This window comes from Alloalcanivorax profundimaris (assembly GCF_015265435.1).
GTDB lineage: Bacteria > Pseudomonadota > Gammaproteobacteria > Pseudomonadales > Alcanivoracaceae > Alloalcanivorax > Alloalcanivorax profundimaris.
The window spans coordinates 57,672-111,442 of sequence record NZ_JABJWH010000016.1; the positions used below are offsets into that span (position 1 = coordinate 57,672).

General features: G+C 66.7%; 51 protein-coding genes, 2 tRNA genes and 1 rRNA gene (1 of these 54 only partly in view). 31 read left to right on the plus strand and 23 right to left on the minus strand.

Annotated features, from left to right (window positions below; all coding sequences use genetic code 11):
• Window positions 1–65 carry the end of a transcription elongation factor GreA gene (gene greA / locus HMJ39_RS09825; protein WP_194297174.1) on the plus strand. It extends 412 nt beyond the left edge of the window, so only the last 65 of its 477 coding nucleotides appear in the window; its start codon lies off the left edge, out of view; the stop codon is at window positions 63–65.
• A gap of 49 nt (window positions 66–114) precedes the next feature.
• Here the strand turns inward: greA and HMJ39_RS09830 are convergent, their stop codons facing one another.
• Window positions 115–429 (minus strand): YhbY family RNA-binding protein, encoded by a 315-nt coding sequence (locus HMJ39_RS09830; RefSeq protein ID WP_194297175.1) that lies wholly within the window; start codon window positions 427–429, stop codon window positions 115–117.
• Between the two features lie 67 nt (window positions 430–496).
• On the opposite strand from HMJ39_RS09830, the gene rlmE reads away from it, so the two are divergent.
• The 18 genes from rlmE to HMJ39_RS09920 all read left to right on the plus strand — a co-directional run bounded on the left by rlmE (window position 497) and on the right by HMJ39_RS09920 (window position 18,946).
• Window positions 497–1,114, plus strand: coding sequence for a 23S rRNA (uridine(2552)-2'-O)-methyltransferase RlmE (rlmE, locus tag HMJ39_RS09835; protein ID WP_194297176.1), 618 nt, complete (start codon window positions 497–499; stop codon window positions 1,112–1,114).
• A gap of 66 nt (window positions 1,115–1,180) precedes the next feature.
• The gene (gene ftsH / locus HMJ39_RS09840; RefSeq protein ID WP_194297177.1) at window positions 1,181–3,106 is read left to right on the plus strand and encodes an ATP-dependent zinc metalloprotease FtsH; all 1,926 of its coding nucleotides are present in this window, start codon (window positions 1,181–1,183) and stop codon (window positions 3,104–3,106) included.
• Window positions 3,107–3,119: 13 nt separating this feature from the next.
• Window positions 3,120–3,965 (plus strand): dihydropteroate synthase, encoded by an 846-nt coding sequence (folP, locus tag HMJ39_RS09845; RefSeq protein WP_194297178.1) that lies wholly within the window; start codon window positions 3,120–3,122, stop codon window positions 3,963–3,965.
• A 59-nt stretch (window positions 3,966–4,024) separates the two neighbouring features.
• A complete protein-coding gene (gene glmM / locus HMJ39_RS09850; RefSeq protein ID WP_194297179.1) occupies window positions 4,025–5,359 on the plus strand; it encodes a phosphoglucosamine mutase in 1,335 nt (444 codons plus the stop codon).
• 24 nt (window positions 5,360–5,383) lie between these two features.
• The gene (tpiA, locus tag HMJ39_RS09855) at window positions 5,384–6,133 is read left to right on the plus strand and encodes a triose-phosphate isomerase (RefSeq protein ID WP_194297180.1); all 750 of its coding nucleotides are present in this window, start codon (window positions 5,384–5,386) and stop codon (window positions 6,131–6,133) included.
• A gap of 3 nt (window positions 6,134–6,136) precedes the next feature.
• Window positions 6,137–6,622: a preprotein translocase subunit SecG gene (secG, locus tag HMJ39_RS09860; protein ID WP_194297181.1), complete on the plus strand. Its 486-nt coding sequence runs from the start codon at window positions 6,137–6,139 to the stop codon at window positions 6,620–6,622.
• Window positions 6,623–6,633: 11 nt separating this feature from the next.
• A tRNA-Leu gene (locus HMJ39_RS09865) sits at window positions 6,634–6,720 on the plus strand.
• Window positions 6,721–6,830: 110 nt separating this feature from the next.
• A tRNA-Met gene (locus HMJ39_RS09870) sits at window positions 6,831–6,907 on the plus strand.
• Between the two features lie 133 nt (window positions 6,908–7,040).
• Window positions 7,041–7,496 carry a ribosome maturation factor RimP gene (rimP, locus tag HMJ39_RS09875; protein WP_161385583.1) on the plus strand — a complete coding sequence of 152 codons (456 nt, stop codon included), beginning with the start codon at window positions 7,041–7,043 and terminating at the stop codon, window positions 7,494–7,496.
• Window positions 7,497–7,529: 33 nt separating this feature from the next.
• On the plus strand, window positions 7,530–9,035 hold the full coding sequence (gene nusA, locus HMJ39_RS09880) for a transcription termination factor NusA (protein ID WP_161385582.1): 1,506 nt from the start codon (window positions 7,530–7,532) through the stop codon (window positions 9,033–9,035).
• A 56-nt stretch (window positions 9,036–9,091) separates the two neighbouring features.
• Window positions 9,092–11,788 (plus strand): translation initiation factor IF-2, encoded by a 2,697-nt coding sequence (gene infB, locus HMJ39_RS09885; protein WP_194297182.1) that lies wholly within the window; start codon window positions 9,092–9,094, stop codon window positions 11,786–11,788.
• 12 nt (window positions 11,789–11,800) lie between these two features.
• Window positions 11,801–12,214: a 30S ribosome-binding factor RbfA gene (gene rbfA, locus HMJ39_RS09890; RefSeq protein WP_161385580.1), complete on the plus strand. Its 414-nt coding sequence runs from the start codon at window positions 11,801–11,803 to the stop codon at window positions 12,212–12,214.
• A gap of 61 nt (window positions 12,215–12,275) precedes the next feature.
• Complete coding sequence (truB, locus tag HMJ39_RS09895) at window positions 12,276–13,148, plus strand: tRNA pseudouridine(55) synthase TruB (protein ID WP_228462269.1); 873 nt, start codon at window positions 12,276–12,278, stop codon at window positions 13,146–13,148.
• A 62-nt stretch (window positions 13,149–13,210) separates the two neighbouring features.
• Entirely contained in the window at window positions 13,211–13,480 is a 270-nt protein-coding gene (gene rpsO, locus HMJ39_RS09900; protein WP_161385578.1) for a 30S ribosomal protein S15, read from the plus strand.
• Window positions 13,481–13,690: 210 nt separating this feature from the next.
• Window positions 13,691–15,784: a polyribonucleotide nucleotidyltransferase gene (pnp, locus tag HMJ39_RS09905; protein ID WP_194297184.1), complete on the plus strand. Its 2,094-nt coding sequence runs from the start codon at window positions 13,691–13,693 to the stop codon at window positions 15,782–15,784.
• 190 nt (window positions 15,785–15,974) lie between these two features.
• On the plus strand, window positions 15,975–16,415 hold the full coding sequence (locus HMJ39_RS09910) for a MarR family winged helix-turn-helix transcriptional regulator (protein WP_161385576.1): 441 nt from the start codon (window positions 15,975–15,977) through the stop codon (window positions 16,413–16,415).
• A gap of 4 nt (window positions 16,416–16,419) precedes the next feature.
• The gene (locus HMJ39_RS09915; protein ID WP_256245728.1) at window positions 16,420–17,475 is read left to right on the plus strand and encodes an HlyD family secretion protein; all 1,056 of its coding nucleotides are present in this window, start codon (window positions 16,420–16,422) and stop codon (window positions 17,473–17,475) included.
• Window positions 17,462–18,946 carry a DHA2 family efflux MFS transporter permease subunit gene (locus HMJ39_RS09920; RefSeq protein WP_194297185.1) on the plus strand — a complete coding sequence of 495 codons (1,485 nt, stop codon included), beginning with the start codon at window positions 17,462–17,464 and terminating at the stop codon, window positions 18,944–18,946. The genes HMJ39_RS09915 and HMJ39_RS09920 overlap by 14 nt, the downstream gene beginning before the upstream one ends.
• A 111-nt stretch (window positions 18,947–19,057) precedes the next feature.
• Here HMJ39_RS09920 and acs read toward each other — a convergent pair whose 3' ends face one another.
• From acs to dksA, 12 genes are all read right to left on the minus strand, one after another.
• Window positions 19,058–21,004 (minus strand): acetate--CoA ligase, encoded by a 1,947-nt coding sequence (gene acs, locus HMJ39_RS09925; protein ID WP_194297186.1) that lies wholly within the window; start codon window positions 21,002–21,004, stop codon window positions 19,058–19,060.
• Window positions 21,005–21,324: 320 nt separating this feature from the next.
• The gene (gene panD / locus HMJ39_RS09930) at window positions 21,325–21,705 is read right to left on the minus strand and encodes an aspartate 1-decarboxylase (protein ID WP_161385573.1); all 381 of its coding nucleotides are present in this window, start codon (window positions 21,703–21,705) and stop codon (window positions 21,325–21,327) included.
• Window positions 21,706–21,836: 131 nt separating this feature from the next.
• A complete protein-coding gene (gene panC / locus HMJ39_RS09935) occupies window positions 21,837–22,691 on the minus strand; it encodes a pantoate--beta-alanine ligase (RefSeq protein ID WP_194297187.1) in 855 nt (284 codons plus the stop codon).
• Window positions 22,692–22,693: 2 nt separating this feature from the next.
• Entirely contained in the window at window positions 22,694–23,482 is a 789-nt protein-coding gene (gene panB / locus HMJ39_RS09940; RefSeq protein ID WP_194297188.1) for a 3-methyl-2-oxobutanoate hydroxymethyltransferase, read from the minus strand.
• Between the two features lie 18 nt (window positions 23,483–23,500).
• Window positions 23,501–24,178: a deoxynucleoside kinase gene (locus tag HMJ39_RS09945; RefSeq protein ID WP_407645809.1), complete on the minus strand. Its 678-nt coding sequence runs from the start codon at window positions 24,176–24,178 to the stop codon at window positions 23,501–23,503.
• Complete coding sequence (gene folK, locus HMJ39_RS09950; protein ID WP_194297189.1) at window positions 24,168–24,668, minus strand: 2-amino-4-hydroxy-6-hydroxymethyldihydropteridine diphosphokinase; 501 nt, start codon at window positions 24,666–24,668, stop codon at window positions 24,168–24,170. The genes HMJ39_RS09945 and folK overlap by 11 nt, the downstream gene beginning before the upstream one ends.
• Before the next feature lie 4 nt (window positions 24,669–24,672).
• The gene (pcnB, locus tag HMJ39_RS09955; RefSeq protein ID WP_194297190.1) at window positions 24,673–26,007 is read right to left on the minus strand and encodes a polynucleotide adenylyltransferase PcnB; all 1,335 of its coding nucleotides are present in this window, start codon (window positions 26,005–26,007) and stop codon (window positions 24,673–24,675) included.
• Window positions 26,008–26,682: 675 nt separating this feature from the next.
• Window positions 26,683–28,011, minus strand: a complete 1,329-nt coding sequence (locus HMJ39_RS09960) for a sigma-54-dependent transcriptional regulator (RefSeq protein WP_194297191.1) — start codon at window positions 28,009–28,011, stop codon at window positions 26,683–26,685.
• Between the two features lie 30 nt (window positions 28,012–28,041).
• A complete protein-coding gene (locus HMJ39_RS09965; RefSeq protein ID WP_194297192.1) occupies window positions 28,042–30,981 on the minus strand; it encodes a sensor histidine kinase in 2,940 nt (979 codons plus the stop codon).
• A complete protein-coding gene (locus HMJ39_RS09970) occupies window positions 30,971–31,147 on the minus strand; it encodes a hypothetical protein (RefSeq protein ID WP_194297193.1) in 177 nt (58 codons plus the stop codon). The genes HMJ39_RS09965 and HMJ39_RS09970 overlap by 11 nt, the downstream gene beginning before the upstream one ends.
• A 24-nt stretch (window positions 31,148–31,171) precedes the next feature.
• Window positions 31,172–32,068, minus strand: coding sequence for a tRNA glutamyl-Q(34) synthetase GluQRS (gene gluQRS, locus HMJ39_RS09975; protein ID WP_194297194.1), 897 nt, complete (start codon window positions 32,066–32,068; stop codon window positions 31,172–31,174).
• Window positions 32,065–32,427, minus strand: coding sequence for an RNA polymerase-binding protein DksA (gene dksA, locus HMJ39_RS09980; protein WP_228462276.1), 363 nt, complete (start codon window positions 32,425–32,427; stop codon window positions 32,065–32,067). The genes gluQRS and dksA overlap by 4 nt, the downstream gene beginning before the upstream one ends.
• Window positions 32,428–33,507: 1,080 nt before the next feature.
• Here dksA and HMJ39_RS09985 point away from each other — a divergent pair.
• Both HMJ39_RS09985 and sfsA read left to right on the plus strand, forming a co-directional pair.
• Window positions 33,508–34,680 carry an aminotransferase class I/II-fold pyridoxal phosphate-dependent enzyme gene (locus HMJ39_RS09985; RefSeq protein ID WP_228462270.1) on the plus strand — a complete coding sequence of 391 codons (1,173 nt, stop codon included), beginning with the start codon at window positions 33,508–33,510 and terminating at the stop codon, window positions 34,678–34,680.
• Window positions 34,677–35,435, plus strand: coding sequence for a DNA/RNA nuclease SfsA (gene sfsA, locus HMJ39_RS09990; RefSeq protein ID WP_194297195.1), 759 nt, complete (start codon window positions 34,677–34,679; stop codon window positions 35,433–35,435). The genes HMJ39_RS09985 and sfsA overlap by 4 nt, the downstream gene beginning before the upstream one ends.
• 64 nt (window positions 35,436–35,499) lie before the next feature.
• Here sfsA and HMJ39_RS09995 read toward each other — a convergent pair whose 3' ends face one another.
• Genes HMJ39_RS09995 through HMJ39_RS10005 form a run of 3 tightly spaced genes read right to left on the minus strand, consistent with a single transcriptional unit; the run spans window position 35,500 to window position 37,831 of the window.
• Window positions 35,500–36,486, minus strand: a complete 987-nt coding sequence (locus tag HMJ39_RS09995) for a serine/threonine protein kinase (protein WP_194297196.1) — start codon at window positions 36,484–36,486, stop codon at window positions 35,500–35,502.
• The gene (locus HMJ39_RS10000) at window positions 36,483–36,830 is read right to left on the minus strand and encodes a Rieske (2Fe-2S) protein (RefSeq protein WP_228462271.1); all 348 of its coding nucleotides are present in this window, start codon (window positions 36,828–36,830) and stop codon (window positions 36,483–36,485) included. The genes HMJ39_RS09995 and HMJ39_RS10000 overlap by 4 nt, the downstream gene beginning before the upstream one ends.
• The gene (locus HMJ39_RS10005; RefSeq protein ID WP_194297197.1) at window positions 36,827–37,831 is read right to left on the minus strand and encodes an adenosine kinase; all 1,005 of its coding nucleotides are present in this window, start codon (window positions 37,829–37,831) and stop codon (window positions 36,827–36,829) included. Before HMJ39_RS10005 ends, HMJ39_RS10000 begins: the two co-directional genes overlap by 4 nt.
• Window positions 37,832–37,943: 112 nt before the next feature.
• Between HMJ39_RS10005 and mrcB the strand changes: the two genes are divergently transcribed.
• Entirely contained in the window at window positions 37,944–40,262 is a 2,319-nt protein-coding gene (gene mrcB / locus HMJ39_RS10010; RefSeq protein ID WP_194297198.1) for a penicillin-binding protein 1B, read from the plus strand.
• A gap of 86 nt (window positions 40,263–40,348) precedes the next feature.
• Here mrcB and HMJ39_RS10015 read toward each other — a convergent pair whose 3' ends face one another.
• Window positions 40,349–41,194, minus strand: coding sequence for an EcsC family protein (locus HMJ39_RS10015; protein WP_194297199.1), 846 nt, complete (start codon window positions 41,192–41,194; stop codon window positions 40,349–40,351).
• A 107-nt stretch (window positions 41,195–41,301) separates the two neighbouring features.
• Here HMJ39_RS10015 and HMJ39_RS10020 point away from each other — a divergent pair, with 107 nt between their 5' ends.
• Both HMJ39_RS10020 and ybaK read left to right on the plus strand, forming a co-directional pair.
• A complete protein-coding gene (locus HMJ39_RS10020) occupies window positions 41,302–41,751 on the plus strand; it encodes a tetratricopeptide repeat protein (protein WP_161385560.1) in 450 nt (149 codons plus the stop codon).
• A complete protein-coding gene (gene ybaK, locus HMJ39_RS10025) occupies window positions 41,748–42,212 on the plus strand; it encodes a Cys-tRNA(Pro) deacylase (protein ID WP_194297200.1) in 465 nt (154 codons plus the stop codon). The genes HMJ39_RS10020 and ybaK overlap by 4 nt, the downstream gene beginning before the upstream one ends.
• A 33-nt stretch (window positions 42,213–42,245) precedes the next feature.
• On the opposite strand, the gene hemL is transcribed toward ybaK, so the two are convergent.
• The 4 genes from hemL to hemJ form a co-directional block, all read right to left on the minus strand.
• Window positions 42,246–43,532 carry a glutamate-1-semialdehyde 2,1-aminomutase gene (gene hemL, locus HMJ39_RS10030; RefSeq protein WP_194297201.1) on the minus strand — a complete coding sequence of 429 codons (1,287 nt, stop codon included), beginning with the start codon at window positions 43,530–43,532 and terminating at the stop codon, window positions 42,246–42,248.
• 116 nt (window positions 43,533–43,648) lie between these two features.
• Window positions 43,649–44,296: a thiamine phosphate synthase gene (thiE, locus tag HMJ39_RS10035; RefSeq protein ID WP_194297202.1), complete on the minus strand. Its 648-nt coding sequence runs from the start codon at window positions 44,294–44,296 to the stop codon at window positions 43,649–43,651.
• The gene (thiD, locus tag HMJ39_RS10040) at window positions 44,293–45,060 is read right to left on the minus strand and encodes a bifunctional hydroxymethylpyrimidine kinase/phosphomethylpyrimidine kinase (protein WP_194297203.1); all 768 of its coding nucleotides are present in this window, start codon (window positions 45,058–45,060) and stop codon (window positions 44,293–44,295) included. Before thiD ends, thiE begins: the two co-directional genes overlap by 4 nt.
• Before the next feature lie 22 nt (window positions 45,061–45,082).
• Window positions 45,083–45,505, minus strand: a complete 423-nt coding sequence (hemJ, locus tag HMJ39_RS10045) for a protoporphyrinogen oxidase HemJ (RefSeq protein WP_194297204.1) — start codon at window positions 45,503–45,505, stop codon at window positions 45,083–45,085.
• Between the two features lie 209 nt (window positions 45,506–45,714).
• On the opposite strand from hemJ, the gene HMJ39_RS10050 reads away from it, so the two are divergent.
• From HMJ39_RS10050 to HMJ39_RS10070, 5 genes are all read left to right on the plus strand, one after another.
• On the plus strand, window positions 45,715–47,100 hold the full coding sequence (locus HMJ39_RS10050; RefSeq protein ID WP_161385554.1) for a chloride channel protein: 1,386 nt from the start codon (window positions 45,715–45,717) through the stop codon (window positions 47,098–47,100).
• Between the two features lie 147 nt (window positions 47,101–47,247).
• On the plus strand, window positions 47,248–47,976 hold the full coding sequence (locus HMJ39_RS10055; RefSeq protein ID WP_161385553.1) for a DUF6776 family protein: 729 nt from the start codon (window positions 47,248–47,250) through the stop codon (window positions 47,974–47,976).
• Window positions 47,977–48,026: 50 nt separating this feature from the next.
• Window positions 48,027–48,470, plus strand: a complete 444-nt coding sequence (locus tag HMJ39_RS10060) for a bactofilin family protein (RefSeq protein WP_256245739.1) — start codon at window positions 48,027–48,029, stop codon at window positions 48,468–48,470.
• 52 nt (window positions 48,471–48,522) lie between these two features.
• On the plus strand, window positions 48,523–48,861 hold the full coding sequence (gene erpA / locus HMJ39_RS10065; RefSeq protein ID WP_161385552.1) for an iron-sulfur cluster insertion protein ErpA: 339 nt from the start codon (window positions 48,523–48,525) through the stop codon (window positions 48,859–48,861).
• A gap of 78 nt (window positions 48,862–48,939) precedes the next feature.
• Window positions 48,940–49,473, plus strand: a complete 534-nt coding sequence (locus tag HMJ39_RS10070; protein ID WP_228462272.1) for a phosphatase PAP2 family protein — start codon at window positions 48,940–48,942, stop codon at window positions 49,471–49,473.
• A 5-nt stretch (window positions 49,474–49,478) separates the two neighbouring features.
• Here the strand turns inward: HMJ39_RS10070 and HMJ39_RS10075 are convergent, their stop codons facing one another.
• Both HMJ39_RS10075 and HMJ39_RS10080 read right to left on the minus strand, forming a co-directional pair.
• On the minus strand, window positions 49,479–50,573 hold the full coding sequence (locus tag HMJ39_RS10075; RefSeq protein ID WP_194297205.1) for an anhydro-N-acetylmuramic acid kinase: 1,095 nt from the start codon (window positions 50,571–50,573) through the stop codon (window positions 49,479–49,481).
• Window positions 50,563–51,939 carry an OapA family protein gene (locus tag HMJ39_RS10080; RefSeq protein WP_194297206.1) on the minus strand — a complete coding sequence of 459 codons (1,377 nt, stop codon included), beginning with the start codon at window positions 51,937–51,939 and terminating at the stop codon, window positions 50,563–50,565. Before HMJ39_RS10080 ends, HMJ39_RS10075 begins: the two co-directional genes overlap by 11 nt.
• 249 nt (window positions 51,940–52,188) lie before the next feature.
• On the opposite strand from HMJ39_RS10080, the gene tyrS reads away from it, so the two are divergent.
• Together tyrS and HMJ39_RS10090 are read left to right on the plus strand one after the other, a co-directional pair.
• Window positions 52,189–53,388, plus strand: coding sequence for a tyrosine--tRNA ligase (tyrS, locus tag HMJ39_RS10085; protein WP_194297207.1), 1,200 nt, complete (start codon window positions 52,189–52,191; stop codon window positions 53,386–53,388).
• A 320-nt stretch (window positions 53,389–53,708) separates the two neighbouring features.
• Window positions 53,709–53,771, plus strand: a 16S ribosomal RNA gene (locus HMJ39_RS10090); the annotation flags it as partial.

The window sequence follows — 53,771 nt, forward strand, 5'->3', positions numbered from 1 at the left end:
TGGTGCAGATCGAGACCCCGGGCGGGGTCAAGGAATACGAAGTGGACAAGGTGGAGCACATCTGAGGCGGATCGCCGCCCGGCCGCGCTGGCGGCTCGGGCGGCGATGCCCGGTTCACTGATCCTGGAAGCGCAGAATGTTGGACAGCTTCGGGTTGGGCTCCGCGGCGGCGCGGTAGAGCAGGGCGATGTTGCCCACGCGCTGCACCTGTTCGGCGCCGCTGTGCTCGCACATCGCCTCGATCATGCGGGCGCGCTCGTCCCGGGTCGGGGCGTTGACCTTCACCTTGATCAGCTCGTGGTCTTCCAGGCGCGCCGCCAGCTCTTCCAGGAAGGCGTCGCTGAGGCCCTTGTCGCCGGACAGCAACACCGGCTTAAGGTGGTGGCCGATACGGCGCAGGCGTTTCTTGTCCAGCGGGCTCAGGGGCATGATCTTCTCCAAAAACGGGGGCGCCATTCTAGACCCCGAAATCCACCGATGCGAGAGGCGTTGAACCATGGCCCGATCAAAAAGCAGCCAGCGCTGGCTCCGGGAGCACTTCGACGACCAGTGGGTGGCGAAGGCCCAGGCCGAGGGCTACCGCTCCCGGGCCAGTTTCAAGCTGCTGGAGATCCACGAGAAGGACAAGCTGTTCCGGCCCGGCATGCGGGTGCTGGACCTGGGCGCCGCGCCGGGCGGCTGGTCCCAGGTGGCGGCCCGGCTGGTGGGTTCACGGGGTACTGTCGTGGCCAGCGATATTCTCGCCATGGACGCCATCCCGGATGTTTCCTTCGTGCAGGGAGACTTTCGGGAGCAGGATGTATACGAGCAAATCATTGCACTTCTTGGGGAGCGGAAAGTCGACCTTGTAATGTCCGACATGGCCCCCAATATGAGTGGGAACAAGGCCGTGGATCTGCCCCGCGCCATGTATCTGGCTGAACTGGCGCTGGATATGGCGGTCAATGTGCTGCAACCGCGCGGGATGTTCCTGGTCAAGGTGTTCCAGGGCGAGGGGTTCGACGAGTACCGCCGTTCCCTGCAAGGCGCCTTCCAAAGGGTGGTCAGCCGCAAACCGGCGGCCAGCCGGCCGCGCTCTACCGAGGTGTACCAATTGGGGTCCAACCTGAAGTAGTGTAGAGTTGAAAGTCTGTCAGTACGCGCTATCGCGCTCAGTAAGTCGAGGTCTCCCTTGAACGACATGACCAAGAATATCGTGCTGTGGCTGGTGATCGCCGGGGTGCTCTACGTTGTCGCCTCCAGCATCAACCCGCAGCCCTCCCAGCAAATGCTGAATTACTCCTCGTTCATTCATAACGTGGAGAGCGGCAATGTGGATCAGGTCACCATCGGCGGTAGCCGTATCTCCGGCGAGATGAAGGACGGTACCCGCTTCGAGACCGTCAAGCCGCAGGCCATGGACACCAATCTGATGCCCACCCTGATCCAGAACGACGTGCAGGTCACCGGCAAGGAACCGGAGCGTCAGGGCTTCCTGACCCAGCTGTTCCTGTCCGTGCTGCCGATTCTGCTGATCCTGGCCATCTTCATCTTCTTCATGCGCCAGATGCAGGGCGGCGGCAAGGGCGGCTCCGGGCCCATGACGTTCGGCAAGTCCAAGGCCCGCCTGATGGGCGAGGACCAGATCAAGACCACCTTCGCCGACGTGGCGGGCGTGGAGGAATCCAAGGAAGAAGTGCAGGAGCTGGTGGAGTTTCTGCGCGATCCGGCCAAATTCCAGCGCCTGGGCGGCAAGATTCCGCGCGGCGTGCTGATGGTGGGCTCCCCGGGCACCGGTAAAACCCTGCTCGCCAAGGCCATCGCCGGCGAGGCCAAGGTGCCGTTCTTCAGCATTTCCGGTTCCGATTTCGTGGAAATGTTCGTGGGCGTGGGCGCGTCCCGGGTCCGCGACATGTTCGATCAGGCCAAAAAGCACGCGCCGTGCATCATCTTCATCGACGAGATCGACGCCGTGGGCCGCTCCCGGGGCGCCGGCGTGGGCGGTGGCCACGATGAGCGCGAGCAGACCCTCAACCAGCTGCTGGTGGAGATGGACGGCTTCGACGCCAACGACGGCATCATCGTGATCGCCGCCACCAACCGGCCGGACGTGCTTGACCCGGCGCTGCTGCGCCCGGGCCGCTTCGACCGCCAGGTGACCGTGCCGCTGCCCGATGTGCGCGGCCGCGAGCACGTGCTCAAGGTGCACATGCGTCCGGTGCCGGTGGGCGAGGACGTGGATCCCAGCGTGATCGCCCGTGGTACCCCGGGCTTCTCCGGCGCCGACCTGGCCAACCTGGTCAACGAGGCCGCCCTGTTCGCCGCCCGCGCCAACAAGCGCGTGGTGGGCATGGAGGAGTTCGAGAAAGCCAAGGACAAGATCCTCATGGGCGCCGAACGCCGCTCCATGGTGATGAGCGAGAAAGAGAAGCTGAACACCGCCTACCACGAATCCGGCCACGCCATCGTCGGCCGGCTGGTGCCGGACCACGACCCGGTCTACAAGGTGAGCATCATTCCCCGTGGCCGGGCCCTGGGCGTGACCATGTACCTCCCCGAGGAGGACAAGTACTCCCAGTCCAAGCGGGCCATCGAATCCTCGATCTGCTCGCTGTACGGCGGCCGCCTGGCCGAGGAGATGACGCTGGGCTTCGACGGGGTCACCACCGGTGCCTCCAACGACATCGAGCGCGCCACCAAGATGGCCCGCGCCATGGTCACCAAGTGGGGCCTGAGCGAGAAGATGGGGCCGCTGGCCTACGAGGAAGACGAAGGCGAAGTGTTCCTCGGCAAGCAGATGTCCCAGCGCAAGCACGTCTCCGAGCAGACCGCCGAGGAGATCGACCGCGAGGTGCGCGCCATCATCGACAGCTGCTACCAGCGGGCCAAGCAGATCCTGGAGGACAACCGGGACAAGCTCGACCTGATGGCCGAGGCGCTGATGCAGTACGAGACCATCGATTCCGATCAGATCGACGACATCATGGCCGGCCACAAGCCGCGCCCGCCCCGTGACTGGCGTGACCAGGGCCCGGGCGGCAGCGGTGCCTCTTCCAAGGGTGACGAAGCCGCCGGCGACGCCAAGCCCGGTGACGACGCCATCGGCGGCCCGGCCAATACGCACTGACGACCCGGCTTCAATGACCACAACCAGCCTGACCTGTGGGGCGCGGACACTGAACCTGTCCGCGCCCCTCGTTATGGGGGTCCTGAACGTGACCCCGGACTCCTTCTCCGACGGCGGCCGCTATACCTCGCGGGACGCCGCCCTGCGCCAGGCGGAACGCCTGCTGGCGGAAGGCGCGGCGATCATCGACGTGGGCGGCGAATCCACCCGCCCGGGCGCCGAACCGGTGCCCGAGCAGGAAGAACTGGATCGCGTGATTCCGGTGGTCGAGGCCCTGACCCGGGAGCTCGACGCCCTGGTGTCGGTGGACACCAGCACCCCGGCGGTGATTCGCGAATCCGCCGCCGCCGGCGCCGGCCTGATCAATGACGTCCGCTCCCTGCGCCGCCCCGGCGCCCTGGAGGCCGCCGCCGCCACCGGCCTGCCGGTGTGCGTGATGCACATGCGGGGCGAGCCGGGCGACATGCAGGACGACCCGCGCTACGACGACGTCACCGCCGAGGTGATCGCCTTCCTGCGCGAGCGGGTGGAGGCCTGCGTGGCCGCCGGCATTCCCCGCCACCAGCTCCTGGTGGACCCGGGCTTTGGCTTCGCCAAGACCCTGGAGCACAATCTGCGTCTGCTGGCGGAGCTGGAGGCGCTGCGCGTCCTGGAGCTGCCCATGCTGGTGGGGCTGTCGCGCAAGGGCATGATCGGCAAGGTGCTGGACCGGCCGGTGGACGAGCGCATGCCCGGCTCGGTGGCGGCGGCGGTGCTGTGCGTGGACCGGGGCGCCAGCATCGTGCGTGCCCATGACGTCAAGGCCACCCTGGACGGCGTGCGTTTCGCCCACGCCGTCAATCACTACAAAAAACGCTGACCGCGCCCCGGACGGCGCGGGCGCCCGGCGTGGAAGACTCCCGGCATAGGAGGCAAGGGATGAGTCGCAAGTATTTTGGTACCGATGGCATTCGCGGCACCGTGGGTGAGCCGCCGATCACGCCGGATTTCGTGCTCAAGCTGGGCTGGGCCGCCGGCCGCGTGCTGGCCGCCCGGGGTAGCAGCAAGATTCTGATCGGCAAGGACACCCGCATTTCCGGCTATATGTTCGAATCCGCCCTGGAAGCGGGCATTTCCGCCGCCGGCGTGGATGTGCGCTTGCTCGGCCCCATGCCGACGCCGGCCATCGCCTATCTCACGCGCACGCTGCACGCCCAGGCGGGTATCGTGATCTCCGCGTCCCACAACGCCTACACCGACAACGGCATCAAGTTCTTCGGTGACAACGGTCGCAAGCTGAATGACCAGATCGAGGCGGAGATCGAGCGCATGCTCGACGAGCCGATCTCGGTGGTGCCCACCGACCAGCTCGGCAAAGTGCGGCGCATCGACGACGCCCGCGGCCGCTACATTGAGTTCTGCAAGAGCACCGCGCCGGGTCTGAATCTGAATGGCATGAAGATCGTGGTGGACACCGCCAACGGCGCGGCCTACCACATCACCCCGGACGTGCTGGAGGAACTGGGCGCCGAGGTGGTACCCATGGCGAACCGGCCGGACGGGTTCAATATCAACCGCGATTGCGGTTCCACCAAACCGGACGCGCTCTGCCGCCAGGTGGTGGCGGAAGGCGCCGACCTGGGCCTGGCCCTGGATGGCGACGCCGACCGGCTGATCATGGTGGACGACCGGGGCCGGGTGGTGGACGGCGATCAGCTGCTGTATATCATTGCCCGGGACCGGCGCCGTCACGACCGCCTGGACGGTGGCGTGGTGGGCACGCTGATGACCAACCTGGGCCTGGAGCTGGCCCTGCAGGCCCTGGACATTCCCTTCGTCCGGGCCAAGGTGGGCGACCGCTATGTCATGGAGCAGTTGGACGCCCGCGGCTGGCTGCTGGGCGGCGAATCCTCCGGGCATCTGGTGTGCCTGGATCGTACCTCCACTGGCGATGGCACGGTGGCGGCCCTGCAGGTCCTCGACGCCCTGCGCCGCGAAGGGCGAAGCCTGCGCGAGGCGGTAGCCGAGGCGCCGCTGTTGCCGCAGACGCTGATCAATGTGCGCGGCGCCAACCGTGACCGCTACCAGGACGATGAGGGCCTGAGTGTGGTTCTGAGCGAGGTGGAGGCGGAGCTGGGCGAGAATGGCCGCGTGCTGCTGCGTCCCTCCGGCACCGAGCCACTGGTGCGGGTGATGGTGGAAGGCAAGGACGCGGACCAGGTGGAGCGGCTGTGCCGGCGCCTGGCGGACGCGGTGGAAACGGCGATCGCCTGAGATCGGTTGAAAGAGGGTAGAGGCATGACAAGAACGCCGCTGGTGGCGGGCAACTGGAAGATGAACGGACGGCTGGCGCTGGTCGACGAACTCGCCGGGGCGCTGCGCGGCGCCATGCCGGAGGGCGTGGAGGCGGCGCTGTGTCCGCCTTATCCCTACCTGCCGGCGCTGGAGAAGGCGCTGGATGGCGCCGGCGTCGTGCTCGGCGCCCAGGATGTGTGCGATCACGAGGACGGCGCTTTCACCGGTGAGGTGTCGGCGGAAATGCTCAAGGAACTGGGCTGCGTCTACGTCATCGTCGGCCACTCCGAACGCCGCGAGCTGTACGGCGAGGACGACGACCGGGTGGCCAGCAAGTTTCTGCGCGCTCAGCAGGCCGGCCTCACGCCGATCCTGTGCGTGGGCGAGACCCTGCGCGAGCGGGAAGCGGAGCAGACCGAGCAGGTGGTGGTGCGGCAACTGATGGCGGTGGTGGAAGCCGCCGGCGTGGAGGCCCTGGCCGGCGCGGTGGTGGCTTATGAGCCGGTCTGGGCGATCGGCACCGGCCTCACCGCCAGCCCGGAACAGGCCCAGGACGTGCACGCCCGGCTGCGCGCCGTGGTGGCCGACCAGGACGCCGGCGTGGCCGCGGGGCTGCGGCTCCTTTACGGCGGCAGTGTAAAGGCGGATAATGCCGCCCCTCTATTCGCCCAGCCGGATATCGACGGTGGTCTGATCGGCGGGGCCTCTTTGAAAGCAGAACAATTTATCGCCATTTGTCGGGCGGCAGGTTGATTTATGGATATTGTGCTTCATGTAGTGCATGTGCTGGCGGCGTTGGGCCTCATCGGCCTGATCCTGATCCAGCACGGCAAGGGCGCCGACGCCGGCGCCTCCTTTGGTGGCGGCGGCTCGCAGACCGTGTTCGGCAGCGCCGGCTCCGCCAACTTCCTGACCCGCTCCACGGCGGTACTGGCGGTGGTGTTCTTCATCACCAGCCTGGGGCTCGCCTGGATGGCGCGCCAGGAAGCCACCGGTGGTGGCAGCATTCTGCCGGCGCTGGAGTCCGTGGACGAGCAGGACGTGCCCGCCGTGGACCAGAGCGGTGGCGAAGTGCCCGCGCCGGAAGCGCCGGCGGCCGGCGACGTGCCCGGTGCCGGTGGCGCCAGCAGCGACGTGCCGGCGATGGATTCCGGCGAATCCGAAAAAGAGTCTTTCGATGTGCCGGCGGCTGAGTTAGAATCCCCGGCCCCGGATGAGACGCCGTCTCAGCCGGAGCAGTAAGCGAGTTCTTTGCCGAAGTGGTGGAATTGGTAGACACGCTATCTTGAGGGGGTAGTGACCTTACGGTCGTGCCGGTTCAAGTCCGGCCTTCGGCACCAAATATGGAATAGCTTTGTCTGCCCTTAAGGTTCGGAAAAATAAATACTTTTTTCTCGAACCGGATTGACAAGGCCCGCGCGAATCCTTAGTATTTGCGCTCGATTTCAAGTGCGGGGTGGAGCAGTCTGGTAGCTCGTCGGGCTCATAACCCGAAGGTCGTAGGTTCAAATCCTGCCCCCGCTACCACTTATCGGAGCCGATCCCGGTTCCGTAGAACAAAAAGCCCCTCTATAGGGGCTTTTTGCTATCCACAACCGGGGTCGCTAGTGGGAATGGGCGTTATGCCCATTTTTTGTTTGTGGCGCCGGAAAAGAGGCAAATGTCAAAACGCACTGAACAACTCAAGGAGCTGCTGACTCCGCTGGTCGAGGACCTGGGTTATACGCTCTGGGGCGTGCAATACCTCCAGGGTCGCGGTGCCGTATTGCGTCTTTTTATCGACCACGAAGAAGGTATCACCGTTGACGATTGCGCGCGGGTGAGCCAAGAGGTCAGCGGCCTGCTGGACGTGGAAGATCCTATTCCCGGTGAATACAACCTGGAAATTTCTTCCCCGGGCCTGGACCGCCCCATCTTTGAACTTTCCCAATTCGACCGTTACCTGGGCGAGGATGTGCAGCTCAAGCTGCTGGCCCCGGTGGCGGGCAAGCGTAAAATGACGGCGACCCTGGTTGCCGTTGATGGCGATACGCTGGTGGTGACGCTTGACGGCGACACCCTGCGTGTTCCCTACAGTCAGGTGGATCGCGCCCGATTGCAGCCCCGCTTCGATTGAGCGCGCCCCGGAGACATAGGTAAAGGCCTGGCCATGAACAAAGAGATCCTGCTGGTAGCGGAAACCGTTTCCAACGAGAAGGGCGTCAGCCGCGATGTGATTTTCGAGGCCATCGAATCGGCCCTGGCGGCGGCGACCAAGAAACGCTTCAAGGAAGAAGACGTGGAAATTCGCGTGCAGATCGACCGCGTCAGCGGCGATTACCGCACCTTCCGCGTCTGGCACGTGGTGCCCGACGAAGATCTGTTCGAATTCGGACGTCAACTGACGCTCGATGAAGCCCACGAGCAGGACGAAAGCCTCCAGATCGGCGACACCTACGAAGAGGAAGTCGAATCCGAGGCGTTCGGCCGGATCGCCGCCCAGACCGCCAAGCAGGTGATCGTGCAGAAAGTGCGCGAAGCCGAGCGGCGGCAGATCATCGAGGAATACCGTGATCGCATCGGCGAGCTGATCAGCGGCGTGGTCAAGAAAGCCAGCCGCGATTCCATCGTGCTGGACCTGGGCGCCAACGCCGAGGCGCTGATCACCCGCGAGCACATGATCACCCGCGAGAGCGTGCGCCAGAACGACCGGCTGCGCGCCTACCTGATGGGCGTCAACGAGGAAAACCGGGGCCCGCAGCTGTTCGCCAGCCGTGCCTGCCCGGAGATGCTCATCGAGCTGTTCAAGATCGAGGTGCCCGAGATCGGCGAGGAACTCATCGAGATCAAGGGCGCCGCCCGGGATCCCGGTTCCCGCGCCAAGATCGCGGTGAAGACCAACGATCAGCGCATCGATCCGGTGGGCGCCTGTGTCGGCATGCGCGGCGCGCGTGTGCAGGCGGTGTCCAATGAACTGGCCGGCGAGCGCATCGACATCGTCCTGTGGGACGACAACCCGGCGCAGCTGGTGATCAACGCCATGCAGCCGGCGGAAGTGGCCTCCATCGTCGTCGACGAGGAAAGCCACACCATGGACATCGCGGTGGAAGACGAATCCGCCCTGGCCCAGGCCATCGGCCGCAGCGGCCAGAACATCCGCCTCGCTTCCGAGCTGACCGGCTGGGAACTGAACGTGATGACCATCGACGAGGCGGAGAACAAGCAGCAGCAGGAAGCCGAACAGGCTCTGGAAACCTTCATGGAATTCCTCGACGTGGACGAGGACGTGGCCGCCGTGCTGGTGGAGGAAGGTTTCTCCACCCTCGAGGAAGTGGCCTACGTGCCCACCGAGGAGATGCTCGCCATCGAGGGGTTCGACGAGGACATCGTCGAAGCGCTGCGCCAGCGCGCCAAGGACGCGCTGTTGACCCGGGCCCTGGTGTCCGAGGAGAAATTCGAACAGGCCGAACCCGCCGACGATCTGCTGAACATGGACGGCATGGACCGGGACCTGGCGGTGGAAATGGCCTCCAAAGGCATCGTCACCATGGAAGACCTTGCCGAACAAGCGGTGGATGACCTGCTCGACATCGAAGGGATGGACGAAGAGCGCGCGGCCCAGTTGATCATGACCGCACGCGCCCCCTGGTTCGAAGGTGAGGAAGCCGGCGAGTAACCTCCGTCGGAGAAAGCAGGGCGCCACCAAGAAGCGGACAGGAGAGTGTTGCTGACATGGCAGAAACGACCGTAAAAAAACTGGCCGACGTGGTTGGCATTCCGGTGGATACGCTGCTCACGCAGATGAAGGAAGCCGGGCTGCCGCACACCGATGCCGGTGAAGAGGTCTCCGATGAACAGAAGCAGCAGCTGCTCGCGCATCTGCGCAAGTCCCATGGTGCCCAGTCGTCGGAGCCCAGCAAGATCACCCTGAAGCGCCGCTCCACGAGCACCATCAAGACCACCGGCGCGGCCGGCAAGGCCAAGACCGTGAACGTGGAAGTGCGCAAGAAACGCACCTACGTGAAGCGCGCGGCGATCGAGGAAGAAGAGCGGCTGGAAGCCGAGCGCAAGGCGGCCGAGGAAGAAGCGGCGCGTCTGGCCGAGGAAGAAGCGAAGCGTAAGGCCGAGGAAGAAGAGGCCAAGCGCAAGGCGGAGGAAGAAGAAGCCCTGCGCCGCGAACAGGAGGCCAAGGCCCGCGCCGAGAAGGAGCGCGCCGCCGAGGAAGAGAAGGCCTCCCAGGAAAAATCCAAGCGCGCCAGCGTGCCGAAGACCGCCAAGAAGGCGCAGAAGGAAGAAACCGAGGAAGAACGCAAGCAGCGCGAGGCCGAGGAGCGCAAGCAGCGCGAGGCGGACGAGACGCGCCGCAAGCAGGAAGCCGAGCAACGCCAGAAGGCCGAGGAAGAGGCCGCCCGGCGCACCGCCGAGGAAGCCAAGCGCATCGCCGAGGAACTGGAGAAGCGCGGCGGCGAGCAGGAACAGGAAAAGAGCGACGAGGAAGAAGAGAAAGGCTCGTCCATTGTTCGCGATGCCGTGGAAGCCGGCTACCGTACCGAGGAGCGGCAATCCCGCCGTCGGCGCCGTAAGCCCCGTGGTGGGGGCGTGGCCCACGGCCAGATGCGCAGCTCCATGAACAAACAGCACGGGTTCAAGAGCCCCACGGAGAAAATGGTATACGACGTCGAGATTCCCGAGACCATCACCGTGGCCGAGCTGGCTCAGCGCATGAACATCAAGGCCAAGGAGCTCATCAAGGCAATGATGAAGATGGGCGAAATGGCCACCGTGAACCAGTACATCGACCAGGAAACGGCGGTGCTGCTCACCGAGGAAATGGGCCACACGCCCAAGCCGGTGAAAGGCGAGGAAGAAGCCCTTGAGGACGATCTGGCCAACCTGGCGGACTACAGCGGCGTGGACGAAGTGCCGCGCGCGCCGGTAGTGACCATCATGGGCCACGTGGACCACGGCAAGACCTCGCTGCTGGACCATATCCGCAAGGCCAAGGTGGCCGCCGGCGAGGCCGGGGGCATCACCCAGCACATCGGTGCCTACCATGTGCAGCTTGACAAGGGCATGATCACCTTCCTGGATACCCCGGGCCACGCCGCCTTCACGGCGATGCGCGCGCGCGGTGCCCAGGCCACCGACATCGCCATCATCGTGGTGGCGGCGGACGACGGCGTGATGCCGCAGACCGAGGAGGCGATCAACCACGCCAAGGCGGCCGGCATTCCGCTGATCATCGCGGTCAACAAGATCGACAAGGAAAACGCCGATCCGGACCGGGTCAAGAACGAGCTGGCCGGCAAGGACGTGATCCCCGAGGAGTGGGGCGGCGAGTACCAGTTCGTCAATGTCTCCGCGCACAGCGGCCAGGGCATCGACGACCTGCTCGAGGCGGTGCTGCTGCAGGCGGAACTGCTGGAGCTCAAGGCGCCGGATTCCGGCCCGGCCAGCGGCGTGGTGATCGAATCCCGCGTCGAGAAGGGCCGCGGTACCGTGGCCTCCGTGCTGATCCAGTCCGGTGAACTGAACGTCGGCGACATGCTGCTGGCCGGGGCCCATTACGGCCGCGTCCGGGCGCTGATCGACGAAAACGGCAAGCAGGTCAAGAAAGCCGGCCCCTCCATTCCCGTGGAAGTGCTGGGCCTGGACGGCGCGCCGGAAGCCGGCGAGCAGATTCAGGTGCTGCCCGACGAGAAGAAGGCCCGCGAAGTGGCCGAGTTCCGTCAGGACCGCGACCGCGACGTCAAGCTCAAGCGTCAGCAGGCCTCCAAGCTGGAGAACCTGTTCGAGAACATGGGCAGCGCCGAGGCCAGCCAGGTCAACATCGTGCTCAAGACCGACGTGCGTGGCTCCCTGGAGGCGCTGATCGGTGCCCTCAACGACCTGTCCACCGACGAGGTCAAGGTGAGCCTGGTGTCCGCCGGCGTGGGCGCCATCAACGAGTCCGACGTCAACCTGGCGATGACCAGCGAGGCGGTGCTGCTGGGCTTTAACGTGCGCGCCGACAGCAAGGCCAAGAAGCTGTGCGAGCAGGAAGGCATCGACCTGCGCTACTACAGCGTGATCTACGAGCTGATCGACGACGTCAAACAGGCCATGAGCGGCCTGCTGGCACCGGAGAAACGCGAGGAGATCCTCGGTGTCGCCGAGGTGCGGGACGTGTTCCGCTCCTCCAAGTTCGGCGCCGTGGCCGGCTGCATGGTGGTGGAGGGGACCCTCTACCGGAACCGGCCGATCCGCGTGCTGCGCGACGACGTGGTGGTCTTCGAGGGCGAGCTGGAATCCCTGCGCCGCTTCAAGGACGATGTCCAGGAAGTACGCAGCGGCATCGAGTGTGGTATCGCCGTGAAGAGCTACAACGACGTCAAGGAAGGCGACAAGATCGAAGTGTTCGAAGTGAAGGAGGTGGCGCGCAGCCTGTAGGCGCGCCCAGCCATGAGCCGTCATCGTCGCCCCAGTGGTTTTCAGCGCACCGACCGTGTCGCCGACCAGATCCAGCGCGAGCTGTCCCGGTTGCTCCAGTTCGAGCTCAAGGACCCGCGCGTGGGGCTGGTGACGGTGCAGGACGTGACCGTGGCCCGGGATCTGGCCTTCGCCGACGTGTATTTCACGCTGCTCGGTGAAGGCGAGGACGCCGGCCTGGAGGCGGAGCGGGTGCTGTCCGGCGCCGCCGGCTTCCTGCGCTCGGCCCTGGCCCAGTCGCTGAACACCCGCACCACGCCGCGTTTGCGGTTTCACTACGACAAGACCCCGGAGCGGGCGTCGGAGCTGTCCAAGCTGATCGACGAAGCCCGCGCCGAGGACCGGGAATTGCGCCCGGACGACGACACCAACACCGATAACGATTGATCACGGAGCAAGAACAGTGGGAAGACGGCGCCGTGGAGGTCGTAATCTCAATGGCATTCTGTTGCTCGATAAGAGCCAGGGCGTAACCAGCAACGGTGCCCTGCAGATGGCCAAGAAAATGTTCGCCGCCGCCAAGGCGGGGCACACCGGGAGCCTGGATCCGCTGGCCACCGGCATGCTGCCGATCTGCTTTGGCGAGGCGACCAAGTTCAGCCAGTTTCTGCTCGACGCGGACAAGCGCTACCGGGTGACCGCCCAACTGGGCGTGAGCACGGAGACCGGCGATGCCGACGGCGAGGTCCGCGAAACCCGGCCGGTGGACGTCACCGAGCCCCGGGTCCTGGAAGCGCTGGACCGTTTCCTTGGCGAGATCGAGCAGGTGCCCAGCATGTACTCGGCGATCAAGCACAACGGCACGCCGCTCTACAAGCTGGCCCGCGAGGGCATCACCGTGGAACGCAAGCCGCGCCGGGTCACCATCCACGAAATCAGCGACGCGCGCCTGGAAGAGGGCGACCGGCTGAGTTTCGACGTGGCCTGCTCCAAGGGCACCTATGTGCGGTCCCTGGTGGAGGATCTGGGCGAGATGCTCGGCTGCGGCGCCCATGTGGCGGCACTGCGCCGGCTGTCCGCCGGGCCCTATCCGGCGGAGCGCATGCTGACCCTGGAGCAACTGGGTGAGATCAAGGCCGCCGGCGGGTTCGAGGCGATCGATGAATTGCTCTTGCCTTTATCCACCAGCGTGGCAGACTGGCCGCGCGTTGCCCTGGGCGAGACCTCGGCGTATTACCTGCGCCAGGGGCAGCCGGTAATGACCAGCGACCGGCCGATGGACGGCTGGGTCAGTATTTATGAAGCTTCCACGGACACCTTCATGGGTGTCGGTGAAGTACTGGAGGACGGGCGGATTGCCCCCCGTCGTCTGGTTTCCTGAGGACGGCGGCTGTAAATATGCACGGCCGGCCGTGACATCAATTGCATATTGGAGCAATGACAATGGCTTTGACCAACGAGCAAAAAGCGCAAATCCTGAAGGACTTCGGCGTTAAGGAAGGCGACACCGGTTCCCCGGAAGTGCAGGTCGCCCTGCTGACCGAGAACATCAACCAGCTGCAAGGTCACTTCAAGGATCACCACAAGGATCACCACAGCCGTCGCGGCCTGATCCGCATGGTCAACCAGCGCCGCAAGCTGCTGGACTACCTGGCCGGCAAGAACCGCGATCGCTACCTGAAGCTGATCGAGCGTCTGGGCCTGCGCCGCTAAGCGAGCCCCGACCCCGGTGACACTGGAAGCTCGGCCCCGTGCCGGGCTTCCTTTGTTTATGGGGGGCGGTTTTCCGCCCGGGAAAAGGCTTCGGTGCCGGCCGGTGCCGGGTTATCATGCCCCGGCATGTAAAGGAAAGCGTAAGCGATAGCGACGAGACGTAACGTCGCGCAGTCGAAGAAAAGAGACGACGAAACGAAGAGAAGCGATATGTTCAATATAGTGCGCAAGGAAATTCAATACGGCGACCACAGCGTGGTGCTGGAAACGGGGCGCATCGCCCGCCAGGCCACCGCCGCCGTGATGGTGACCATTGGTGATACCCAGGTACTGGTCACCGTGGTTGGCAAAAAGGAAGCGGACCCGAACAAGCCGTTCTTCCCCCTGACCGTGAACTACCAGGAAAAAACCTACTCCACCGGCCGTATTCCGGGTGGTTTCCTCAAGCGCGAAGGCCGTCCCAGCGAGAAGGAAACCCTGACCTGCCGCCTGATCGACCGGCCCATCCGGCCGCTGTTTCCCAACGGCTTCATGAACGAAGTCCAGGTGGTGGCCACCGTGATGTCCTCGGACAAGAACCAGGACCCGGACATCGCCGCCATGATCGGCACCTCCGCCGCCCTGGCGATCTCCGGCATTCCGTTCAATGGCCCCATCGGCGCCGCCCGGGTGGGCTTCAAGGACGGCTTCTACCTGCTCAACCCGAGCTACTCCGAGCTGGAGGAATCCAACCTGAACCTGGTGGTGGCCGGCACCGAGGCCGCCGTGCTGATGGTGGAATCCGAAGCCGAGGAACTCAGCGAGGACCAGATGCTGGGCGCCGTACTCTTCGGTCACCAGGAAATGCAGGCGCTGATCCAGGGCATCCAGGCGTTCGCCGCCGAAGTGGGCACCCCCACCTGGGACTGGCAGCCGCCGGCGGAAAACAGCGAACTCAAGAGCGTGATCCAGAGCAAGTACCAGGCGCCGCTGGCCGAGGCCTACACCATCACCGACAAGATGTCCCGCCAGCAGAAAGTGGGCGAGCTGCGTGATGCCTGCGTGGCCGAGTTCGCCACCGAGCAGGAAGGCGCGCCGGAAGCCGGCGAGGTGAAGGATCTGTTCGGCAAGATCGAGAAGAGCGTGGTGCGCGAGGCGGTGGTTTCCGGCAAGCCGCGCATCGACGGCCGTGCCCTCAACGCCGTGCGCCCCATCGACTGCCAGGTGGGCATGCTCAACAAGACCCACGGTTCCGCCCTGTTCACCCGGGGTGAAACCCAGGCCATCGTCACCGCCACCCTGGGCGGCATGCGCGATGCCCAGCTGATCGACGCCCTGGAAGGCGCCCGTCAGGACCACTTCATGCTGCAGTACAACTTCCCCCCGTACTGCGTCGGCGAGACCGGCATGATCGGCTCCCCGAAACGCCGTGAAATCGGCCACGGTCGTCTCGCCCGCCGTGGCGTGGAAGCGGTGGTCCCCAACGAGCAGGACTTCCCCTACACCATTCGCGTGGTGTCCGAGATCACCGAGTCCAACGGCTCCTCCTCCATGGCGTCCGTGTGCGGCACCTCCATGGCGCTGATGGACGCCGGCGTGCCCCTGAGCGCCCCGGTGGCCGGCATCGCCATGGGCCTGGTGAAGGAAGAGGACGGCCGCTACGCGGTACTGTCCGATATCCTCGGCGACGAGGACCACCTCGGCGACATGGACTTCAAGGTGGCCGGCACCGAGCGCGGCGTCACCGCCCTGCAGATGGACATCAAGATCGAGGGCATCACCGAGGAGATCATGGAGAAGGCTCTGGGCCAGGCCCGCGAAGGCCGTCTGCACATTCTCGGCGAGATGGGCAAGGCGATCAGCGAATCGCGCAGCCAGGTGTCCGAGAACGCGCCCACCCTGATCACCCTGAAGATCAACCCGGAGAAGATCCGCGATGTGATCGGCAAGGGCGGCGCCACCATCCGTGCGCTGACCGAGGAAACCAAGTGCACCATCGACATCGAGGACGATGGCAGCGTCAAGATCTACGGTGAAACCCGCGAAGCCGCCGCCGAGGCCCAGCGCCGGGTGGAGGAGATCACCGCCGAGGCCGAGATCGACAAGATCTACGAAGGCAAGGTGATGCGCGTGGTGGACTTCGGCGCCTTCGTGCAGATCATGCCGGGCACCGAGGGCCTGCTGCACATCTCCCAGATCGCCGAGGAGCGCGTGGAGAAGGTCACCGACTACGTCAACGAGGGCGACATCATCAAGGTGAAAGTCCTGGACGTGGACCAGCGTGGCCGCATCAAGCTGTCCATGAAGGAAGCCAAGGAAGCGTAAACGGCGCTTTCCCGGCGTCCGGCTCCTCGCGAGCCGGAATAAAAAGCCCGGCCCACTTCGGTGGCGCCGGGCTTTTTTTGTGGCTCATCGCGGCAGCAGCACCGCGGGGCGAAAACATAAAGCAAGTTGCCTTAATGGGTTCCATATAATAAGCTTGCTTACTATAAGTTGCCTTATGAATGGGTCTCCCATGAACAAAGACACCACCGTGGGCCTTGGCCTGCACGACGTAGCGCGCATGCTGCGCCGGGAATTCGACCGGCGTGCCCGGGCCCAGGGCCTGACTCGCGCGCGATGGCAGGTGCTGTGGACCCTGAACCATCGGGAGGGCATCCACCAGGCCGCCCTGGCGGAAATCATGGATGTGGCGCCGATCTCCCTGACCCGCCAATTGGAGCGTCTGGAAGAGGAGGGGCTGGTGGAGCGCCGGGTGGATCAGACCGACCGCCGCCGCCGGCGTCTGTACCTCACCGCCGAGGCGGCGCCGGCTCTGGAGCGGCTGCGGGAGCTGGCCATGGAGACTCGCCACCAGGCCCTGGCGGGTATCGAGGCCGACGACATCGACACCCTGACGCGCGTGCTGGGCCGCATGCGCGCGAATCTCTGCCAGCGAACCGAAAAAGAGGAATAACGACGTGACCACCACGCAACGCAATCGCCGCCTCGCCATGGGCCTGGGCCTGATCGTCGCCCTGGCCGTGGTGCTCTGGCTGGTGTTTGGCGGCCGCCGCTATGTCGGCACCGAGAACGCCTATGTGAAGATCGATATGGTATCGCTGACCGCCGACGTGAGCGGGCCCCTGGTCAGCGTCAACGTGGATCGCAACCAGGCGGTCACGAAAGGGCAGGTGCTCGCCGAGGTGGATCCGGAACCGTATCGGATCGCCCTGGAGGAAGCCCGCGCCGATCAACAGGCGGTGCGCAATCGGATTCTCTCCGAGCGCGCCGATTACGCCCGCCTGGAAGCCCAGCAAAGCCAGGCGCGCCGTGATCTGGCCTACTACCAGCGCGAGCTGGACCGGTTCCAGGGCCTGGACCGGGTGGCGGTGTCCAAGTCGCAGTTGGACGGCGCCGAGCAGAAACGGGATCAGGCCCGCTCCCAGCGGGACGTGATCGGCCAGGAGCTGGCCAGCCTCAAGGCGCGGCTGGGCGGCGGCCCGGACGTGCCGGTGGAAGAGCACCCGGACTATCAGGCGGCCACCGCCAAGCTGGAGAAGGCCCGCTACGACCTGGCGCACACCCGCATCGTGGCGCCGGCGGATGGCGTCGTCGGCGGCTCCACGCCGATGCAGGGCGAGCGGGTCAACGCCGGCGTGCCGGTATTCACCCTGGCCAAGAACCACTCCGCCTGGGTGGAAGCGAATCTCAAGGAAACCCAGCTCACCAATGTGCGCGAGGGGCAGGAGGTCGAGGTGGAGGTGGACACCTATCCCGGCGTCACCTGGAAGGCCACGGTGCAGAGCCTGAGCCCGGCCACCGGTTCCGAATACGCCCTGATCCCGCCCCAGAACGCCAGCGGCAACTGGGTGAAGGTGGTGCAGCGGGTGCCGGTGAAGCTCCACCTCACCGATGTGGACGGCAAGCCGCCGCTGCGCGCCGGCATGAGCGCCGAGATTTCCATCGATACCGGGGCGTCGCTGTTCGGTGACGGCCAGGAACAACCGGCCAGGACCGCCGATGCCACGCATTAACGACCAGCGCCTGGTCACGGCCAGCATCATGCTGGCCACGATCATGCAGGTGCTGGATACCACCATCGCCAACGTGGCCCTGCCGCACATGCAGGGCAGCCTGTCGGCGAGCACCGATCAGATCACCTGGGTGCTGACCTCCTACATCGTGTCGGCGGCGATCATGACGCCGGCGGTGGGGTTCTTCGCCGGGCGCATGGGCCGGCGCCGTCTGTTCCTGTGGTCGGTGGCCGGGTTCACGGTGGCGTCCGGTCTGTGCGGCCTGTCCGCCAACCTGGACCAGATGGTCATGTTCCGCATCCTGCAGGGTGTTTTCGGCGCCGCTCTGGTGCCGCTGTCCCAATCGGTGCTGTTGGACGCCTACCCGGTGGAAAAGCATGGCCAGGCCATGGCGATCTGGGGCATGGGCGTGATGGTGGGGCCGATTCTGGGGCCCACCCTGGGTGGCTGGCTCACCGAGTGGTACAGCTGGCGCTGGGTGTTCTACATCAATCTGCCGTTCGGGCTGCTGGCGTTCGCGGGCATCTGGCTGAGCGTGGCGGAGACGGAAACCCGCAAAATACGCTTCGACCTGATGGGGTTCGCCTATCTGGGGCTGGCCATCGGCGCCTTCCAGTTGATGCTCGACCGGGGGGAGCAGGAGAAGTGGTTCGAGAGTTTCGAGATCCAGATCGAGGCCCTGCTGGCGGCGCTGGGTTTCTATCTGTTCCTGGTCCACTCGCTGACCAAGAAGGACCCGTTCATCAATCTGAGTCTGTTCAAGGACCGCAACTTCGTCACCGGCGTGGTGTTCATCTTCGTGGTGGGCATCATCCTGCTCGCCACCATGGCCCTGCTGCCGCCTTTCCTGCAGCAATGGAAGGACTACCCGGCGGTAACCACGGGGCTGGTGCTGGCGCCCCGGGGCCTGGGGTCCATGTTCTCGATGATGCTGGTGGGGCGGCTTATGCGAACCCGCCTGGACCCGCGCGTACTGGTGGTCGCCGGCCTGATGCTGATTACCCTGTCGCTGCACGAGATGGCCGGTTTCACCCTGGAGGTGAGCCGCGACACCCTGATCTGGACCGGCGTGCTTCAAGGCCTGGGCCTGGGGCTGGTGTTCGTGCCCGCCAGCGCGCTCACCTACGCCACCCTCAAGCCGGAGCTGCGCACCGAGGGGGCGTCGCTGTTTTCCCTGTCCCGTAACCTGGGCTCCAGCGTGGGCATCTCGATCATGACCGCCATGCTGTCGCGCAATATGTGGATCAATCAGCAGCAGCTGGGTGAGCATGTTCAGCTGGGGGCCTGGATCAGCCAGGGGTTGCCGATGAAGGACATGGTCGGCGGGGTGCCGGCGGCGCTCTATCAGACCCTGATGGGGCAGGCGGCGGAGATCAGTTACATGAACGATTTCCGACTGCTTATGTGGATCAACATGGCGGCGATTCCGCTGGTGTTCCTGCTCAAGCACAGCCGGCCGGCGACTCCGTAGCTTTTTGGGAAGCGGTACGCCGCCCGGTTGCTCCTACGGCAATGCCGCCGATCCGCGAGAACAAAAAAGGGCGCCGTTAAGGCGCCCTTGTTGGTGGTGGCCCGGCCGGCGTTAGTCGCCGTTGCCGTTCTTGCGGGTCTTGATCAGTTCGTCCACCACGCCCGGGTCCGCCAGGGTGGAGGTGTCGCCCAGGGAATCCAGCTCGTCGGCGGCGATCTTGCGCAGGATGCGGCGCATGATCTTGCCGGAGCGGGTCTTGGGCAGGCCCGGCGCGAAATGGATCAGGTCCGGTTTGGCGATCGGACCGATTTCCTGGGTGACCAGCTCGCGCAGCTCCTTGATCAGGTCCTCGCTGCCCTCGGAACCGCTCATCAACGACACATAGGCGTAGATGCCCTGGCCCTTCACGTCGTGCTGGTAGCCCACCACGGCGGCCTCGGAGATGCTCTTGTGCAGCACCAGGGCGGACTCGATCTCGGCGGTGCCCAGGCGGTGGCCGGACACGTTGAGCACGTCGTCCACGCGGCCGGTGATCCAGTAGTAGCCGTCCTCGTCGCGGCGCGCGCCGTCACCGGTGAAGTAATAGCCCGGGTAGGCACTGAAGTAGGTGTCGATCATGCGCTGGTGGTCGCCGTAGACGGTGCGGATCTGGCTGGGCCAGCTGGCCTTGATCACCAGGTTGCCGGCGTTGGCGCCTTCCAGTTCCTTGCCGTCCGGGTCCATCAGGGCCGGCTGCACGCCGAACATGGGCAGGGTGGCGGAGCCCGGCTTCAGGTCCACGGCACCGGGCAGCGGCGCGATCATGATGGCGCCGGTTTCGGTCTGCCACCAGGTATCGACGATCGGGCAGCGGTTTTCACCCACCACCCGGTAGTACCACTCCCAGGCTTCCGGGTTGATCGGCTCGCCCACGGTGCCCAGCAGCTTGAGGCTGGAGCGGTCGGTCTTGTGCACCGGCGCGTCGCCCTGGCCCATCAGGGCACGGATGGCGGTGGGCGCGGTGTAGTAGATGTTGACCTTGTGCTTGTCCACCACCTGCCAGTGGCGGGAAGCGTCCGGGTAGGTGGGCACGCCCTCGAACATCAGGGTGGTGGCGCCGTTGGCCAGCGGCCCGTAGACGATGTAGCTGTGGCCGGTGATCCAGCCCACGTCGGCGGTGCACCAGTAGATGTCGCCGTCGTGGTAGTCGAACACGTATTTGTGGGTGAGCGCCGCCTGCAGCATGTAGCCGGCGGTGCTGTGCAGCACGCCCTTGGGCTTGCCGGTGGAGCCGGAGGTGTAGAGGGTGAACAGCGGGTCCTCGGCTTCCACCCATTCCGGTTCGCACTGGTCGGAGACCTGTTGCACCGCCTCGTGGTACCAGACATCGCGACCGTCGTTCCAGTCCACGTCGTTGCCGGTGCGTTGGACCACCACGCAGGTGTGCACCGGACCGCCGCCGTTCATGGCCTTGTCGGCATTGGCCTTGAGCGGCACGACCTTGCCGCCGCGCACGCCTTCGTCGGCGGTGATCACGGCGCTGGCCTCGGCGTCCTGGATGCGGTCCTTGAGGGCCTCCGGCGAGAAGCCGCCGAACACCACGGAGTGGATGGCGCCGATGCGCGCGCAGGCGAGCATGGCGTAGGCCGCCTCGGGGATCATCGGCATGTAGATCACCACCCGGTCGCCTTTCTTGACGCCACGGTCCTTGAGCACGTTGGCCAGCCGCGAAACGTGCTCCAGCAGTTCCTGGTAGGTGATGTGCTTGTCCTGGTCCGGCTCGTCGCCCTCCCAGATGATCGCGGTCTGATTGGCCCGTTTCGGCAGGTGGCGGTCCACGCAGTTGTAGCAGGCGTTCAGGCTGGCGCCCTGGAACCAGGCCGCGCGCCCTTCCTTGAAGTCCCAGTCACTGACGGTGTCCCAGCGGGTCCGCCAGTCGAGCAACTCGTCGGCGCGCTCCGCCCAGAAGGTGTCCGGGTCGCGCACGGATTGCTCGTACCAGCGATCGTAGGTGGCCCGATCCATCAGGGTCTGGCGCTGGAACGCCTCCGGAACCGGGTGAATCTTCTTCTCTGACATAACTGCCTCCTTCGTACTACCCGCTGGTATTTGTTATTCCCGCGTGACGCGGGAGCCGTATTCGTATGGCGACGCATTATCCCGCCCGACCGGGCCGGACTGAATTCCACCATGGTCTATAAAGATGGCGGCTATACATACTGTAGATCGGATACGAAGGGCCTGCATCCCGGACTACGACTAAAGGGGAATGGCCGGCGCGGGCACGGTGGGTAGGATGGAAGGTTCGCGAGGGGCGCAAAAGAAACGCCGGCGCGAGGGCCGGCGTTCATGAAAAGAGTCAACCGTGAAACGGTCGAGGCGGCGGGCGCCGCGCGGAATCAGGCCACCTGGACCGGAATCGCGTTGCTGGTGCCTTTCACCGCGTTGCCTTCGCCCATGTAAATCAGGCGGGGCTTGTAGTTGATCAGCTCGGAACTGCCGTAGCTGGCGTAGGCGCAGATGATCACCCGGTGACCCGGCTGCGCCTTGTGGGCGGCGGCGCCGTTCACGGAGATGATTTTGGAGCCTTCTTCGCCACGAATGGCGTAGGTTTCGAAGCGCTCGCCGTTATCCAGGTTGTAGATCTGGATCTGCTCGTACTCCAGGATACCGGCCATGTCCATCAACTCGCCGTCGATGGCGCAGGAGCCTTCATACTCGAGTTCCGCGTGGGTCACGCGGGCCTGGTGCAACTTGGCTTTCAGCATGGTGCACTGCATGTCGGGTACCTCTCTGAACAACCCCGGGCGGGCCCGTCGGGCCGGCCTCCGCGAGGGGCCGGCAGTATGCATGAACCCCTGGTCACATACAAGAAAACAGCCTGTTTCCTGACCAGTGGGCGTTGAGTCTATCAGGCCGCCGGCAGCGACAACGTCAGATTGTCGATCAATCTGGGTCGGCCCAGCCGGGCGGCGGCGGCGATCACCAGCTCCCGGTCCTCGGCGGCCGCCGGCGCCAGGGTGGTGGCGTTGGCCACGGTCACGTAATCCACGTCGAAGCCATGTTCCGCCAGGGACACGGCGATGCGTTTCTCCAGGGCCCGGTAGTCCCGCTCGCCCTGTTCCACGGCGCGCCGCGCGTCCTGCAGGTGCTGTTGCAACAGCGGTGCCCGGGCGCGCTCGGTTTCGGTGAGAAAGCCGTTGCGCGAGCTCATCGCCAGGCCATCCGCCTCGCGGGCGGTGGGGGCGCCGATCAGGCGGATCGGAAACAGCAGTTCGGCGGCCATGCGGCGCAGAATCGCCAGCTGCTGGAAGTCCTTCTCGCCGAACACCGCCACGTCCGGCTGCACGATGTTGAACAGCTTGCTGACCACGGTGGCCACGCCGCGGAAATGGCCCGGGCGGTCGGCGCCGCACAGGTAGTCGCCCAGGGCATCCACGTCCACCCAGGTGCGGTTGGCGCCGAGCGGGTACATGGCCTCCACGGTGGGCGCGAACAGCACTTCCACGCCGGCCTCGCGGAGCCGGGCGGCGTCCGCGTCCAGGGTGCGCGGATAGGCGTCGAAGTCCTCGCCGGGGCCGAACTGGGTGGGGTTGACGAAGATCGATACCACCACCCGGTCGCAATGGCGCCGCGCTTCGCGCATCAGACTCAGATGGCCGTCGTGGAGGTTGCCCATGGTGGGCACCAGCCCGATGGTATGACCCGCGTGGCGCCATTGCGCCACGAGCTCGCGTACTTCGGCGACGCCGTGCAGTTGTTCCATGATCAGAAGCAGTGTTCGTCGGCGGGGAAGTGGCCGTCCTGGACGGCCCGGTGGTAGGCGCGGAAGGCGCCGGCCACATCGCCGCCGCCGTCCGGCATGAAATCCTTCACGAAGCGCGCCGGGCGCGGGTTCAGGCCCAGCATGTCGTGCATCACCAGCACCTGGCCGTCGCATTCCGGCGCGGCGCCGATGCCGATCACCGGGGCCGCCACGGCGGCGGTGATCTCCGCGCTCAGGGTGCGCGGCACGCATTCCAGCACGAACAGGGCGGTGCCGGCGCGGTCCAGCTCGCAGGCGGCCTCGAGCAGCTCCCGGGCGCCGTGTTCGTCCTTGCCCTGCACCCGGTAGCCGCCGAAGGCGTTCACCGCCTGCGGCGTCAGGCCCAGGTGGGCGCACACCGGAATACCATTGCGTTTCAATACCTTGACCGCGTCGGCCAGCCAGGCGCCGCCTTCCAGTTTGATCACGTTGGCGCCGGCCTGCATCAGGGCGGTGGCCGCCTCCAGGGTGCGTTCCAGGGTGGCGGCGCCCATGAAGGGCACGTCGGCGATGATCAGGCTGCCCTGGTTGCCGCGGGCCACGCACTCGGTGTGGTAGACCATCTGTTCCAGGGTCACCGGCACGGTGCTGTCGCGGCCCTGGACCACGTTGCCCAGGGAGTCGCCGATCAGCATGGCGTCCACCCCGGCCTCGCTGATCAGGCGCGAGAAGGTGGCGTCATAGGCGGTGAGGACGGAGAATTTCTCGCCGTCCTCCTTGCGTTTCTTGAGGGTGCGGATGGTAACGGGCATGGGAGCTCCCTTGGGACGCTATACCAGCGGGCGGGGGTTAAAATAGTGTCGCCCCGTGCGGATGTCCAGCAACTCGCCCACCAACTGCTCATAGTCCGCCTCGCCATTGACCAGATCGATCTCGGCGGCGTTGACGATCAGCAGCGGCGCGCCGTCATAAAAATGGAAGAAACGGGTGTAGGCGTCGTTGAGGCGCGCCAGGTAGTCCGGGTCGACGCGCTGCTCGAAATCATTGCCCCGTTTCTGTACCCGCTGGCGCAGCACGCCGGTGGGGGCCTGCAGGTAGATCACCAGATCCGGGGCCGGCGCGTCCAGCAGCATGTGCCGGTAGACGTTGTCGTAGAGGGCGAATTCGTCCTCGTCCAGGGTCACCTCGGCGAACAGCCGGTTCTTGTCGATCAGGAAATCCGCCACCTTGGGACCGGTGAACAGGTCCTGCTGGCGCATCTGGCGGAGCTGGTCGGCGCGTTGGAACAGAAAGAACAGCTCGGTTTGCAGGGCGTAGCGGGCCGGATCCTGGTAGAAGCGGGTCAGAAAGGGGTTGTCCTCGGCCTGTTCGAGCAGGGTGTCGAAGCCGAAGGTGTCCGCCAGCCGTCGCGTGAGCGTGGTCTTGCCCACGCCGATGGGCCCCTCCACGGCGATGAAGCGGGGCAGTTCGCCGCTGGCGCGGAGCCGGTTGATGCGTTCAGTCAGCAAACTGGTCCTCCTCCAGGCGATGCAGCCGGTGCAGGGGCTGATCGGCCACCGATGCCCAATGGTCGGCCACCGGGGTGCCGTCCGGCAAGCGGCAATCCGGCAGGCGGTCCAGCAGCGGGCGCAGCACGAAGGCGCGGCGGGTCATTTCCGGGTGCGGTACCACCAGCCGGGGCAGCCGGATACTGGCCTCGCCCCACAGCAGCATGTCCAGGTCCAGGGTGCGTTCGCCCCAGTGGCGGCGGCGCTCGCGGCCGGCGGCCTGCTCCAGACCTTGCAGGGCGTCGAGCAGCGCCAGCGGGTCCAGGGTGGTTTCCAGCAGGGCCACGGCGTTGACATAGTCGGGCTGGTCCTGGGGGCCCACCGGGGCGGTGCTGTACAGGTCGGAGTGGCCGCGCAGGCGGGTGTCGGGCAGGCCGGCGAGGGCCTTCAGGGCCGCCGTGACCTGAGACTCCGGATCGTTCAGGTTGCTGCCCAGGCCGATCACAACCATGGGGTCAATCCTTGTTGCCGCCGGACCGGGGGCGCCGGCGGCGCCGACGGCGGCCGCCGCCACCTCCGCCACCACCGCCTTGATTGGGGCCCAGCGCCTGGACCATGTCGTAGCGCTCCTGCTCGTCGAGCTGTTGGTAACGGGTCCACCAGGCGCCCAGGCCGGGCTTGATCTCGCCGGCGTCCTCGCGCAGCAGCAGGAAGTCATAGGCGGCACGGAAGCGCGGATGCTGAATCAGGGTTTCCGCGCGCTTGCCACCGCGCCGTGGCAGCCGTTGCTGCAGATCCCACATTTCCCGCATCACCGTGGAGAAGCGGCGTGGCACGGCGGTGTGATCCACCTGTTGGGCGAGCGCCCAGCCGGCGGCCTTGTGCAGGGCCGGCGCCGGCGGCATGCCGTCGCCGCGCAGCTTGTCGAAGCGGGCCACCACCACCGGCCACAGCAACACCGCCAGGATAAAGGCCGGGGTCACCGGCTTGTCCTGGGCCAGGCGCCGATCGGTGTTGTCCATGGCGGCCAGGATCAGCCGTTCCCAGAGTTCGCCCTGGTCGCCGGTCAGGCATTCCTCGGTTTCCGGGAACAGGAAGGTGAACAGGCCCAGCTGGCGCAGTTCGGTGTAGGAGGCGCGGGCATGGCCGCTGAGAAACAGCTTGAGCACCTCGTCGAACAGGCGCGCCGGCGGCACCTGCAGCAGCAGTTCCGCGAGGCCGGGAATCGGTCCGGCGGTGCCGGCGTCCAGCTCGAAGCCGAGCTTGGCGGCGAAGCGGGCGGCGCGCAGCATGCGCACCGGGTCTTCCCGGTAGCGCTGTTCCGGGTCGCCGATCAGCCGGATCACGCCCCGCTCGATGTCGCGGCGGCTCTGGACGAAATCGTAGAGCGCGAAATCGGCGATGTTGTAGTAAAGGGCGTTGATGGTGAAATCGCGGCGCAGGGCGTCTTCCTGGATGCTGCCCCAGACATTGTCACGCAGCACCAGGCCGGTTTCCTCATGGGCCAGGTGCTGGTCCTCGTCCAGGTCATCGCGCTGGAAGGCGCGGAAGGTGGACACCTCGATCACCTCGCGGCCAAAACGCACGTGCACGATCTGGAAGCGCCGGCCGATGATGCGGCTGCGCTTGAACAGCCGGTGCACTTCCTCCGGGGTGGCGTCGGTGACCACGTCGAAGTCCTTGGGCTCGCGGCCGCTGAGCAGATCGCGCAGGCAGCCGCCCACCAGGTAGGCCTCGAAGCCGGCCTTATGCAGCCCGTAGAGCACATTGAGGGCGGCTCGGGACACGTCCTTGCGCGAAATCGGATGCTGATCGCGGGGGATGACCCGCGCTTCCGGAAGCCGGGGCATGGCGGGGGAACCTTTGCGCAGGAGACGGGTCCAGAGGAGTACAAGCGGTCGAGAGATGCGAGTCCAAAGGAGCGGGAGAAATGCCGCTGGGCGCTCTGAGAATCTGGATGCCATTGAGCAAAAAACGTCCTGACGAGATGAAAGGCGGCATGGTAGCACTTTTTGGCCGCCACCGGTCACGCGATCTGGAGAAAGGGCCCGGTTTCGGGTTACCATTCCGCCCTGGTCCAGAAAGTAAAAAGGGACCACAACCTTGGTCGTGGTCCCCTATGCGCTGATTCTGTTGTTGTTATTGTTTGTGTTGTTTTCTGCCTTGCGCCGTAACCAATTTTCGCTACGGCATTTGCTTCGGGCTCAACGTTTATTCTTCTTCTTTTCTTGTTCTTATTGTGAGCCTTCACCGCCTTGGTTGTTTTGTTTATCTGGCGTGGGATTCATAGTGCATGGATGGATTTTGCATTGCAACAGGTTGTTAAAGCCTTACAAAACAACCACTTACGGAAATTTTGAAAAATGGGGTGGTGGCGAGGGGCGCGCGGGGTAACGCACCTGTTACCGCGCTGTGTAGTAAGGTAACACTTCTGGGTGGCCCGCCCGTGGCCGGCGCCGTCACCGCCGGAAGCAAGAGCGAAAACCGGGAAATTTTTTTCTTTCCCGACGTGCCGGCCGGTGAAATCAACGTCGACCACTCCGTTTGGGGCGCTGAATGCCCAGGCGCTGGCGCCGCTCCCAAAGGCTCTTGCGGCTGATCCCCAGCTTCTGGGCCAGCTCGGTCTCGGTCATGTTGTCCTGGTTCTCCATCACGAAGCGGGTGAAATAGTCCTCCAGGGACAGGTCCTCGGACGGGTCCAGGCTGGCGCGGCTGAGCCGCTGGGGCGTGCGGTTGGGGTTGAGCCCCAGTTGCGCCGGGCCGATGCCATCTTCCTCGGTGAGAATCACCGCCCGCTCGATCACGTTCTCCAGCTCGCGCACGTTGCCCGGCCAGGCATAACGTTGCATGGCGGAAAGCGCTTCCTCGGTGAAGTACAGCTCGCCGCGGCGCATCTTCTCGCGGCTGCGCTCCAGCAGCGTCTTGGCCAGTTCCTCGATGTCCTCCTCGCGCTCGCGCAGCGGCGGCAGCTCCAGTTCCATGACATTGAGCCGGTAATAGAGGTCGTGGCGGAAGCCGCCGTCGCTGACCCGCGCCGGCAGGTCCACCTGGCTGCTGGCGATCACCCGCACGTCCACCCGTCGCGGTGAAAGGGAATCCTGGCGGTGAATCACGCCCTGCTCGAGCAGGGTCAGCAGGCGGCTCTGCACTTCCGGGTCCAGTTCCCCCACCTCGTCCAGAAACAGGGTGCCGCCGTCGGCTTCCTCGATCCGGCCGGGCTGTTCCTCGCTGCCGAACAGCTCCTCCAACTGCAGGGCTTTGGGCAGGGCGGCGCAATGCACCGTGACCAGAGGTGCCGAGGCCCGGTCGCTGTGGTCGTGCAGGGCGCGGGCGGTGAGTTCCTTGCCGGTGCCCGCCTCGCCGAGGATCAGCACCGGCGTTTCGGTGGGGCCGACCCGGCTGATGCGGTGCTTGAGGTCGCGCATGGGGTCGCATTCGCCGATCATCGAGTGCACCGGGTAGGTCCGCTCCAGATCCCGCCGCAGCACCTGGTTGCCCCGGTTGATGCGGCCTTCCTTGAGCACCCGCTCCACCGCCATGAGCATTTCGTCGTGGTCGAACGGCTTGGGAATATAGTCCACGGCGCCTTCGCGCATGGCGTCCACCGCCGAGCGCAGGCTGGCGTAGCTGGTCATGATTAACACCGGCACCGGCCGCGCCACTTCGATCAGGGCGGTGCCCGGTTCGCCGGGCAGCCGCAGGTCGCTGATGATCAGATCGTACTGGGTCAGGCCCTGGTCGTTGGCCTGTTCCACGGATTCCGCCTCCGCCACGGAATGGTCGTGGCGCTCCAGCAGCTTGCGCAGGGCGCCGCGAATGACGGGTTCGTCCTCGACGATCAGGATATGGCTCATGGTGCCGTTCCTTCTTTTAATCCGTGCTTTTTACTCTCCGGACGGCCGGTGGCCGGCGAAAACGGGCAGCTCGATGACGAAGCGCGTGCCGTGTCCGTCGGCGATCGGGCTTTCCACCCGCACCGTGCCACGATGGTCCTCGATAATACTGTAAACCAGCGCCAGGCCCAGACCGGTGCCCCGGCCCGGCGGCTTGCTGGTGACAAAGGGTTCGAACAGGGCGTCGCGCAGTTCCGCGGGCACCCCGTGGCCCAGGTCCTCGACGCGCACGCGCAGGCGCTCGCCGTCGCGCTCGCAGCTCACCACGATGGGCTGGTCGTCGGCGCAGGCGTCGGCGGCGTTGCCGAGCAGGTTCACGAACACCTGTAAAAGCCGTTGCGGATCGCCTTTCACTTCCTGGCCCCGCGGACACAGATTATCAAATCGCTGGCCACGATGGTCCGGGTCCAGGCGCAGCAGGGCGATGGCTTCCCGCACGGTGTCGGCCAGGTCCACCGGCCCCTGGATGGTATCGCGCACGCCACCGGAGTGGCTGAAGGTCACCAGGGATTCCACGATGCGATTGATGCGGCGGGTCTGCTCCACGATCTGGCCGGCGCTTTGCCGTTGCTCCCTCTGGTCGCAATCGCCGTCCAGATTCTGCGCCAGACAGGCGATGGCGGTGACCGGGTTGCCGATCTCGTGGGCCACGCCGGCGGCCAGCCGGCCGATGGAAGCGAGGCGCTCGTTATGGGCGAGGTGCGATTCCATCTGCCGCAATTCGGTGATGTCCTCGAGCACCAGCACCTGGCCGCCGGCCTGCTCGGTGGGCCCGGGGCTGTGGATCCGCGAGCGGTGCAGGCTCAACCAGCGGGGCAGGCCGTCCACTTCCAGTTGCCGCTGGGGATCGTGTTCCGTCTTGCCGCGGCTGAATTCCGCCAGCAGATCCCCCCAGGGGGCGGGCAGGTGGTCCAGGCGCGAGCCGATGGTGTCCTCGGCGTCGATGCCGGTGAGGGCCTCCACCGCCCGGTTCCAGCCGATGATCTCGCCGTCGGCGCCCAGGGAGATCACGCCCATGGGCAGCTCCAGCAGGGTCTGACGATGGAAGCGGCGCAGGCTGTCCAATTCCGCCGCCAGGCCGGAGAGGTGGTCCCGGTACTGCTCCAGACGCGATTCGATGAACTGGATGTCCTCGGATTCGCCCTCCTGGGGCCGGTAGGGCAGGTTGTCGTCCATCAGTTGATGGGCCACGGAAGGCCCGAGCAACCCGGAAAGGTTGGTTTCCAGCTGGTCGCGCAGGCGGCGCAGCGCGTAGGGGCGCGTTTCGCTTTGCTTGAGGCGCAGGTCGCGCAGTGCCATGTCCACCTCGCGGGCGGCGGTCACCGGCCCCAGCGGGCCGCTCAGGGCCTTGATGAAGTCGTCCACGGTCTGCGCGCCCAGGTCCCAGCGGTAGGGCCGGCGCAGGCTGTCCACGGCGCAGGCCTCGGCGGCGGTGCGTTCCTCCCGGGAGGTGGGCGTGATGATGGAGACGATGGCGTAGATCAGGCCGTTGAGGCTCAGTGAGGCGATCGCCACCTGGTTCCAGTGGGCCATGCCCTGCCGTGGCCGCAGCCCCAGGGATTCGGCCAGGCCCGCCAGTTGCCAGTGCGGAAACACCATGGGGATCAGCAGCGCCAGCACCCACACCAGAAAGCCGGCGCCGATGCCGGCGAACAGACCGTTGCGGTTGCCGGAAGGCCAGAACAGGGTGCCGATCAGCCCGGGCACGAACTGCAGCGCCGCCACGAACGACAGCACGCCCAGCTCCACCGAGGAATGCCCGGGGCCGGCCAGCCGGTAGAAGCCGTAGGCCAGGGCCAGGATGGCGCCGATCAGTACCCGGCGGGTCCACAGCAGGTTGCGGTACAGGTCATGGGCGGAGCTGAGCGGGCTGGCGGGCAGCACCAGGTGGTTGAGGCTCATGCCGGACAGCGCCAGGGTGGCGACGATCAGCATGCCGCTGGCGCCGGCGAGGCCGGCCAGGTAACCGAGCACCGCGCCGCCGCCGTTGGCCAGGCCCACCCCCAGGGCGAAGTAGTCCGGTTTGGTGGGGGCGTTGCTGGCCAGCGCCGCCCACAGAATCAGCGGCACGCACAGCGCCATCACCAGGAACAGCAGCGGCAGGCCCCAGCTCGCCGTTACCAGGGCGCGGGGATTCAGGTTCTCGGTGAACGCCATGTGGAACATATGGGGCATCACCACCGCGGACACGAAGAACGCCATGATCAGGCTGTGCCAGGTGCCGTTCTGCAGCGGGCCGTACAACCGCGACAGCATCTCCGGGTGGGCGTTGAGCCACTGGCCAAGGCCGCCGGGGCCGTCGAACACGCCGAACAGGCCGATCAGGGCCACCGCCACGAACGCCACCACCTTGATCAGGGATTCGGTGGCGATCGCCACCACCAGCCCTTCGTGCCGCTCCCGGGCGGTGGCGTGCCGGGCGCCGAACAGAATCGCGAACAGGGTGATCAGCAGGCAGAACCACAGCGCCACCCAGGCCGGGTCCGGCTCGCCGGTTAGAATCTGGATCGATTCCGCCACCGCTTTGATCTGCATGGACAGCAACGGCAACATGCCGGCCACCATCATCAGGGTGGTCAGGGCGCCGGCCATGCGGCTGCGGTAGCGGAACGCGAACAGGTCCGCCAGGGAGCTAAGCTGATAGGTGGTGGTCAGGCGCAGAATCGGTGCCAGCAGGATCGGCGCCAGCAGGAACACCCCGGAGATGCCCAGGAAGTAGGCCAGGAAGTTGTAGCCGTAGTCGTGGGCGTAGCCCACCGAGCCATAGATGGCCCAGGCGCTGGCGTAGACCCCCAGGGAGAACACGAACACCGCCGGGTGGCGCACCAGGCGGGCGGGAATGCGGCCCTTCTCGGTGACCCAGGCGACCAGGAACAGGAACAGCAGGTAGCCGCCGGCGATCAGGATCAGTTCACTAACGCTATAGGTCATCGACGTCCCGGCTCCTGGCGACCCAATAGCTGAGCGCGATCAGGCCCAGCCAGACCAGATACGGGCGATACCAGGCTCGGCCTCCCTCGCTCCACCAGTCGATCAACGCCGGTGACAGCAGGTAGGTGCCCAGAATGAAAATGATCAGCAGGCGGTCGGTATACATGGCGGCTCCCAGACGGCCAGCATATCAATCCCGCGCCGCGCGTAAAAACGCGGGCGGCGGCTGGCGGCGGCCGGTGGGCAGCAACGCCGGGTGCCAATGGGCGCTCGCCCAGGCCAGTTGTTCGTCCACGCTGGCCCGGGCCAGGGCCGGTTCCGGAGCCAGGCCCACGCAGCCCAGGGCGGCGTGCAGATAGGGCGCCGGATGAGCCTCGTCCAGGGCGGCGGCGCCGGCGGATTTGCTCATCTTGCCGCCGGCCGGATCCATGATCACCGGCAGGTGGGCATAGCGCGGCGCCGGCGCGCCCAGGCATTCGAGCACGCGCAGCTGGCGCAGGGTGGAGGCGAGCAGGTCGCTGCCGCGCACCACGTCGGTGATGTCCTGGTCGGCGTCGTCCAGGGCGCAGGCCAGTTGATAGGCGAACAGGCCGTCGCGGCGGCGGATCACGAAGGGCCCGCCTTCCTGCGTCAGGTCCGCGCAGATCCGCCCCTGCAGGCGGTCCTCGAAGCAGCGTTCGCCGTCGGCCACGGTGAGGCGCACGGCGCGGTCCGGCCCCGGGGGGCGGGCCACCGCCGGCCCGGGGTGCACATTGTCCAGCGCCTTGAGCTGCTTGCGCGACAGGGTGCAATAAAAAGCCTGTTTGCCGGCCAGCAGGCGCTCCACCGCGGCGGCATAGGCGTCGGCGCGCCGGCTTTGATACAGCGGCGCGCCGTCCCAGTGCAGGCCGAAGCGGTCAAGCTGGTGGAGGATGGTGTCCACGGCGCCGGGTTGCTGGCGGGGCGGGTCCAGATCGTCCACCCGCAATAGCCAATGCCCGCCATGGTGGCGGGCATCCAGCCAGCTCGCCAGCGCCGTGACCAGGGACCCGAAGTGCAACGGGCCCGATGGCGTGGGCGCGAACCGCCCGACGTAGGGCCGCTTCACCCCGCCAGTTGTTTTTCCTTGATTTCCGCCAGTTCCTTGCAGTCAATGCAAAGCTCGGCGGTGGGGCGGGCTTCCAGACGGCGAATGCCGATCTCGACCCCGCAGGCCTCGCAGAAGCCGTAGTCGTCCTTGTCGATCTGGTCCAGGGCCTTCTCGATTTTCTTGAGCAGCTTGCGCTCCCGGTCCCGGGTGCGCAGCTCCAGCGCGAATTCCTCTTCCTGGGTGGCCCGGTCCGCCGGGTCCGGCAGGTTGGCCACCTCGTCCTGAAGGTGGTGCATGGTGCGGTCGGCTTCCTCCATCAGTTCCTGGCGCCAGGCCAGAAGAATCTGACGGAAGTGCGCGCGCTGGGCTTCGTTCATGTACTCCTCGCCGTTCTTGGGAACGTACGGCGTAAAACCATGAATGAGCGTATCCGCCTTGGAGGCGGAGGAGGGGGATTTCTTCACCTTGGATGTCACCTGATCAGAAGATGGAGAACGGGACGAAGCCTTTGCCTGGCTTGCGGATGCCGTCCTGGCGGTCCCGGAGGGACGCTGTGCGTTGGGTTTGGCGGCCGCCTTGGCGGCCGGCCGGGCGGCGGGTTTCGCCGCCGGTTGTTTGTTCGCCGCCGTCTTTTTCGGGGCGGCGGCGGTTTTGTTCGGGGTCGAGCGGGCCGGCGTCTTGCTGGCGGCGCTCTTGGCGGCCGGGCGGCTGGCGGCTTTTTTGGCCGCCGGCGTCTTCACGGCGGGCTTCTTCGCCGCGGTTTTACTCGCCGCGGCTTTTTTCACCGCCGGCTTGGTGGCGGCTTTGCGCGCCGGCGCCTTGCGGGCCGTTTTGCCGGCGGTGGCGGCTTTCTTGGCCGCCGCTTTCTTCGGCGCCGTCTTTTTGGCGGCCGCCTTCTTCACCACGGCTTTCTTGGCCGGCTTGGCCGGGGCCTTCTTGGTCGCGGTTTTCTTCGCCACGGCGCTCTTGGTCGCGGCCTTTTTCGTCGCGGCTTTTTTGGTCACGGCTTTCTTCGTTACGGCCTTTTTGGCGACGGCCTTCTTCGCGGCGGCTTTTTTCGCCGTCGCGGTCCTGGCCGCCGTTTTCTTCGCCGGAGTCTTCTTCACCGCCGCTTTGCTGGCGGAGCCTTTCCCTGCGCCGGTCTTACTGGCCGTCTTTTTTTTGCTTTTGCTGCCGGTGGCCATTTTGATCAACTCCCTTAACATAGTCGCGACTCGCTGTCCTGGGCTCCCCCGGAGGTGAAGGCCGGCCCGACGGTATGCCCGGGCGAGTACCGCCCCGGGACGGACGATAGTGTAAGCTTCGACCTTACCGTTTTATTGCGACGCTTGTCACCATTGGCCGGCGCCGTTCAAAGCGGCCTGATTATAGCCAACCCGGGGCGCTTTCCCAGCCCCGAAAGCGGTCGAAGCGACGAAGGTATATCAGAGCTTTCCCTGCGGAAAAAGAGGTTTTTCTTGAGCGGTATCCAACTCTCCCGGCTTGCCGGGCAAACCCCTCCCTTCCACGTCATGGCGTTGCTCGAACGGGCTCAGGCCTTGCAAGCGGCGGGCCGGGATATTCTGCACCTGGAAGTGGGCGAGCCGGATTTCCCCTGTCCGGCGCCGATCATGGCCGCCGCCGGCGCCGCGCTGGAGCGTGGCGATACCCGCTATACGCCGGCGGCGGGGCTGCCCGCGCTACGCGAGGCCATCGCCCGGGACTACCGGGAGCGCCTGGGCGCGCCGGTGAGCGCGGAGCAGGTGGTGGTCACGCCGGGGGCGTCCGGCGCCTTGCAGTTGGTGATGACGGCCCTGCTGAATCCGGGGGACGACGCCTTACTGTGCGACCCCGGTTACCCCTGTAACCGCCAGTTCGTGACCCTGGCCGGTGGGGTGCCCAAGCCATTGCCCCTGGACGTGGCCGACCAGTTCCGGCTCAGCCGGGAGAAACTTGCCCAATACTGGGGCACGGCCACCCGTCTGGCCATGGTGGCCAGCCCGGACAATCCCACCGGCAACCGGGTCGATACCGCCGAGCTCTCGGCCATGGCCGATTGGTGCGCGCAACAGGGCGGCACCCTGGTGGTGGACGAGATCTACCAGGGGTTGTGCTACGGCGCCCCGGCGGACACGGTGCTGCGTCACGGCGACCGGGCCGTGGTGATCAACAGCTTCAGCAAGTATTTCGGCATGACCGGTTGGCGGCTGGGCTGGCTGGTGGCGCCCCGGGAAATGGTGTCGGCGGTGGAGCGCTTGGCGCAGAACTGGTTCCTGGCGCCGGCCACCGTGGCCCAGCACGCGGCCCTGGCGGCCTTCGACGAGGAAACCCTGCTGATCGCCGAGCAGCGCCGGCAGTTGCTGGACCGCCGGCGCACCCTTTTGCTGGAGGCGCTGCCGGCGCTGGGGCTGCCGGTGGTGGGTGGCGCCGAGGGCGCCTTCTACTTGTACCTGGACGTGAGCCGCCACACCGATGACAGCTTCGCCTTCTGCCGGGACCTGCTGGAAAAAGCCGGCGTGGCCCTGACGCCGGGGCTGGATTTCGGCGAAGGCCATGACCCACACCGCTACCTGCGGCTGGCCTACACCTGTGACGAGGACCGGTTGCGCGAAGCACTGCGCCGCCTGGCGGACTACCTGGAGGCGCGGTGAATTTCGATCCCCCTCTGATTGGCGTTACCCTGCTGCGCCGCTACAAGCGCTTTCTCGCCGACGTGCGCCTGGCCGATGGCGAGGAAATCACCGTGCACTGCCCCAATACCGGCTCAATGAGGTTCTGCGTGCTGCCCGGCGTGGAGCAGGCGGCGCTGATTTCCGACAGCGGCAATCTCAAACGCAAGTACCGGCACACTCTGGAGGCGGTCCAGGTGGCCCATGGCCACTGGGCCGGGGTCAACACCGGCCGCACCAATGCGCTGGTGGCGGAGGCCCTGCGCGCCGGGCGCCTGCCGGGGCTGGACCCGTCCGGTGGGGTGGAACGGGAGGTGACCTTCGGTGACAGCCGCTTCGATCTGGCGCTGGGCGAGCGGGCCGCGCCGCACACCTATATTGAAGTGAAGAACGTGACCCTGGGGCCGGGCCCGGACGATCCGGACCATGGCGTGATCCGCTTTCCCGATTCGGTCACCGAGCGTGGTCAGAAGCACCTGCTGTCACTGATGGACGTGGTTCGCGCCGGCCAGCGGGCGGTGTTGTTTTTCTGCGTGCAGCACAGTGGCGCTCGCGCCGCCGGGCCCGCGGACCATGTCGATGCCCGTTATGGGCGGCTGCTGCGGGACGCCATGGAGGCCGGCGTGGAGGTGCGTGCCTGGCGCACGCGCATGGCGCCGGAGTGCTTCGAGCTGGACGAGGAGGTACCGCTGACCCTGGCGCACCCGGACATCGATATTGAAGGATATCGCGGCTGAAGCCGCTCCTACCTCGTCGGATTAACCGGGTAGGAGCGGCTTCAGCCGCGATTGCCGTTAGTCGCTAGCCGTTATCGTCCGAGGTCAACGTCGCCAGTTCCTGTTGCAGATCGGTGAGGTGCTCCTGCCAGTAGCGGGGCGACTCGAACCAGGGAAAGGCCGGCGGGAACGCCGGGTCGTCCCAGCGCTGCGCCAGCCAGGCGCTGTGCCGCAGCAGGCGCCGGGTGCGCAGCGGTTCGATCAGACGCCGCTGTTCCCAGGGAAAGGGCAGGAAGGTTTCGTAGCCCTCGGCGAGCACTCGCAGTTGCTGGCGGTTCTCTTGCTCGTCGCCGGAGAGCAGCATCCACAGGTCCTGCATGGCCGGGCCGCGCAGGCTGTCGTCCAGATCCACGAAGTGGGGCAGATCGTCGCGCCACAGGATGTTGCCGGTGTGGCAGTCACCATGCACGTTGATGGCCGGCCAGCCGGCGTCGCCGAGACGCGCCGTCATGGCTTCGAGCAGGGCGGCGGTGACTTCCCGGTAGGGCGCGGCGAAGTTGGGATCGATGACCCCCTGACCGACGTACTCCGCCGCCGCCCGGCTGTCGCCGACGATGTCCAGCACCGGCCGCGCCTGGAACGGCCGGTCGTTGCCGGCGGCGTGCCAGCGCGCCAGGGTGCGGCCCAGCAGGCGAAGGTGGTTGTCGTTGTCGAGTTCCGGGGCGTGGCCGCCCTGGCGCGGGAACACCGCGAAGCGGAAACCGGCGTGCTGGAACAGGGTCTCGCCGTCGCCGTTGGCCAGCGGCGCCACCACCGGCAGCTCCTGGTCACGCAGGAAGCGGCTGAAGCCATGCTCCTCGCGGATCTGGGCGTCGCTCCAGCGGTTCGGCCGGTAGAATTTGGTGACCACCGGCTCGGCGTCCTCCAGCCCCACCTGATAGACCCGGTTCTCGAAGCTGTTCAGGGCCAGCAGGCGGCCGTCCGTGAAGAAGCCGGCGCCGTCCACCGCGTCCAGGATCACGTCCGGCGTCAGATCGTCGAACGGATGACGGGGGGCGCCGGCGTCGCTCATGCCGGCGCCTCGGCGCGGCCCACCCAGATTTCCTCGCCGCGCACTTCCAGGGGCACGGCGGTGAGGGCGTCGCCGCTGCAGGGGCCGGACAGGCAGTGGCCGTTCTCCGGCTCGAACAGGGCGCCGTGGTTGGCGCACACCAGGAAACGGCCTTCGTCGTCCATGAACTGGTCGGGCATGAAGTTCAGCTCGATGCCCAGGTGCGGGCACCAGTTCAGGTAGGCGTGGAACTGGCCGTCGAATTTAACCACCACCACCGCCTGGTCGCCGACCTGGAATTCCCGGGCGCTTTCGTCGGCCACGTCATGCACCGAGCACACCGCCCGCAGATCGTCCCCGCTCATTCGCCCAGTACCTGTCGGCGGATTTCCAGGTGCGCTTCGGCGGGCAGACGCGGGCCGAACTCGCGGATCAGCCGGGCGCAGGCGGTGCTCGCCAGGCGGCCGGCGGTGGGGAAGTCATGGCCCTGGGTGAGGGCGTACAGGAACGCCCCCGCGAACATGTCGCCGGCGCCGTTGGTGTCCACCGGCTTCACCGGTTCCGCTTCCACGTGGTGGGTGTTCTCGCCGTCCCAGAGCAGGGCGCCGCGGGCCCCCAGGGTCATGGCCAGGCCGTTGCAGACCGGTTTGAGGGCTTCCAGGGCCGCTTCCGGGGAATCGGTGCCGGTGAAGCCCAGGGCCTCGGCCTCGTTGCAGAACAGCAGGTCCACGCCGGTGCCCAGCATCTCCACCAGGCCGTCGCGGAACAATTGCACCATGGCCGGGTCGGAAAAGGTCAGCGAGGTTCGCACGCCATGTCGCTCCGCCAGTTCGCGCAGGCGAACGGCGGCGGCGCGGGCGCTGTCGGAACTGACCAGATAGCCTTCCAGGTACACATAGCGGGAGGCGGCGATGGCGTCCTCGTTCAGTTCGCTCTCACCGACGAACTGGGAGATGCCGAGGAAGCTGTTCATGGTGCGTTCCGCGTCCGGAGTGATCATCACCAGGCATTTGCCGGAGGTGCCGGCTTCGCGGTCGCCGTCCATGTTGGTGTCGACGCCGGCGGCGTGCAGGGCGTCCACGAAAAAGGTACCGGTGTCATCATCGGCCACCTTGCAGGCGTAGTAACCGCGGCCGCCGAAGTACCGGGTGGCCACCACGGTGTTACAGGCGGAACCGCCGCAGGTATGGTTATGCGGGTCGGCCTCGCCGGCCAGGGCGTCCAGAAGCTCCTTCTGGCGGGCCTCGTCAACCAGGGTCATCAGCCCCTTGCCCAGGTCCATGCGGGCGAGGAACTCGTCGCTGACCTCGATTTCGGTATCCACCAAGGCGTTGCCGATGGCGTACACGTCGTATTTCTTTTCCATGGGGACTCCGAACTCGCTTGCGAAGGGGCCTATTATGGTGACGCCATCTAACAGTGTAAAACCGGAACGGCGCCCGTAGGCGGTTCACCGGTGTCTCTCTATACTCGCGGCCATGGCGAAGAAAGCGAAAACATCGAAAAAGCGGAAACCCTCCGCGAAGCAGCGGCAACGCCGCTGGTGGAGCTGGCGCTTCATCGGCAAGCTGGCGCTGGTGGGGCTGGTGCTGGCGGCCGCCGGGCTGGTGTATCTGGATGCCTATGTGCGTGACCGTTTCGACAGTCACGTCTGGCAGTTGCCGGCGCGGGTCTATGCCCGGCCGGTGGAGCTCTACCCCGGTCGGGTGCTGTCGCGCAACGACATGCTCAAGCTGCTGGAGCTGATGCGCTACCGGCGCGCCGGCGGCGCGCCCACGCCGGGCAGCTACAGCACCGACGGCAACACCCTGGTGATCCATACCCGCGGGTTCCGCGACAGCGACGGCGGCGAACCCTCGGAGCGCCTGCGGGTATCGTTGAGCGGCGGGCGCATCAGCGCCCTGCGTGGCGGTGACGGCGACTCGGTGGCGCGGCTGGAGCCGCTGCAGATCGGCAGCATCCACCCGGGCCACACCGAGGACCGGGTGTTCGTGCCCCTGGACCGGGTGCCGCCCATGCTGGTGCGGATGCTGATCGCCACCGAGGACCGGGATTTCTACGACCACCACGGCGTTTCCCCACGTGGTCTGGCGCGGGCCATGGTCGCCAACGTCAAGGCCGGCGGCCTGGTGCAGGGCGGCAGCACCCTGACCCAGCAGTTGGTGAAGAACTTCTGGCTCACCCAGGATCGCACCCTGGCCCGCAAGCTGGTGGAAATGCCCATGGCGGTGCTGCTCGAGCTGCATTACAGCAAGGAGCGGATTCTCGAGGCCTACCTGAACGAGGTGTACCTGGGCCAGGACGGCAACCGCGCCATCCATGGCATGGGTTTGGGCGCCCAGTTTTATTTCGGCCGCCCGCTGGAGGAGCTGGAACCTCACCAGCTGGCCACCCTGGTGGCGCTGCTGAAGGGGCCCAGCTACTACGACCCGCGCCGCAACCCGGAGCGCGCCAAGGCGCGCCGGGATATCGTGCTGCGGGTGGCCCGGGACGAAGGCGCCCTCGACGAGCAGGCCTACCAGCGCTACAAGGAGCGCGACCTGGAGGTGGTGCCCCGGGGCGTGTCGCCGTTGTACGCCTTCCCGGCCTTCATTGATCTGGTGCGCCGCCAACTGGCCCGGGATTACCCGCCGGAGGTGCTCGGCGAGGATGGGATGCGCATTCATTCCACCCTGGACGTGCTGGCGCAGCTGGCCTCGGAAAGCGCCCTGCGCGATCACCTCAACCGCATCGACGGTTCCGGCGAACGCCTGAACGGCTCGGTGGTGGTGGTGGCGCCGTCGCAGGGCGACGTGCTGGCGTTGGTGAGCAGTCGCAAACCCCGTGACCATGGTTACAACCGGGCGCTGGACGCGGTGCGGCCGATCGGTTCGCTGGTCAAGCCGGCGGTGATGCTGACCGCCCTGAAACAGCCCAAGCGGTACAGTCTGGCCACGCCGATCCCCGATGAACCGATCAGCGTGCCGATGCCCAACGGCACCACCTGGACGCCGCAGAATTTCAGCGGCGAATCCCACGGCCCGATTCCCTTGTTGGACGCCCTGGTACACTCGCGCAACCAGGCCACCGTGCAACTGGGCATGGAGGTGGGGCCGGGCAAGGTGGTCCGGACCCTGGATCAGCTCGGCGTGCAACGCAAGGTGCCGGCCTACCCCAGCATCCTGCTGGGCAGCATCGACATGACCCCTTTCGAGGTGGCCATGTGGTACCAGCCCCTGGCCACCGGCGGCTTCGCCACGCCGCTGCGTTCGATCACCGACGTGCTCGACAAGGACGGCGAGCCGCTGGCGCGCTACCCGGTGGAAACCCGCGAAGTGATCGATTCCGGCCCGGCCTTCCTGACCCAGTGGGCGATGCAGCAGGTAGTGAACGAGGGCACCGGCCGTGGCGCCCGCAAGGTGCTGCCGCCGGACCTGCGCGTGGCCGGCAAGACCGGCACCAGCGATGAGTACCGCGACGCCTGGTTCGCCGGTTTCTCCGGCAATCACCTGGCGGTGGTGTGGGTGGGCCGCGACAACAACCAGAACGCCCAGGTCACCGGTGCCACCGGGGCGTTGCCGGTGTGGAGCCAGCTGATGTCGTCGCTGCCGCAGACCAGCCTGCCGGAGGCGCCGCCCCCCGGCGTGGAAATGGTGTGGATGGACCCGGCCGGTGACAAGACCAGCGGTGAAGGCTGCGCCGGCGCCCGGCGCTACCCGATGCTGGAAGCCTCGATTCCGGAGAAAAGCGACGGCTGCGGCAGCGTGCGCAAGGCCGGCAAGGGCGTGGTGGACTGGTTCAAGGGTTTGTTCAACTGACCACCGGGGTGGGGCCATGCCGGGAGCATCGCGGCTGAAGTCGCTCCTACGAAGTCGCTCCTACAATGGTGATCGTAGGAGCGGCTTCAGCCGCGATGCTGTTGGCGGGCCGCCTGTTTTTCGAACTCCGCGCGGATCGCCTCGGCGCCGTAGCTGGCCTCCAGGCGCTTCACGGTGAAGTGGCCCAGGGCCATGTCCTGGTAGAAGTCGGTGAACAGCGCGTTCAGGGTGGCGCCGGTGGCGGCGCCGATAATCGGTACCGCCTGGGCCGCCACCTTGTTGGTGATCACCACGCCGAAGCGCTCCGCCACCCGCTCGAGCAAACGCGCCATCCATTTGCCCGCCTGGCTGGACGTCATCAGGTTGGCGGTCTGGCCGGCGCCCTGGCGGGCGGCGATCTCCGCCAGTTCCCGGGACAGCTGGTTCATGGCCTGGGTGGCGAAGCCGCGGGCCATGTAATAGCCGGTCTCCGCCGCGTCGTCCTGGTCCGAGGGGCCGCCCATGGCGAACACTTCCAGGCAGGCGGCCTTGGTGTCCAGGTCGGTGAGGTCGAAGCCCTCGGCCCGGGCCACGTCCGCCACCGCGCGCATCATCAGGGTGGTGGACACCGGCAATTCCGCCAGCAGGGAGGTCAGGCCGAAAGCGCCGCCCACTGCCCCGGATGCCGCCGCGTAGAGTTTGTGCCGGCGGGTCGAGGCGGCGGTGTGGGGCTGGTTGTCCAGGCTCCACAGGGCGGCGTCCACGGCTTTGCCCAGGGCCGTCTCCACGGCGTCGTTGATGCGCTCGGAGGCGGCGGCGGGCAGCCGTTTCACCGCGCCCTCGATGGGCGAGCCGATCAGGTTGGAGAGCCGGGCGGTGACGCTGGGCGCGGTCAGCAGGGCGACGGCCTTTTTCAGCGCCGCGTGGTCCTCGGGATGGTCGCGAATGTCCATGGAATGTCCGGTGTGCTGGTCGGGTCACAACTGTAGCCGTGGCCAACGGCGAGGAAAAGCGGGAGAATCCGCCCATTCCCAGCGATCGCAAAACGAGGACTGCAACGATGCTGCACGGACCGGTTCGATTGATTCTCCTGGCGGCGCTGCTGGCGTCCGGCTGTTCGGTGATGCCGCCGGCGGAGGACGCCCAGACGCCGGTCACCGCCGATACGGAACTGGCTGGCTCGCCGGCGATGTCGCTGCTGGAGCGCGCCGGCCAGGCCCGCGACCAGGGGCGCATGGCCGCCGCCGGCCGTTACCTGGAGCGGGCCCTGACCATGGCCCCCAACTCATCCTGGCTGTACCGGGAACTGGCCCTGCTGCGCCTGGAGGAGGGCGATCCCGGCGCCGCCGAGGGGCTGGCCCGGCGCGCCCTGCGCCTGGCCCCGGACAATGACGATTACCGCGCCGATCTCTGGGAACTGGTGGCCGCCGCCCGCGCCGAACAGGGCGACCCTGAAGGCGCCGACGCGGCCCGTGATCGGGCGGAAAGCCTGCGGCGGGAACGGGCGTGACACCGGCGGTCAAGGCGGCGGAAAAAGCCGGGGTCGATTTCCAGCTGCACGCCTACGAGCATGACCCCCAGGCCGGGAGCTATGGCCGCGAGGCGGCGGAATGCCTGGGGCTGGCCCCGGAACGAGTGTTCAAGACGTTGCTGGCGGAGGTGGACGGCAAGGTCCAGGTGGCCATGGTGCCGGTGGACCACAGCCTGGACCTCAAGGCCCTGGCCCGCGCGGCCGGCGGCAAGAAGGCGGCGATGGTGGACGGTCCCCGGGCGGAACGCCTTACCGGCTATGTGCTGGGCGGGATCAGCCCGCTGGGGCAGAAGAAACGCCTGCCCCTGTGGCTGGATGACAGCGCCCACCGGCAGCCGAGTCTGTACATGAGCGCCGGCCGGCGCGGCCTGGAGATCGAGATGGCGCCGGCGGACCTGCTGGCGCTGACCGGCGGCCGGCTGGCGCCATTGGCGCGCTGACCTTATCGCGGCTGAAGCGGAGCGCCGCCGTGGCTACAGCGCCGCGAACGCCTCCCGCGCCACGTCCAGGGTGGCGTCGATGTCCTCGTCGCTGTGCGCGATGGACACGAAGCCCGCCTCGAAGGCGCTGGGCGCCAGGTAGACGCCGCGATCCAGCATGGCGTTGAAGAAGGTGCCGAAGCGCGCCGGGTCGCAGGCCATCACTTCGTCGAAGCGGGTGATCCGGGTTTGCTCGGTGAAGTAGAGCCCGAACATGCCGCCCGCCCGGGTGGTGTGGAAGGCGATGCCCGCTTCCCGGGCCACCGTGGCCATGCCCTCGGTGAGCTTCTCGGTCTTCGCCGCCAGTTCCTCGTAGAAACCATCGCGGCGCAGTTGCTGGAGCGTGGCCAGGCCGGCGGCCATGGCCACCGGGTTCCCGGACAGGGTGCCGGCCTGGTAGACCGGGCCCAGCGGCGACAGGTGCTCCATGATCGCTTTCTTGCCGCCCAGGGCGCCCACCGGCATGCCGCCGCCGATGATCTTGCCCAGGGTGGTCAGGTCCGGGGTCACGCCGTAGAACGCCTGGGCGCCGCCCAGCGAGACCCGGAAGCCGGTCATCACCTCGTCGAAGATCAGCACCGCGCCGTGCTCGTCGCAGTACTTGCGCAGTGCTTCCAGGAAGCCCTGGGTGGGCGGCACGCAGTTCATGTTGCCGGCCACCGGCTCCACGATCACCGCGGCGATCTGGTCGCCCTGGGCCTTGAACACTTCCTCCAGGCCGCCGGCGTCGTTGTAGTTGAGCGTCAGGGTGTCGTCGGTAACCGCCTTGGGCACGCCCGGGGAACTGGGGGTGCCCAGGGTCAGGGCGCCGGAGCCGGCCTTCACCAACAGGCTGTCCACGTGGCCGTGGTAGCAGCCCTCGAATTTGATGATCTTGTCCCGACCGGTGTAGCCCCGGGCCAGGCGGATGGCGCTCATGGTGGCCTCGGTGCCGGAGTTGACCATGCGCACCATGTCCATGGAGGGCACCAGCTCGCAGACCAGATCCGCCATGTCCACCTCGGCGGCGGTGGGCGCGCCGAAGCTGAGGCCGTCGGTCACCGCTTTCCGCACCGCCTCGCGCACCTGCTCGTTGTTGTGGCCGAGGATCATCGGCCCCCAGGACCCCACGTAGTCCACGTAGCGGTTGTCGTCCTCGTCGTACAGGTAGGGGCCCTCGGCGCGGTGGAAGAACACCGGCGTGCCGCCGACCCCCTTGAAGGCGCGCACCGGGGAGTTCACGCCCCCGGGGATGTGCTGCTGGGCGCGACGGAACAACTGCTCGGATTGCGTGCGACTCATGGGGACTCCTTGGAAGATGATTGCGGCTCTGGGCGGATTCCGCCGCGCGTATTCTACTCCCTGCCCGGAATTCTGTCAGACGGGCATGGCACTTTTCCTACTGGAAGACGGCGCGGTCAGCGCGCAAACAGGCCGGCCAGGCGGCGGGCGGCGGCTTCCACGGCGGCGTCGTCCGGGGCGCCGAACAGGCCGTGAATCACCGCCACCGCGTCGGCGCCGGCCTCGATCAGGGTGCCGGCGTTGTCGGCGTTGACGCCGCCAATGGCCACCAGGGGCTGGCGGAACCGGCGCCGGGCCTCGCGCAGGGTATCCAGGTCCGCCGGTGGCGCCTGGGGCTTGGTGCGCGACGGGAAGAAGCGGCCCAGGGCCAGGTAGTCGGCGCCCTCGTCGGCGGCGTTTCGGGCCAGGTCCAGGCTGCCGTGGCAGGACACGCCGATCAGTTTGTCGCCGCCGAGCAACTGGCGGGCGGCGTCGATGCGGCCGTCGCTCTGACCCAGGTGCACGCCGTCCGCTTCCACTTCGGCGGCCAGGGCCGGGTCGTCGTTGACGATGAACAGGGCGCCGTATTCCTGGCACAGCAGCGCCAGGCGGGCGGCGCGGTGACGGCGGGTGGCGGTGTCGGCGTGTTTGTCTCGGTACTGCAGCATGGCGGCACCGCCACGCAGGGCGGCGGCGCCGGCATCCAGGACCCGTTCACCGGGGCACAGATCCGGGTCGGTGACCGCGTACAGGCCGCGCACGCGATCGGTTTCGGGAGTGCTCATGGCTGGAACCTCCGGTCGGGAACGAATTGGCCGCCGCCGGGGCGCCAGGCGTTGCGCAGGCCCTCGTGGAGCCACGCCTGGGCGGCGCCGGTGGCGTCGTCCAGGGTTTCACCCCGGGCCAGACGGCAGGCCAGGGCGGAGGCCAGGGTGCAGCCGGAGCCGTGGTAGACCTCCGGCAGGCGCGGCCAGTCCCACTGCCGGCGGCGGTCGCCGTGGAACAGATGGTTGCTGACCTGGTCGGTGTCGTCGTGGGTGCCGGTGACCAGTATGGCCCGGCCGGTACGCGCGGTCAGCGCCCGGCCGGCGGCGTCCACGCCGCTCTCGCCGCTGAGCTTCTCCGCTTCGGGCAGGTTGGGCGTGAGCACGGTGGTCAGGGGCGCCAGGCTGTTCAGCATGGCCACGGCCAGGTCGCCCTTGGACAGGCTGCCGCCGGCCTCGGCGGCGAGCACCGGGTCCAGTACCACCGGCACGCCGGGCAGACGCGCCAGCAGGCGGGCGATCCATTCCACCATTTCCACCGAGCCGGTCATGCCGATCTTCACCGCCTGGTAGTCGTAGTCGGCGAGCAGGGCGTCCGCCTGGCGCTCCAGCAGCTCGATGGGCGTGAGCTGGAAGCCGGTGACGTTGCGGCTGTTCTGCACCGTCAGGGCGGTGATCAGGGTGCTGGCGAAGCCGCCCTGGCCGTGGATCGCTTCGATGTCGGCGTGGATGCCGGCGCCCCCGGAGGGGTCATGGCCGGCGATCACCAGAATGTTGGGTTTCATCGTGGGCTCCCGTGGTCGCCGTTCAGAAGGGCCGCACCACCACCAGGATAACAATGGCGATCAGCAACAACACCGGGATTTCATTGAACACCCGGTAGAATTTGTGGCTCTTGGTGTTGGCGTCGGCGGCGAACTTTTTCAAATAGGCCAGGCACACGTGGTGGTAGCCGATCAGCAGCACCACCAGGGCCAGCTTGGCGTGCATCCAGCCCTGGGTCTTGTAGTAGTCCCAACGCAGGATCAGCATCCACAGGCCCAGAACCACGGTGGCGATCATGGACGGGTTCATGATGCCCCGGTAGAGCTTGCGCTCCATGATCTTGAAGCGCTCGCGGCCGGCCTGGTCTTCGGCCATGGCGTGGTAAACGAACAGCCGGGGCAGGTAGAAGATGCCCGCGAACCAGCAGATCACGGCGATAATGTGGAAGGCTTTCAGCCACAGCATAGGGCGGGTCTCCGGCGCGCGCCGGCGGGGCCGGCGTAGAGGTTGCTTACAAGTTGATCGGGGCGCGGCATTGGAGTGTTGCCGCTCCGGGGGGCTATACTAAAGCCGTCCGTAATTGATCCCAACATTCTTTCCTGCCCGATCGCCCGCGCGGCGGTCTCGCAAGCGCGGCCTCGCCGAGCCGCCCGACCCGAACAAAGAGGAGTGCCGTGAACAAGCCAAAGCGCGCCAGCCGTCTGCTGCGATACTACCTGTTTCGCACCCGGCGTCTGACTCGCAGGCAGCTCGGGACTCTGGAAGACTGGAAAATGCGGGTGGTGTTCTGGATCGGCGCCTTGCTGGTGGGCCTGATCACGGTGGGGTTCGCCTGGGTGGCGGAGTATTGCGCCAGCCTGTTTTTCCAGATGCAGCAGCGCTCCGCGTTGCTGCCGATCCTGGTCACGCCGCTGGGCATGCTGCTGGTGGTGGCGGTGATGCGCCGCACCGGTCCGGAGTCCCAGGGCAGTGGTATCCCCCAGGTGCTGGTCGTTCTCAAGCAACGCTATCACTGGTTGCGGCCCACCTTTCTTTCCTTCCGCGTGATCCTGATGAAGTTCGCGCTCACCTGCGTGGGCCTGCTCAGCGGCGCCAGCATCGGCCGCGAGGGGCCGAGCGTGCACATGGGCGCCGCCATGATGTATTCCGTGGGGCGCATCGGCCGGCTGCAGCAGAAGTACGTGGATACCTCGCTGATCGTGGCCGGCGGCGCCGCCGGCGTGTCGGCGGCGTTCAACGCGCCCTTGGCGGGGATCGTGTTCGCCATCGAGGAACTGGCCGGCTCCTTCGAACAGCGCACCAGCGGTACCCTGATCCTGGCGATCATTCTTTCCGGGGTGGTGGTGCTGGCCATCGCCGGCCACTACAGCTTCTTCGGCCACCCCCAGGGCACCCTGGACATCACCCGGGACTGGCTGGCCATTGGCGTGGCGGCTCTGGTCTGCGGCCTGCTGGGTGGTGCCTTCAGCCGCATGCTGATCGCCGGCAGCCGCTTTCTCTCGCCCTATGCCCGCCGCCACCCCTACCGGGTGGTGCTGCTGTGCGCCCTGGTGGTGGTGTTCCTGGGCCTGGTCACCGGCGGTGCCACCTACGGCAGCGGCTACGAACAGGCGCGGCATCTGCTCACCGAGGAGGCCCAGGGCGACTGGACCTTCCCCCTGGCCAAGATGGCCGCCACCCTGGTGTCCTATTTCACCGGCATCCCGGGCGGGCTGTTTTCCCCCAGCCTGGCCGCCGGCGCCGGGGTCGGCAACGTGCTTGGTGGCTTGTTTCCGGGCATTTCCGTGGTCGGGCTCACCCTGGTGGCCATGGCCGCCTTCCTGGCGGCGGTGATCCAGCGGCCGATCACCTCCTTCGTGATCGTCATGGAGCTCACCGGCAATCGCCACGATATCCTGTTGCCGTTGATGGCCGGCGCCTTCCTGGCGGCGGCGGTGTCCAAGATCGTCTGGTTGCGCCCGCTTTACGACTCCCTGGCGGACCGGCTTCAGGAAGGCGAGGGCATGGCCCTGGACCGCGCCCGGGTGGTGGGCACCGACGGCGGCGAGGAAAAGCGCTGAGTTGCCGGTCTTGCTGGCGGTGCCTATCATTCGGGTTTTCCCGAGCAACCCAGTGATGGAGTCCCGGTCTATGGCCCAGGTGGCGGCAAGGCTTGAAGAGGATAGGGCGATCGCGGGCGGCGCCGGCCGCGGCGGAGCCCCGTCCTGATGGCTCGCCGCGACCGCCCCCGCGCCGGCGTCGATGACGTGGTGCTGATGCCGGTGAGCCCCTCCCGGCAGCGGCGCCGGCTGGCGCTGGCCACGATCCTGGCGATCCTGGCCGTGCTGATCGCCTTCGGCGCCGGTATCTGGCTGGGACAGGGCGGCGCCCTGGACCAGGACCGCCGCAACCAGACCCTGCGCGCCGACCTCGAAGAGGCCCGCGACAAGCTCGCCAGCGCCCGCCATGATCTGGCCCGTTTCCGCGCCGACGCCGAGGTGTCCGACCAGGCCGGCGAACAGTTGCGCCAGGAGATTCGCGGCCTGCGTGACCAGGCGGCGGAGCTGGAAGAGGCGGTGGCGTTCTACAAGAACGTGATGTCGCCGGGCACCGTGGATCAGCCCCTGCAGGTGCAGAAGTTCGAGGTGGTGCCCGCCGACGGCGAGCGTCGCTTCCGTTACCGTTTGATCCTGATCCAGGCCGGCGGCGACAACCGGGGCTACCTGTCCGGGAATGTCAGTTTGCGGCTCAAGGGCACCCGGGACGGCGAGGCGGTGACCCTGGAGACGGACGATCTGCTCGACGAGAACAGCGATTTGCGTTTCCGGTTCCGTTATTTCCAGGAACTTTCCGGTACCCTGACGGTGCCGGAGGCGCTGCAGGTGAGCGCGCTGGAAATGACCGCGCGCGCCACCGGCGGCCGGCGGGCGGAAGTGACCCAGAGTCTGCCATGGTGATGGGCTGGCTCCGCCCTCAGCGAAACCGACCGACAAGCAGGAGAGAGCAGGTGAGGCGAGACAAGAAAAACGCGGGTGGTCAGCAGAATTTCCGTGACCACACCCTGATCGCCCCCAGTGCCCGCATCGTGGGGGACATCGAGTTCAACGGCGGTCTGCACGTCCAGGGGGAAGTGGACGGCAACATCACCGTCGGCGAACAAGGGGGCCAGTTGGTGATCGGCGAAAGCGGCGTGGTGCGCGGCGAGATCCGGGTTCCCCGCATCACCATCAACGGCCGGGTGGAGGGCGACGTGAACGCCACCGAGCACCTGGAGCTGGCCGACAAGGCCCAGGTGGAAGGCAATGTCTTCTACGTGATGATCGAAATGCTCATGGGCGCCCGGGTCAACGGCAAGCTGGTGCGTCTGGACGACGAGCGCCGCAATCTGCCCGCGCCGGAAAAGCCCGGTGCCACGGCGGACGGCGACGGTCCGGCGCCGGAGAATTCTTGACTGTAACACTCGGGTATTGGACCATGAGCGGGTGATAGCAGTTCAGACCGACATGAGCGATTCCAGTCCCATCATTCTGACCGAACGGGCCGCCGCCAAGGTGCGCGAGCTCCGTGACGACGAGGGCAACCCCAACCTCAAGCTGCGGGTGTACATCACCGGCGGTGGCTGCGCGGGGTTTTCCTACGGGTTTACCTTCGACGAGGCCGTCAACGAGGACGACACCTCCGTGGACCGCGAGGGCGTGACCCTGCTGGTGGACGCCATGAGCATCCAGTACCTGGATGGCTCCGAGGTGGACTACGAGCAGGGGCTGATGGGCTCCCGGTTCATCGTCAACAATCCCAACGCGGCCACCACCTGTGGCTGTGGTTCCTCCTTCTCGGTATGATCGGGGGAACCGTCGCCGTCATCTAACGGTCATCAAAGTATCAGAGGATTGTCGTCAACGGCACGGAAGCTGGAGGACATGATGATACAGCGACCTTCACTACAGCGTATGACCGCCGCCGATACCCGCGCCATCTGCTGGTTGTTGCGGCAGCCCCGGGCGGCGCATCGCGCGCAACTGGCCCGTGGTATCTCCCGCCTCGGCGACGGCCCTTTCTACGTGTTTCTGATTCTGGTGGTCTGGTTGCTGGACCGTGCCCACGGCGCCCAGTTCGCCCTGGCGGCGGTGATCGCCTACGGGCTGGAAGTGCCGGCCTTCATGGCGCTCAAGAATCTGATCAAGCGCCCCCGGCCGGCGGACATGGATGAGTCCCTGTGCGTCTTCCTGCAGCCCGCCGACCGCTTCAGCTTCCCCTCCGGCCACACCGCCGCGGCTTTCGTGATGGCCACGCTCATGGGCGTGTTCTATCCGGTGGCGGCCACGGTGGCACTGGCGTTCGCCATGCTGGTGGGGCTCTCCCGGGTGCTGCTCGGGGTGCACTATCCCTCCGACATCGGCGCCGGCGCCCTGCTCGGCGCGGTCTGCGCCCTGGCCGGCACGCTGTTCGTCTAGGGGAGCTAATCCGGCAGGGTCAGACGTCCCAGCACCGCCGGCCGGCGGGCGCCGGTGACCGCCGGCGCGTTGCCCGGCACTCTTTCCCACCAGACCCAGGCCAGCCAGGCGAAGGCGGTCGCTTCCACCCGGTCCGGGGCCAGACCGGCCACGTCCGTGCTTTCCACCGCCAGGCCCAGCCGCCGCGACAGGCGGTTCATCAGGTCCCGGTTGTGGGCGCCGCCGCCACACACCAGTAGCCGCCGCGGGGCGAAGTCCGCCAGGGCGTCGGCCACGGTGCGCGCGGTGAGCTCCGCCAGGGTCGCCTGTACGTCCCGGGGCGCCGGCGCTTCGCGCAGGAAAGGCGTCAGCCAGTCCAGATGGAAATACTCCCGGCCGGTGCTTTTCGGCGGTGGCCGGTGGAAGTAGGCATCCGCCAGCAGGGCGTCCAGCAGGTCCGGCAGCACCTGGCCGCCGGCGGCCCAGGCGCCGTCCCGATCGAAGGCCCCGCCCTGGTGGCGCCGGTACCAGAGGTCCAGCAGGGTATTGGCCGGGCCGGTGTCGAAGCCGCCGGTCAAGGTCCCCCGGTCGAGCAGGCTGACATTGGCGATGCCGCCCAGGTTGAGCACCGCCACGCGGCGCTCGGGGTCGGCGAACAGGTGCTCGTGGAAGCGGGGCGCCAGAGGCGCGCCTTGACCGCCCAGCACCATGTCCTTGTTGCGGAAATCGTGGATCACCGGGATGCCGGTGGCCGTGGCCAGGGTGTCCGGACAGCCCAGTTGCAGGCTGAAGCCGTCGGTGCCGGGCCGGTGGCGCACGGTCTGGCCGTGGCTGCCGATCGCCGTGACCCGTGACGGCGCCACGTCGGCGCGCTCCAGCAGCGCCGTCACCGCGTCGGCGTAGAGCCGGCCCAGTGCCCGGTGGCAGGGGCCGGCGCGGTCGATTTCGTCGGCGCCGGGTCGGGTCAGGGCCAGCAGGGTGTCGCGCAGGTCGGTGGGAAGCGGGGCGTTGTGGTGGGCGAGCAACTCCACGCGGTGCTCGCCGAAGCGGGCCAGGACGGCGTCCACGCCGTCCAGGCTGGTGCCGGTCATCAGACCGGCGAACAGGCCCTCAGAGGACATTGCTGCTGGCCAGGGTGGCGGCCTCGGCGAACAAGGTCATTTGCGCCTCGAGCCGCTTGGCCCGCACCAGGAACTGGGGTTTCTCGTTGTCGGTGACGCTTTGCGCCTTGGGCAGCGGCACGGTCTGCGGGTTGCGGTGCACGCCGTCGACCCGAAACTCATAGTGCAAGTGTGGGCCGGTGGCCAGGCCGGACATGCCCACGTAGCCGATGGTCTGGCCCTGGTTCACCCGGCTGCCCACGCGGATGCCTCGGGCGAAACCGCGCATGTGCGCGTACAGGGTGGAGTAGCGCTGGCCGTGCTTGAGAATCAGCACGTTGCCGTAGCCGCCCTTGACCCCGGCGAAGATCACCTTGCCCTTGCCGGCGGCCTTGATCGGCGTGCCGCTGGGGGCGGCGTAGTCGATGCCACGGTGGGCGCGCACCTTGTTCAGAATCGGGTGCTTGCGGCCCAGGCTGAAACGGGAGCTGATCCGCGAGAAGGCCACCGGGGTGCGGATGAACTCCTTGCGCATGGAGCGCCCTTCGCTGTCGAAGTAGTCGGCGTCGCCGGAGCGGGTCTCGAAGCGGTAGGCGGTGAGATGCCGGCCCTGGGTCCAGAACTCCGCCGCCAGGATGTTGCCCACGCCGACTTTCTCGCCGTCCAGATAGAGCTCCTCGTAGAGCACCCGAAAGCGGTCGCCGTTGCGGATGTCGAGCACGAAGTCGATGTCCCAGCCGAAGATGTTGGCCAGTTGCATGGTGAGATTGTCGCTCATGCCGGCGGCGTGGCCGGCCAGGAACAGGGAATTGTCGATGGTCGCCTCGGCGAAGCGCACCCGGCGCTGGTATTCCCGGGTCTCGCTTTTCACCTGCCAGCGACCGTCGTCGCCCAGGGTGGCCTTCACCGTCTGCACCCGGGTGGGGTGGTAACGCAGGGCGTTGAGTTCGCCCTGGTCGTCCAGGGTGATGCCCAGGGTCTCGCCGGGACGGATGCGGGCCAGGGCCGCCAGGCGGTCGTCGCCGTTCACCAGGCGGTGCACCTGGGCGGCGGTGACGCCGTGCTCCTGGAGCAAGGCGGACAGGGTGTCGCCGGATTGCACTTCCAGCTCAATCCAGTCCGGCTCCGGGGCCACCGGCGCGGGCCGCGCGGGGGCGGGCGTCGGCGCCGTCTCTCGGGCCGCCACCGGGCGCGCCTCGGCGCCGGCTTCGGCGCGGGGCTCCGGTTTCGGCAGGGTCACGGTCTGGCTGCGCTGGGAATGGCTTTCGCCGGATTCCGGGCTCAAGGCCATGGCGACCACGGTGATGGCCAGGACGGCGGACAGGGCGAGATGCAAACGGGGAAATCGGCGCACCATGCGGCCGAGGGCGGAAAAATTCATGCTCATCTGGTCGCTACACTCTGAGGTGGCCGCCTGGGGCATTGATGGCGGGCCTCCGGTTGTACGGGATGGGGAGGTCCCTTGAATTGCAGCAAAGATACCCGCCTTCTACGGGCGCCTTCAAGTGCTACAATAGCCAGCTTTTCCGGGCCTCGCGGTCCCGGCGGATGCCTGGTGTGACCGCCGTGGGGCGGCCGGGTTCCCTGTCAGTCTGGTGGCGCCGCGCGCGACGGCGTCCCGTGAATCGAGGTGGTAATGGTCAAGGTGGAAGAGCAAATGGCGCTGCTGTCGCGCGGCGCCGATGAAATCATCCAGGAAGACGAACTGCGCGAACGCATCGCCAGCGGTCGGCCGCTGCGGGTGAAGGCGGGGTTCGACCCCACCGCGCCGGATCTGCACCTGGGGCACACGGTGCTGATCAACAAGCTGCGCCAGTTCCAGGAGCTGGGCCATCACGTCATGTTCCTGATCGGTGACTTCACCGGCATGATCGGCGACCCCACCGGCAAGAGCGCCACCCGCCCGCCGCTCAGCCCCGAGGACATCAAGCGCAACGCTGAGACCTACAAGGAGCAGGTGTTCAAGATCCTCGATCCGGACAAGACCGAGGTGGTGTTCAACTCCACCTGGATGAACGAGGTGGGCGCCGCCGGCATGATCAAGCTGGCCGGCCAGTACACCGTGGCGCGCATGCTCGAGCGCGACGACTTCGACAAGCGCTACCGGGCCAATCAGTCCATCGCCATCCACGAATTCCTCTACCCCCTGGTGCAGGGCTATGACTCCGTGGCCATGGAGGCGGACGTGGAGCTGGGCGGTACCGACCAGAAATTCAATCTGCTGATGGGGCGCACCCTGCAGAAAGCCCACGGCCAGGCGCCGCAGATCTGCCTGACCATGCCGATCCTGGAAGGGCTGGACGGGGTGCAGAAGATGTCCAAGTCCCTGAAGAACTACGTCGGCGTCAACGACGCCCCGGGGGAGATGTTCCGCAAGCTGCTGTCGATTCCGGACGATCTCACCTGGCGCTACTACGAACTGCTCAGCGGCCTGTCCAATGAAGCGCTGGCGGAGCGCAAGGCGGAGGCGGAGCGGCTGGGCAGCCCCCAGGAGGCGAAGAAGGCCTTCGCCCTGGAAATGGTCACCCGCTTTCATGGCGAAGAGGCGGCCCGGGCCGCGCCATCCTCCGCGGGCAACATCACCGCCCTCGGCGAGATCCCGGACAACGTGCCGGAGGTGGAGGTGGTGCTCGAGGAGGGCGACGACATTCACGTGGTGCCGCTGCTGCGTCTGGCCGGTCTGGCCCAGAACGGCAAGGCCGCCAAGGACGTGTTCGGCCGGGGCGCGGTCTATGTGGATGGCCACCAGCTTACCGAGGAGCGGACCTTCGCGCGCGGCGAGCGCCCGGTGATCCAGGCGGGCAAAAAGAAGATTGCCCGGGTTATAATCAAGTAAATCAAGAGGTTGTGTGATTTCCTGGCCCTTGGCGGGCGGGCCGGGCTGGCTGAAATCTGAGCGACCGGAAAGAATTTCGAGAAAAGCTCGGAAAAAAGGTTTGACAGGTCCGGCCCGATCCGTAGAATGCGCACTCCTCGACGGGGCAACGACGCAAGACGCCGAACGCTCCGCGGCTCTTTAACAATCAGGCAAGCAAACGTGTGGGACCTGTTCGGAGTTGGGTGTCTTAAGAGATATCGGCTTTGAACAAGTCAACCTAGTTGAATTGTTTCGAGCTGAGCTAGTATTAAGTGCGCAGGCACTTTAAAGACTTTTCTTAACTGAAGAGTTTGATCATGGCTCAGATTGAACGCTGGCGGCAGGCCTAACACATGCAAGTC

What these genes read in the sequence shown, in the direction of transcription:
- HMJ39_RS09830 (WP_194297175.1), bottom strand. Translation starts at nt 429, where the DNA reads ATGCCCCTGAGCCCGCTGGACAAGAAACGCCTGCGCCGTATCGGCCAC.
- rlmE (WP_194297176.1), top strand. Translation starts at nt 497, where the DNA reads ATGGCCCGATCAAAAAGCAGCCAGCGCTGGCTCCGGGAGCACTTCGAC.
- ftsH (WP_194297177.1), top strand. Translation starts at nt 1,181, where the DNA reads ATGACCAAGAATATCGTGCTGTGGCTGGTGATCGCCGGGGTGCTCTAC.
- folP (WP_194297178.1), top strand. Translation starts at nt 3,120, where the DNA reads ATGACCACAACCAGCCTGACCTGTGGGGCGCGGACACTGAACCTGTCC.
- glmM (WP_194297179.1), top strand. Translation starts at nt 4,025, where the DNA reads ATGAGTCGCAAGTATTTTGGTACCGATGGCATTCGCGGCACCGTGGGT.
- tpiA (WP_194297180.1), top strand. Translation starts at nt 5,384, where the DNA reads ATGACAAGAACGCCGCTGGTGGCGGGCAACTGGAAGATGAACGGACGG.
- secG (WP_194297181.1), top strand. Translation starts at nt 6,137, where the DNA reads ATGGATATTGTGCTTCATGTAGTGCATGTGCTGGCGGCGTTGGGCCTC.
- rimP (WP_161385583.1), top strand. Translation starts at nt 7,041, where the DNA reads ATGTCAAAACGCACTGAACAACTCAAGGAGCTGCTGACTCCGCTGGTC.
- nusA (WP_161385582.1), top strand. Translation starts at nt 7,530, where the DNA reads ATGAACAAAGAGATCCTGCTGGTAGCGGAAACCGTTTCCAACGAGAAG.
- infB (WP_194297182.1), top strand. Translation starts at nt 9,092, where the DNA reads ATGGCAGAAACGACCGTAAAAAAACTGGCCGACGTGGTTGGCATTCCG.
- rbfA (WP_161385580.1), top strand. Translation starts at nt 11,801, where the DNA reads ATGAGCCGTCATCGTCGCCCCAGTGGTTTTCAGCGCACCGACCGTGTC.
- rpsO (WP_161385578.1), top strand. Translation starts at nt 13,211, where the DNA reads ATGGCTTTGACCAACGAGCAAAAAGCGCAAATCCTGAAGGACTTCGGC.
- pnp (WP_194297184.1), top strand. Translation starts at nt 13,691, where the DNA reads ATGTTCAATATAGTGCGCAAGGAAATTCAATACGGCGACCACAGCGTG.
- HMJ39_RS09910 (WP_161385576.1), top strand. Translation starts at nt 15,975, where the DNA reads ATGAACAAAGACACCACCGTGGGCCTTGGCCTGCACGACGTAGCGCGC.
- HMJ39_RS09920 (WP_194297185.1), top strand. Translation starts at nt 17,462, where the DNA reads ATGCCACGCATTAACGACCAGCGCCTGGTCACGGCCAGCATCATGCTG.
- acs (WP_194297186.1), bottom strand. Translation starts at nt 21,004, where the DNA reads ATGTCAGAGAAGAAGATTCACCCGGTTCCGGAGGCGTTCCAGCGCCAG.
- panD (WP_161385573.1), bottom strand. Translation starts at nt 21,705, where the DNA reads ATGCAGTGCACCATGCTGAAAGCCAAGTTGCACCAGGCCCGCGTGACC.
- panC (WP_194297187.1), bottom strand. Translation starts at nt 22,691, where the DNA reads ATGGAACAACTGCACGGCGTCGCCGAAGTACGCGAGCTCGTGGCGCAA.
- panB (WP_194297188.1), bottom strand. Translation starts at nt 23,482, where the DNA reads ATGCCCGTTACCATCCGCACCCTCAAGAAACGCAAGGAGGACGGCGAG.
- folK (WP_194297189.1), bottom strand. Translation starts at nt 24,668, where the DNA reads ATGGTTGTGATCGGCCTGGGCAGCAACCTGAACGATCCGGAGTCTCAG.
- pcnB (WP_194297190.1), bottom strand. Translation starts at nt 26,007, where the DNA reads ATGCCCCGGCTTCCGGAAGCGCGGGTCATCCCCCGCGATCAGCATCCG.
- HMJ39_RS09960 (WP_194297191.1), bottom strand. Translation starts at nt 28,011, where the DNA reads ATGAGCCATATCCTGATCGTCGAGGACGAACCCGTCATTCGCGGCGCC.
- HMJ39_RS09965 (WP_194297192.1), bottom strand. Translation starts at nt 30,981, where the DNA reads ATGACCTATAGCGTTAGTGAACTGATCCTGATCGCCGGCGGCTACCTG.
- HMJ39_RS09970 (WP_194297193.1), bottom strand. Translation starts at nt 31,147, where the DNA reads ATGTATACCGACCGCCTGCTGATCATTTTCATTCTGGGCACCTACCTG.
- dksA (WP_228462276.1), bottom strand. Translation starts at nt 32,427, where the DNA reads ATGAACGAAGCCCAGCGCGCGCACTTCCGTCAGATTCTTCTGGCCTGG.
- HMJ39_RS09995 (WP_194297196.1), bottom strand. Translation starts at nt 36,486, where the DNA reads ATGAGCGACGCCGGCGCCCCCCGTCATCCGTTCGACGATCTGACGCCG.
- HMJ39_RS10000 (WP_228462271.1), bottom strand. Translation starts at nt 36,830, where the DNA reads ATGAGCGGGGACGATCTGCGGGCGGTGTGCTCGGTGCATGACGTGGCC.
- HMJ39_RS10005 (WP_194297197.1), bottom strand. Translation starts at nt 37,831, where the DNA reads ATGGAAAAGAAATACGACGTGTACGCCATCGGCAACGCCTTGGTGGAT.
- mrcB (WP_194297198.1), top strand. Translation starts at nt 37,944, where the DNA reads ATGGCGAAGAAAGCGAAAACATCGAAAAAGCGGAAACCCTCCGCGAAG.
- HMJ39_RS10015 (WP_194297199.1), bottom strand. Translation starts at nt 41,194, where the DNA reads ATGGACATTCGCGACCATCCCGAGGACCACGCGGCGCTGAAAAAGGCC.
- HMJ39_RS10020 (WP_161385560.1), top strand. Translation starts at nt 41,302, where the DNA reads ATGCTGCACGGACCGGTTCGATTGATTCTCCTGGCGGCGCTGCTGGCG.
- hemL (WP_194297201.1), bottom strand. Translation starts at nt 43,532, where the DNA reads ATGAGTCGCACGCAATCCGAGCAGTTGTTCCGTCGCGCCCAGCAGCAC.
- thiE (WP_194297202.1), bottom strand. Translation starts at nt 44,296, where the DNA reads ATGAGCACTCCCGAAACCGATCGCGTGCGCGGCCTGTACGCGGTCACC.
- thiD (WP_194297203.1), bottom strand. Translation starts at nt 45,060, where the DNA reads ATGAAACCCAACATTCTGGTGATCGCCGGCCATGACCCCTCCGGGGGC.
- hemJ (WP_194297204.1), bottom strand. Translation starts at nt 45,505, where the DNA reads ATGCTGTGGCTGAAAGCCTTCCACATTATCGCCGTGATCTGCTGGTTC.
- HMJ39_RS10055 (WP_161385553.1), top strand. Translation starts at nt 47,248, where the DNA reads ATGGCTCGCCGCGACCGCCCCCGCGCCGGCGTCGATGACGTGGTGCTG.
- erpA (WP_161385552.1), top strand. Translation starts at nt 48,523, where the DNA reads ATGAGCGATTCCAGTCCCATCATTCTGACCGAACGGGCCGCCGCCAAG.
- HMJ39_RS10070 (WP_228462272.1), top strand. Translation starts at nt 48,940, where the DNA reads ATGATGATACAGCGACCTTCACTACAGCGTATGACCGCCGCCGATACC.
- HMJ39_RS10075 (WP_194297205.1), bottom strand. Translation starts at nt 50,573, where the DNA reads ATGTCCTCTGAGGGCCTGTTCGCCGGTCTGATGACCGGCACCAGCCTG.
- HMJ39_RS10080 (WP_194297206.1), bottom strand. Translation starts at nt 51,939, where the DNA reads ATGAGCATGAATTTTTCCGCCCTCGGCCGCATGGTGCGCCGATTTCCC.
- tyrS (WP_194297207.1), top strand. Translation starts at nt 52,189, where the DNA reads ATGGTCAAGGTGGAAGAGCAAATGGCGCTGCTGTCGCGCGGCGCCGAT.